Here is a 55,798-nt window from a genome sequence, read left to right as displayed (position 1 = left end):
TAATTTTCATTTTATTTTCCTACTTTCTTTACAAGTTTTTATTTTATCGTTATAGTTGTCGTTAAATAGACGTTAATCATTTAAAAAAAGGGGATTATCTATGGATATTCGAATAGCTGTGCTAGGCTCTGCTAATTTTATCGAACGACTAAAAGGCTTAGAACATGAATTAGTTTCTACTCGATTGGATTATTATATCTATCAAACGCCAGTGGATGCAACCGAAATAGTTAAAAATATTAAACCTTGCGATGTTGTGTTTTTCTCTGGTTCGCTCCCATACATATTTGCACAAGAAGCAAGTGAAAAGTTACCTGTACCAACCCATTATTTAAAACAAGATGAAGCAGTTATTACAACCACGCTATTATCTGTATATTTTTCTCATAATATTTCTATTGAACATTTTTCTATTGATATAATCGAACCGCGGTTAATACAAAATGTTTTGGAGGACATCGGGCAACAAGAACAATTTCCACATATGCTAAAAATTGATGCTACTTCCAAATTAGAAGACGTCGTGAAATTCCATGCTGAATTACACCAAAGCGGAAGAACTTTCCTTGCAATCACAAGTATTCATGCCGTTTTTCATGCATTACAAGGGAGAGGAGTTCCAGTTATTCGAATGCTAGATTCTAAAAACTCCATCTTAAAAGGACTAGAAGAAGCAAAATCTAAAGCAATTTTAGCAAAAAGTGAATCTGCAAAAATTGCAGTTGGATACGTCCAATTAACTGAAATAATCTCAGAAGAAATAGTAAAGAAAATAGCTAATACTATTCAAGCAAATTATGTTCAAACAGATACCCATTTATACACGTTCTTTTCTACACAAGGCAATGTGCAACGTGCACTTGAAAATAATACGGTCCCACATTGGATTGACCTTGCTTCAAACCCTATAAAAATAGCGTTTGGTTACGGAAAAACAGTGATAGAAGCAACACAAAATGCAAAGGATGCCTTGCCATACGCTACTGAGAACACTGCATATTTATTAACCGACCATAAAGAGTTAATTGGTCCATACCCAAATAATAAACAGCAAATACACCTGAAAACAAATGACCCAAAACTAGTCCAAATAGCAAAAGAAACGACGTTGAGTCCCGCAAATTTGTCCAAAATCATGCAATTTAGTCGTTCACATAGCTCCGTTGAATTTACAGCACATGATTTGGAAGTCTACTTACAAGTGAGTAGACGTACGACTGAACGTATGTTGAAAAAGCTAGTCAATCATGGATATGCCCGAGTTACCGGTGGGGAAATGACGTATCAGCAAGGACGCCCCCGTGCGATTTATGAATTCAATTTCTCTACATATTAAGAAAAGGAAAGTTCAATCAAACTGAACTTTCCTTTTCCACTTATGCTTCCATCGCTTCTTTCTGCTGCAAAGCTACCATTTCTGCTTTCGATAACTTCTGAATAGTGAATCCAGTTACTGCATATCCAATAGACAATAATGGAACTACGTAATTCAGTACAGCGTACGGAGCGTATTCCCATGCCCCTACCCCTAAAGTTCCAAGTATAAATACACCACATGTATTCCACGGGATGAATACAGACGTTAAAGTTCCCCCATCTTCTAATGCTCGGGAAAGGTTTTTCGAATGTAATCCCATTTTTGTATAAGCAGTTGCAAACATTCGAGAAGGTACAACTATTGAGATGTATTGCTCTGAACATGTCGCATTCGTTGCAAAACAAGCAATAATTGTTGATGCCACTAGCGAACCAGCTGACTTTGCTAATTTAAGAATTTGATTCATCATCGATTGCAGCATACCAGAATACTCTAATATCCCTCCAAATGTCATCGCAACAATCGTCATAGACACCGTATACATCATCGAATCTAAACCACCACTATTAAATAAACCATCTACCATTTTGTTCCCAGTTTCAATCACATAACCACTTTGAAGTGCTGTAAGTGCCCCCGAAAGGCTTCCCCCTTGCACAACAACTTGTGCGAAAGAACCCAAAACAATTCCGATTACTAACGCAGGGATTGCTGGTACCTTTTTAACGACAAGCCCGATTACAGCCACTGGCACCAACAGTAACCAAGGGGAAATAACAAAGCTTTTCTCCAACATCAGAATTACCTGCCCAATACTATCCTGATCAATATTACTTTCTTTATATTTCATACCAAGAAAACCATATACCGTTAAAGCAATAATGACTCCCGGTACAGTAGTAAATAACATATGACGAATATGTACAAACAAATCAGTACCTGTTAAGCCTGCCGCTAAATTTGTTGTATCTGATAATGGCGACATCTTGTCTCCGAAATACGATCCTGAAATAATTGCCCCTGCAATAATCGGTGCTGGAATCCCCATACTTAGTCCAATCCCCATTCCTGCAACTCCAATAGTTCCCATAGTAGACCAAGAACTACCGATTGCTAGAGAAACAATCATACAAATTACACAAATTGTTAGTAAGAAAAATGCTGGAGTAATAATTTTCAAACCATAATAAACCATGGAAGCGACTATTCCTCCACCAATCCAAGCTCCAATTGTTAATCCTACTAACATAATAATAACGACTGCTGGTAATGCTAATTTAATCCCCTTGTACATCATCTCTTCAATATCGTTCCACTTAAAACCATGCTTCCAAGCGACTAGTGCTGCTATCGATGTCCCAATGATTAATGGAATATGTGGTCCTTGCTCCAAAAAAACGACCGCAACAATCATACATAAAATCATTACAAGTAATGGAACAATAGCCCATAACAAAGTCATTTCCTTTTTAGAAACTACTTTCTCTTTTCCTCTCATAAAATATCCCCCTCAAGACTATCCAGACAATTCGGAATTGTCGTTAAATGGTCGTTAATAGGATTAATTTTACAGCCTTACAATTTTATCGTCAATTGTTTTTAGCACTATTTAAGAGTGTTTTCGCTATAACTTTTGCACCAATTGCAAGTGCATCAAAGTTAAACTTCATATACGGATGATGTAGGCCTGGTGCAAGATCTGCTCCAATACCAATCATTGCTGCTTTCACTTCGGGATGTCTAATCGTATAAAAATGAAAGTCATCGCTTCCAGAAGTAATTACTTCTTCTGCAAGGTTTTCCATTCCAACTACTTCGATAATACCTTCTCTCGTCCTAGCAACAGCTTCTTTGGAAACTTCCGCACCTGGCGTGATATCTTCCCATTCCCACTCTATTTCTATATCAAATAATTGTTGAATGGCGTGTAAGTCTTTTTCAATTTGGTCTTTCATTTGAAATAAAACAGCATTCTTTTGTGCACGGGCATCAATGGAAAATGTTGCATTACCCGGAATAATATTCGCATTTTCTCCACCAGCTTGAATTTTCGTCAGTTTCGCCGAATACGCTTCAAATGGGGAGAAATAAAGATTTTTCAGTGCCTGATGAATGGCTACTGTCACATCAATGGCATTCTTTCCTTGATGTGGGCGTGCACCATGCGCATCGATTCCACTAATTTTTCCTTCTAAAAACATCGCTGCTCCGTGATGAATTGCAGGTGATACTTTTCCAAAAGGAAGTTCTTCGATTGGACGTAAGTGCACACCAAATAGATGCGTCACATCTTCCAATGCTCCTCGATCAATCATCGCATTTGAACCATTTCCTTTTTCCTCTGCAGGCTGAAATATAAAGCGGATACGTTTATTTAGTTTTTCATCTTTAAGTAACAATAAAGCTCCTAATACCATAGAAATATTCGCATCGTGCCCACATGAATGATTGGCACGAAATTCGCCATCCACTTCTTGCCAAAGTGCGTCGATATCCGCACGAACAGCAATGACTTCGTCGCCTTCTCCAATTTCCGCAAGTAGTCCCGTTACGTCGTCGAAACGGCGATACGGCACTTCTAGGGTATCTAAAATTTCTGCCAGTTTATTAGTCGTTTCGTATTCCTTCCAGCTTATTTCCGGATATTTGTGAAAGTGGTCAAACCATTGTAATATTTGCGATTCTACGTTCATTTTTTACCCTCCTTATTTTTCGATAATTTCACATACACGTCCTACTTGTCCGTCGGTTAATCGAACTTTTATGCCGTGTGGATGGAAGGATGAATTCGTTAACAAGTCTTTCACGATCCCTCTTGTTTTTTCGCCTGTTCGTTGGTCTTTTTTCAAAATGATATATACTTCTATTCCTGGTTTGATATCTTTTCTATTTTGTCCGTTCATTATGATTCACCTCTTTTTGTATCTTATCATTTTCGTGCTATGCATACACCATTTTGTAAAATATTTAGAGCGTTATTGCGAACCGTAAACCAAGGAAACGTTGCGGTTCAGAACCAGTGAATTAAAATTAAGAAAAGAGAAAAAAACCTTTAGAAAAAGTTCTAAAGGGTCTTTCCTTGCATAAAATAGCATATTCTCCTAATAAGATGCTACGTGTTTTTTCTTAATGGCGCACAATTGGCATCGAACAACATCGGAATGATCCACCTGATTTAATAATTTCTGAGAAATCCACCTCTAGCACTTGATATCCACGCCGTCTCAACTGATGATTAACTTCATGATTTATTGGCAAACTAAACACTCTATTATGTCCAATAGACAAAACATTGGTGCCCATTGAGAATTGCTCACTTTCGCTCACTTCGATTAAATGATACATGCTCGATAAAAGTTCCACGATTTTTGTGTCGAGTGCATCTGGATAAATCAACGCATCTTTTGGGGAAAGAATATTGAACACACAATCTAGATGCAAATATTTTGGGTTAAAAGGAATTGGTATAATCTCAAAATCCGGTAATTCTTCTTGCAAAGCTTGAATAGCGTTCATACATGTACGATTACTAATTCCAATAAACACACGATGGCCATCCACGATGACATCGCCACCTTCAATGGAATACGTCGAAAGCTTCTTATACGGAATGTTATGCTCATTCATCCAATGAGCTAATAATTTCTCTTCGCCTTGACGAATGGGATTAGCCATTTTTGAAATAAATAAGCGATTACCCAAAGTAAAACCAACATCTCTAGTGAAGACTTGTTCTGGATGGTCTTTACTTGGTCGTAGTTTAATCACTTCTACGCCCGCATTCCGTAAGGTTTGTTCAAATATCCGATGTTGCGATATGGCAAGTGAACGGTCGATATTATCATTTATATATTCTTTTTGAACATCATTAATCACTTCTTTAATTTCCATGTATTGAGGTTCACATATGACGACTTTTTGAAGTGTTCCGTATTCATTTTGACATTGTATATGAGATTGATCTTGAATTATTTTCACAGTAAGCCATCCTCCAGTTTCTTCGTTCATTCCTTTTATATTCCCTTGATTTTTCATTTCATAACCTATTTATGAAATTTATTTTCAGTTGAACATTGTTGTTTCAGGAAATTTAGGATGGGGTAAAGACTAGACATAAAAACGCATGAATAAAGAGTGGAGGCGATCCTATGATTACGAAGGACCAAGCTTTATTAACAAAAGAAGATTTTCATACTAGAACAGACTTGCCAAGTTGGCTCTATAAAGAATATGAAACTTTTCATAACACGGTAACGGATAAAACGTTTCCATGTTTTTTTGGAATGAGCGGCCAACTAAAAGGAGAGCTCCGCTATGCTTATATCAATCAAGATGACTGGAGTAATCTACCTCTTGCAGTAGAAGGCTTTCTTGACTTATTTAAATTACCAAATTACAAGAGACATGGTCTCTTTGTTTTTGTAGAGCCTTTTGAGCAAGAGGGTTCTATCGAAGATTACCGAAAGCAATTTTGGGATATCCTCCAATACTTACATGAAGTCGATAAAGTGGAATGGCCAGAAGACAGTCCCCGCGACCCTGAGCACTATTTATGGGATTTTCGATTCAATGGTGAGCCAATCTTCGTGTTTGGAAATACTCCTGCATATAAGAAGCGAAAGACCCGTCATCTAGGAAATGCAATGGTTCTTGGATTCCAGCCTCGCAAGATATTTCAAGGCTTAGAAGGAACTGAAAAAGGCGGTATTATGTCACGTGAAAAAGTTCGTAAACGTGTAGAAGCTTGGGATCAGATGCCTAAGCATCCAGATATCGGCCACTTCGGCGACCCGACGCATAATGAATGGAAACAATTCTTTATTGGGGATGATATTGAGCCAATTCAAGGCAAATGTCCATTCCACCATAAATCACAATTATAAAATCAAGTCCCCATTTTCATAGGGGATTTTTTTGCGGAAAATAAAATGAAGAATAGAGAGAGTGAAGTAGAGATTACACTATTAGAATAGACACAGCTGTTTTTGGAAAATGCCCTAAGTACGTGCTATACTTATGAAGGATTTATTTGAAAAAGGAGTGTTTTGAATGGCGAAAAAAGGTTATTTTTTAATGGATACTGGCGAAAAAATCGAATTTGATTTATTCCCGAATGAAGCACCAAACACAGTTGCAAACTTTGAAGAGCTAGCAAACAGCGGATTTTACAACGGAGTTATTTTCCACCGTGTTATACCTGGTTTTGTAAGTCAAGGTGGAGATCCAACTGGTACTGGTATGGGTGGTAGCGGCAAAACAATTAAATGTGAAACTGCTGGTAACCCACACAAACACGAAGCAGGTAGCTTATCTATGGCACATGCTGGGAAAGATACAGGTTCAAGCCAATTCTTCATCGTACACGAACCACAACCACACTTAAACGGTGTTCACACTGTTTTCGGTAAAGTAACAAGTGGCCTTGAAGTAGCAACAGCTATGAAAAACGGCGCTAAAATGGAAAAAGTAGAAGTATTTGACGCTGAATAACTAGAAAAGCGTAAGCGCCTATATTAGAGGAATACAGTCTAAGTTTGCGACATCATGTCGCAACGACTGCATGACCTGCATCCTGCAGGCCTCCGACAGGCAAATGTGGAAAAGCGAGGAGGCAGCTTCCCAGTCACCACAGCTTTTCCACATTTGACCCCGAGGGGCAAGGCGCTGGAGCTGGACAATAATGAAAGAAAGCAGCTTCCTTTAGTTGGGAAGCTGCTTTTTACTATGTTCAGAAAGTGTGGTGAGGATAATGACTCCTTTATTCACAGGTAATTGGGTTGGTATTATATCTGTAATTTGCTGGATTTTATGCTTTTATTTTACCTTAACCTTTTTTGAAAACCTACGTAAAGGTGACGAGCGCATTACAAAGCAATCTAAGACGACAGCAATTTTTTTTTATCATTAGCTTTGTTATTGCCTGCTGCTTTTAACTTTTACATGTTTGTACAGATGCATAGCTGATCGACGAAGCGTTTCTTTGGGAAACGCTTTTTGTACGAATGTAGCTTTTACTCTTTCTTATAAAAACGCTCGCCTGTTTTAGGATTATAGTACACCCTCATTTTCTCACCGGTAACGGGGTCGATATTGACCTCTTCTGTTCGCTCAAAGCCTTCCGTAACTTTTGTTCCATGATTGCGTCTAAACCGTTTATCATAAATAAAATATCCGAGCAAAATAAAAGCTAGAACCGCTATAATTTGCACGATATATATACCTACTACAACAATGATTGCCGTCATAGCTTCTCTACAACAACCGCGGTTCCGTATGCCACAATCTCACTCATATTCTGACCAATTTCACCTGAGTCAAATCGCATCATAATAATAGCGTTCGCGTTCATTTGATGAGCATTATTAATCATACGATCCATTGCCTCTTTTCTTGAATCCTCCAACATCGCGGTATATTGCTTGATCTCCCCACCTACTAAGCCTTTTAAACCAGCCATAATATCCCCGCCAAGCCCTCTACTTCTTACAATTAGACCAAAGGCAGGACCTTTTACTTCGACAATTTTATACCCTTCAATTTTTTCCGTTGTCACTACTAACACATGAGTCGCCTCCAATTTAAATTTTCACAACCTATAAGCTAAATACTATTACTATAATTAGGATAATTGGTCCTAATAGAACGAGCCAACTTAGCGGTCGTCCATAATTGAGTGTCCAACCTACGCCAAATCGTTTTTCTACTAGAATGCTTGGATCATCTTTATTGATATAAATTATTCCACCCTTCCAGTATTTATCATCATCGACAGCTATTTTATCTTCTAAACTTGGACTATCATTTTCTACCTTCAAACGCGAACCACTTTGCCCGACCTTCACTATATATATACCCACTGCAACGAAAGTTAGCACTAAAAAGACAAGTGGAAGGGCGAACATCACCCAAGCGGATCCAATTTCTGGATGGATTGTTTGTAAATGAAAATAACCCATCATTAATGTCATCGTTATTGTGATAAATAAAGCAAACCAGCTACTATATTTACGGAATGCTAGCTGCTGTGAAACCGATGTTTTTTTATTTGCCGGGTTTATCTTCGCACCTGAAAACTTCATCCCTTCGCTCATCATCAGGAACATCCCTTGCATCACAAGTAAAATAAGCGGCATCGAAATGACGCTGAAATACGTTTTTTCGCTAAATGCATCTGGTTGCCCAGAGGCTCCCCAATGAGTAGGGATCATGTCAGGCATTTGAGCGTATTTCATAAATGTGTAAATGATTAAGCCTACCGTAATAATCATTGGAATGATAAACACAATTCGTGGTATTAGCTGAAGCTTTTCTTGAAATTGCAAGTCTACTACACGTACTTCCTTTTTCCCCGTCGTCCATCCTTGCTCCTCTTTCAGTTTTTTCACGCGTACATGCATTGTGAAATAATAACCCAAGCCAATAAAAAGAATGCAGAACTGAACACCTATACTAATAAGTGATAGCACTTCTTCTGTAGGAGATTGCGTTAATGCCCAAATAAGATAAGCTGCAAACACAACAATCCCTAGCCTTAGGACAACGGAAGTATACCTCTTTTTATATGCTACGATTGTTGGTTCTTTCGTGTATTGTTCTGGTACATAGACACCGAATACTTCCGTTTGTTTAAGTAGTTTCGGCGTAAATGCTTGTAATATGGTGATAAATATGAAAATAAATCCAAATAAGAAAACTATCATGATGTCCCCTCCTTAATGTGTTGCACGAGTTTCTGTACCATATCGACCATTTCTTCCTCCGATAGTTTTAACACTAATCCTTCCGCTACTAGTGGTCGGATTCGTTCTGCTAACAGTTGTTTTTCCTCTGCTGTTGCTTTTGGGATTCCATTTGGTTGTATAATAACGCCCGATTTAGCGACGATTTGAATAAATTCTTTCTCTTCTAAATAATGATATGCTTTATTTACTGTATGCATATTCATACCTAAATCTGCAGCGAATGCTCGAACAGATGGTAATGAGTCTCCTGGTTTTAATTCGCCTCTTGCTATTCCTTCTATAAGCTGCTGGGCAAGTTGTAGATAAATTGGCACAGATGAATTTGTTTGTATTTCAATGAACATGGTACAACCTCCTCTATTTACCTTTGTTCTATCTATAGTGTAACACATTTGTTATATATATGGTAGAGCAAAAACGCATTGTTTATCATAGCTATCTATAAAGGATAGTTGCACAATATAGGAATAATGCGTCGTAAGGATAGGATCTTCGGGTTTATCGTGTTGAGCGGTCTTTTTGTCGTGCTCGGGGTAGTCTTTGTCGTGTTCAAAGGCTAGTTTGTCGCGTTTGCAGTGGATTTTGTCGCGTTCAACCATATACTGTAAAATTCGAAATTGATTAGCTAGTAATTTTAGTGGATTGGAGCGGAAGGGCGGCGACTCCAGCGGGATGAGTGAGACAGATGAGAAATCACAACGTACGCGTAGCGTCGGTGATGGCTCATCGCTCACCCCGCGGAAAGCGTCCGCCCTGCAGCGGAAATCCTAGCGGTAACTTCATTACGACGCATTATCCTTATAAAGTGGCATACCTTGTGTTGTTGAGAGATAGTTAGCCACATGCCATGAATTTTCCCTAAAGCATAAAAAAAGCCCCGCCCACGTATGTGAGCAGGGCCATCATTCTTATTTCACTCTCAATACTTGTCCAACATAAATTGTGTAGTTAGCATCAAGTCCATTCCAATCCTTAATTTGTTGCACTGTGCTACCATAAGCCTGACTTAATGAATAAACTGTATCACCACTTTTTACAGTATGATAAACTCCTGTGCTTTTCTTTTGAAGATTGAAGCAATTTGCAATCCCATTCACATGACCTCGGGCCAATGATTCAATGAAGGATGATGTTTTCAACTTTGTTGCATCATTTGCATTATCAATAAATCCATTCTCCGTCAAAAGAGCTGGCATATTGGATTCACGTAACATATGAAAGTTTTCTTGTTTTTTACCACGATCCGTAAAATTCACAAGTTTTAATATTTCCGAATGAATCGTATTTTGATAAATGGTAGTAGGTGCCCCTACCCCTGGGTAAACATAATCTTCATAGCCAGTCCCGCCGCCTGCATTAATGTGAACGGAAAGGAGGAAATCTGCTCCCCAAGCATTAGCTGCATTTGTACGTTGTGCCAATGTCAAGCTCTGATCCCCAGTTCGACTCATTAAGACACTTACATTGTTGTACTCAGCATTTAGAATATCTTTGACTCTAGTAGCAATTTGCAATGTTAAGTTTTTCTCCTGCAAACCATTTCCTACTGCACCTGAATCCGTTCCACCATGTCCTGCATCAATAAATACTTTTACCATCATTATCACCTCATATTAGTTTTGTATTGCTAGAAAAGAGTGCTTGTACTTTGCTTTCAATGTCACATAGCAATCACCACCTTAAAAGAAAAAGCCACCCGCAGGCAGCTTATTTTGGTTCAATATATTTCATTGCTCGTTGACTATCAGCAAAATTGTTTGTCGTAGGATCTTGAATAATCCCCATTGTTGCTAATAATCCAAACACTACATTTACAAAAGCAAATATCCAGTCTTTCATTTCTTCTGTTAAATGGAAATTAGTTAAACTAGCTGCATGAGCACCTATCAAAAGTAATTCAGTTAATAAAAAAAGTTGGGCAATTAAACCTGTAACCCACATCTTATTTTTAAAACGCACTTTCCAGTTAATCTTCATACATGTTGCGCCTCCTGAATAACTTTGATATTATCGATCCTTTTGTGAACATGCTTCGAGCCTTCTTCCACTCGTGCTACACGTTCTGATAGTACGTCCATTTGCTTTTCATTCGCTTTCAAATCAATTCGAATCGATTCCACGCCATTACTAATAGTGTCTAGCTTCGTTTCAATAACTGCTGTTTTAGCAGCGTCTGCTTTTACATCTTTGTCGCGGTTACGACCAAATGTAAGTAGTCCTATTAATAAACCCAACATAGTGCAACCAATACCGATAAATGCCTCCATTTTGCACCCCCATCCATCTCAAGTATCAAATAACTCCTTTCACTACTAGGTGGGTTTATACGTCAAGCGTACGTCAGGAAACGAGTTCTTTGACTTTGTCCTTTGCCCGATCAATGTATTGTTGCACGGTTCTCTTCTTTAAGTTCAGCTCCTCTGCAATTTCTGTAAGACTCATCCCATATGCCATATGCATTAAATAGCATTGTCTCTCTCTATGTGAAAGCTCTACTAAAATAGTTATTATTTTTTGTTTCTGTTCTTCACTTAAACTAGTTTGCTTTGTTTCCAATTCAATTGTTGGGAATAGATCCATATCCAATAATGCTCGTCGTTGATAGATGGACCTTTTATCAGCACCATGAAAGTTACCTGGTCTTCTCCCCTTCTTCATCCATTCAAGTGCATAAGACATATCATCAATCATGCTATTAATAATTTTGAGATCTGCATTATCTTTAGGTTTCATCGGATCTAATAGTCCCTTTAGATGCTCCAACTCATTTTTATGAAATGAATATTCTTGTATCAATTTATCCGCCCAATTTAACATAGGAAGTTCCTCCTTTTTATTTTTAAAACCCTATAAAAAAAAGAGGACAACAAAAGACCAGCAAGATGCTGAAATCGTTTGTTGTCCTCCAGCTGACTGGTGGGACTATTTTGATTTATTTCTACTCAATTTTAAAAATCTTCTCCCTCATTCCATTTAACACGCACGACTTTTCCTTGATGTGTCTTAATGATCGTATCAGCGAAAGGGGGTAGCTCTGTCATTTTTGCTGTATTTTTACTAATTACTACGATGCATGGATTCGGAATTTCCTTTGTATTGAGATTGATATTACCTTTGGAATCTACTTCTATGTCTTTCATCCTCATAAATGTCATCTCCTCACCATTTCCGAAAACGGAACTAAATACGAACGTAGGTTCCTTTTAGGGATAAATCTATCATATTACTAACAGAAATCTATGTCAACAGAAATGTTCCTAAAATGGAACTAATTTATTTTGATTTGTTGCGTTTTAGGAAATATCGAGTTAGAATTCAAACTATAGATAATATGTAAGGAGATTACAGCTGTGAAGAACTTCGGAACATTATTAAAAGAGCTAAGACTGAATAGAAAACTCACCATTGAACAATTAGCGGATTCTTTAAATTCTAAATTTGGCAGTAAAATTAGTAAGAGCTCTATAAGTCGTTGGGAAAACGGAGAAGCCGATCCTAAGTTGGAATTTGTTCGATTACTCGCTGATTTTTTTCAAGTTCCAGGCCATTATTTCCTAGGAGAAGACTCTGAAAAAATATTGGATAGACAGAAAATCGTAACTATTGCAGCGCATATTGATGAAGATGTCACGGAAGAAGAAATGGAAGACATTAAGAAGTATATTGAGTTTATTAAATCGCAACGCGGATAAATGAGGTGTTTACATGACGTATGATCGTCTGATAATGGAGTACCCACATATTAAAATTATTGAGAAAGCATTACCTAAAGGTCTCCCAGGTTTATATTATGATAACGTCATTGAAATTGATAAATTCAAAGATAAATACGAAAAGCATTGTATTTTAGCAGAAGAGCTTGGTCATTACGAGACGACCTATGGAGACATTACAGACTTAAATGATATGAGAAGTATAAAATTAGAACAAATCGCCCGAAGATGGGGTTATGAAAAAATTGTCTCTTTGGATCAGCTAATTGATTGCTACGAAAAAGGACAGACAACACTGGAAGAAGTGTGCACGAATCTTGAAATAACTCCGGAGTATTTAAAAAACGTAATAGATTATTATATTGAAAAATATGGTCTCTTTAAATTACATAAAGAATACAGGATTACCTTTGAGCCTCTAAATATTAAGAGGATAGAAAAAGAAGATTAAATAAATGATAAGGATGACTTAAAAGTAATTCTTCTTTTAAGTCATCCTTCTTTACTCTTTCGAAAGAGAAAATAAGAAAGTTTACTGATTAAGTAATAGCTTTCCTTTTTCGTAGTACACTTCTTTCACATGCCCCGGTACCATTCCACCGCCAGTTGCCCACACAATATGCGTTGCATTATTCAAAGGAACACCATTACCCGCTAAATGAATTGGGCCAGTCATCCCTGCTAGTGCAGACGGTTCTAAGTGAATCTTTTCCGTATCCGCAAGTAGCGCAAGCAATGTATACATCTTTCCATCACTAATCGTATAACTTCCACTTAAAAGCTTCTCCAGTGTTTTACCGACAAATCCAGAAGGTCGACCAACTGCTAGACCATCCGCGTCGGTTTTATTGTCTAAACCAATTTCATCTACTGCTATATCTTCATGTAATCCCGTCATCATCCCGAGTAACATACAAGGAGAGTGAGTCGGTTCTGCAAAGTAGCAATGAACATTGTCACCAAACAAAAGCTTTAAGCCAAATGCCACGCCGCCTGGTCCACCACCAACGCCACAAGGTAAATAGACAAACAACGGATGATCTTCATCTACTTTTTTCCCTTGCTGCTCCAACTGTTTTTTTAATCTACTTGCTGCAACTGCATAGCCCATAAATAAGTCTGTAGAATTTTCGTCGTCGATAAAAAAGCATGTCGGATCTTTTTCCGCTTGTTTTCTACCTTCTTCCACCGCGATACTGTAATCGGAAGCGTATTCGATCACTTCTACTCCTTTTTCCCGAAGCATATCTTTTTTCCATTGCTTAGCATCGCTCGACATATGGACTGTCACACGGAATCCGATTTTCGCACTCATAATCCCGATGCTCAAACCAAGATTTCCTGTTGAACCGACTGCAATAGAATAACGAGAGAAGAATGCTCGCATTTCATCCTTGGCAAGAACGCTATAATCATCTGCCTCGGTCAAGAAGCCTTCCTGAATAGCAAGGGTCTCCGCAATTTTCAACACTTCATAAATACCACCGCGCGCTTTAATTGAACCAGAAATCGGTAGATCATTGTCGCATTTTAGTAAAAGCTCTCCATCGAAATCAGTTTGGAATAATTCCTTCATCCCAATAGCCATTTTTGGAATAGCTACGAGTGGAGATTCGATGATGCCATTCGTTTTCGCTGTTGCAGGAAAAGCAATTTGTAAGTAAGAAGCAAATCTATCTAGACGATCACTTGCGTCCTGTACCATTTCACTTGTAACGCTTAGATTTTTCAAAGCGTTTTCTGTTTTTGTTATATTTGGATTGAACCAAATTACTTCTTCTGTTTTTTTCATTTTTTCAATTAAAGGAAATTGCTCAGTTAAATTTTGTCTACTCATCGTTGTCTGACCCTTTCTCTATAAGCTGTACACATGTGTTATATCGGGTGACCGCTCATCAAATTGGAATCCATTAGCCCGGTAAAATGCATCCACTTTTGCGGATTCCGTTTTCGTTGTAATTTCATTGAACTGTCCTCTTGCATGGACGAAAATGGCGTTAAAAAGTTCACTGCCGATTCCTTTTCTACGATAGCTTGGTAGTGTGTAAGCTCTTTGTAGTCTTGCAGCCGCAGCGTCTTTGCTCTTTGTATTTCGATTTATTCCTCCAATTGCAACGAGTTTTTCCCCGTCCCAAGCACCAAATAGCGCTTCTCCTTGTTCACTAAACCGATTCGTACCGTCTTCATACTCAGAAGCAAGTCTTGATACGAAACGATACCCTTCTTTTTCGCTTTCTTGAATTAGTTTGGATACGTCTACTTCATTTAAATCAGAAATCTTTCTCACTTCGATTGCCATATACGTTCCCCCATTCCTATTTTAAAAACGAACTCTTTATTATAATTCAATATATGTAAGCACTTTCCCTTTAAATTATCAAAAGCAAAAAATCCCACCTTGCTTCGGCAAGGCGGGATTTGATATTTTATATGGTTGCTTCAATAGCAGCTAGTCTTTCTGCTACTTCTTCTTCAGATAGGTTGTGTTCTACGATGTAGCGGTTACGTGGATGTACGCGGCAATCGTGTGAACAGCTACGAAGGTATTTATGTTCGTTTTCTTCTGAGCAAAGGATTTTGTCATTACAGTCTGGATTTGCACAGTTTACATAACGCTCACATGGTTCGCCAGTAAAATGATCTTTCCCAACAATGACATGTTCAACTTGGTTAATCGGAACAGCAATACGTTCGTCAAACACGTACATTTGACCATCCCATAATTGACCGCGAACTTCTGGGTCTTTTGCGTATGTTGCGATACCACCATGTAATTGGGCAACGTCTTCGAAGCCTTCTCGTACTAACCAGCCTGAGAACTTTTCACAACGAATTCCACCTGTGCAGTATGTTAAAACCTTTTTACCTTCGAACATTTCTCGATTTTCCAACATCCAGTCCGGAAGATCACGGAAGTTGCGAATATCTGGGCGAATTGCTCCGCGGAAATGGCCTAGGTCAAACTCATAGTCATTACGAGCATCGATTACAATTGTATCTTCTGCTTGCATTTGTTCAAAAAACTCTTTTGGAGAAAGGTATTTTCCTGTTAATTCATTTGGATTAATATCATCCGCTAATCCTAAATGAACGATTTCTCGTTTAGGACGAACATGCATTTTTTTGAATGCGTGTCCTTCTGCTTCATCTATTTTATACACCATGTCAGCAAACCGATCGTCCGCTTTCATCATTTCCATGTATGCGTCGGTTTGTTCAATTGTTCCCGAGCATGTGCCGTTAATTCCTTCATCGGATACTAAAATGCGCCCTTTTAACCCAATTTCTTTACAAGCAGCAAGATGTTCTTGTGCAAATGTTACTGGATCTTCTATAGGGACATATTTATAGTAAAGTAATACTCTGTATGCATTTGTTTCCATTTTTTACTCCACCTTTTCTAATTTTGTCCACCGAACATTATAACAAAATTAGTGATGGTTGTTAACTATTACAATTGAATTCGAAACAGTCAGTCTTTCACTGCTACTTTACAAAGTTCTGTAAAGCTTCTTTCAAATTTTTCGTTATCTTCTTTTTGGCGTTTCCTTGGTCCTTTTAGTCTTCCACCCGCTTGCCTAATTTTTTTCGACATATGCCGACTGTCTAAAAGCTGATCTATATTCTCTGATGTATACCAACGTCCATTTTGATCAATTGCAAAGCCTTGTTTTGCCAACACCATTGCGGCAAGCCCGTAATCTTGCGTAACGACGATGTCTCCCTTTTTCACTCGGTTCACAAGTACAAAGTCAACTGCGTCAGCGCCTTTAGAGACCATTATCGTGTCAGCGCCTTCGCGTTGCATATAATGTGCTGTATCGCATAGCAATGTAACTTTTAAATCAAACTTTTTTGCAACCGAAATTGTTAGATCTACCACTGGGCATCCATCCGCATCCACCAACACACTTACCATTTCACTCACCTCATCTATTCACACTCTTATCTCATTATTGTATTACACACGTTCTATAAAGTGAAACTTCAATCGGTGGGGGTCTTGGCTTCCCGTTAATGCGGGATATTTAAGAAAAAGCGCCCATATGATTGGACGCTTTATCGTTCATATGCTCCTAAAATCTCGACTGCTTTTTCTGTAACAGATGTGTCGACTGCTTTGTCAAAGTCAACATCCCCACTAATTGCACCATTTGCTTTATACGCATCGTATTGTTTTACAATATCATCTAAAAACATCTTTCCATCTGGATCAAGTCCAGTCACAAATACTTTCTCCCATAGTGCAGGATCTTTTAGTGCAGTATACTTTGTCATAATGTCGATTACTTCCGCTTTTCCTTTTCCTTTGATGAACGCATCATTATAGTCGCGCACCCCTTTTAAATAAGCAGCCATAAAACGCAATGATACATTTTTTTCATCATTCATAAATTGAGGTGATCCTAGCACTAATGCAATTTGTGATTCTGGAGCATAGTCGGTCGTATCTCCAAAACGTACGTGGAAGCCATTTTCGATACCTTGTGCGATTAGTGGCTCTATTTGAAGCGCTGCATCAACCGAACCATTTTCAATTGCACCAAGCATACTACCGAAATCTCCGAGCAGTACAAATTCAACATCATCAGGGGTTAAACCAGCATGTTTCAACATTTCTAAATAAATATATTCATCAATCGAGTTTTTGGAAGAGACGGCAATTCGTTTGCCTTTAAAGTCTTTATATTCCTTAATTTCATCTTTCATCTGATTGCCGATAACGAATGAAAAATAAGACTTCCCTGGCACATTATGCCCTTTATCAGCAATGATTTTCACATCAATTCCTTGTGCAATTGCGTTAAAAAATGACGCAGTAGATACTCCCCCTGCAATATCTACATCACCGGATGCAAGCGCTGGAAGCATTTCATCACTATTTCCAAACTGGGCAAATTCCACTTCAATATTGTAGTCTGCAAAATATCCTTTTTCTTTTGCAATATAAAAGCCGGCTCCAGATGCTGCTCCATCTTCTGCGATAACAACCTTCACTTTCTTGTCAAGCGGAGCTAAATCTCCAGATGGATTGTTTTTATTTACCACATCGTCTAACGCAACAGTTGTACTTTCCTTTTCCTTTGAACTACACGCACCTAGTAAAAGCGCCATTGATGCCAGTAGTATCAAACAACGTTTTTTCACAAACTTCCTCCCTTATCCTCTCGATCGCTGAACTTCTTGTTGTAAATGATTCCATATAACAATGAATTGCTCCGCCATTTCTTCATTTGCTCTCACTTGCTCCATCGTTCTTGGTCTTGGAATAGGCACTTTAATTTCTTTTACTATTTTTCCAGGATGGGCGCTCATTAATACGATTCGGTCGCTTAGTAGCAATGCTTCATCGATGCTATGTGTAATAAATAACACCGTTTTTTTCGTTTCAGACCAAATAGAAAGTAATTCTTCCTGTAAAATGAATTTATTTTGCTCATCTAGTGCGGCAAATGGTTCATCCATCAGTAAAATTTCAGGATCATTCGCAAAAGCCCTTGCAATGCTAATTCGCTGTTTCATGCCCCCTGATAGCTCTTTTGGATAAAGCTTAGAAAAATTGCTTAAACCCACTTTTTTCAAATAGTTATTTGTTTGTTTAAGGATGAATTCTTTCGGTAAATGACGCATATTAAGCCCAAATGCCACGTTTTCTTCGACTGTTAACCAAGGGATGACGCCTTTTTCTTGGAAAACCATCGATTGTAATGGGCGAAAATCCGAATCGGAGAAAACCGTAAATTTACCGGAGCTTTGATGTTCTAAACCTGCTAGTATGCGTAATAAAGTCGTCTTACCGCAACCACTTGGTCCGACTAAACAAACAAATTCGCCCTCTTTTACATCGAGTGATACATTTTTCATCGCCGTCACACTATTATTTTTCTTGTAAAAGACTTTCGTTAAATCTTCAATAGAAATTTTCACATCATTATTCACCTATTCACCTCCAGGGGACAATCTTCTTTTGCAGCCCACGTAAAAAAAGGGAAAATAGAAATCCGAAAAAGGAAATGAGTATTAAACCAACGAACATTTCTTTTAACATGAATGCTTTGTAAGAGGTCCATATTAAATACCCTATCCCTGATGTGGCTCCCATCATTTCCGCAGCAACGATTGTAAGCAGTGCAATCGCCTGCCCCATTTGAATACCTTCTAGCATGACAGGAAGTGCACCTGGAAATGCTATTTTGAAGAAAGAATCTTTCGGACTTGCTCCGTAATTTTTCGCAACATCTAAATGTACTTTTTCTATGTTTAGGACACCTGCAACAGTATTAATGACAACCGGGAAAAATACGCTTCCTGCGATTGTTACTACTTTTGAGAAATCTCCAATTCCAAAGAAGATAATAATGATGGGTAGTAGAGCTAAGGTAGGTATTGGCATGAGTGCCATCACAATCGGGGATATAAAATGTCGAATTGGTCCATATAATCCCATCAGTAACCCGATAACAATTCCCGGTATTACGCCAAGTAAAAATCCCGCAGCAATTCTATATAAAGATACAGAAATATGTGTCCACAAAAGACCATTCGTTGCCAATTCGAAAAATGTAGAGACAATCGCTGATGGCGGCGGGAAAAATCGAATATCTAGAATTCCCGTTCGCGCGCATATTTCCCATAGTAAAAGAAGTAGAATCGGTGAAATAATCGTTAAGAGTTGCTTACTCCGCTCCTTTACTTGTTGCTTTTTCCATTCCTGTTGCTCGGTTTCATAGGGATCGAATAGTACGTTCCCTTTTTCATCGCGCATTTTTCACCACCTCTTCTCAAAATAATATGACGAATGCCGGGAATGTGTGAAAAATACGAAGCATTCCTTGAGGAAAACGTCTAGTTTTTTACAAGAAATGGATTAGAGAGCCCAGTTCGGGTGTGTAATCAATCAACTTAAAATAAGGCGCCCCTTTCTTATCGAAAGGAGCACCTCACTTCACTCACTTAATAACAAACTTCGTTTTACTATAGCCTTCTTTTACCTTCTCCACTTCCAGAATGGCCGGCATAGACGCTTTCAACTCAGCGACATGTGATATAACACCAATCATTCGACCAGATTTTTGCAAATCGATTAACGTATCAACCGCTTTGTTCAATGATTCCTCGTCAAGAGATCCAAATCCTTCGTCGATAAACATCGTATCGATTCGTATGCTTCCTTGGAAGCTTTGAATAACATCGGCCATTCCAAGCGCTAAACATAGCGATGCATTGAACTTTTCGCCACCTGAGAGTGTTTTGACGTCTCTTGTTTGACCTGTATATGCATCATATACGTCTAGTCCAAGCCCGCTTTGTTTGCCATGGGTTTCTTGTCGTTCACTGCGAAGCAATTGGAATTGACCATTCGACATATGCTTTAATCGCTCATTTGCAGCAGCAACGATTTGCTCTAAATATTCAATTTGTACGTATCGTTCAAACGAAATCTTTAAATGATTTTGCCCGCGTAGCATATCGTACAAATCTATTATTCGTTGCACTTGCTGCTCCAACCTCTCGATTCTTTCACTTGTGGTAGCAATCTTCTCTTCCAATATACGACCTGCTTTTTCAAATTCTTTTGTGCTATTTAATGCGGTTAAAGCTTGTTCATACGTTTCCTTTAACTGAACGAGATCTTCTTCTAGAGGCGCAAGCTCTATCTTCACTTTCGACTCTAGTTGTTGCCTTCCTTCTCTAACTTGCTCTGTTAATGTATGAACTGTTTGTTTATAGGTCGTACACTGCTCTTTTAACATCATTCGATCTCTTTCGGATAATTTAGTTGCTCTATATGCTTCGATCGATTCGAAGTATGCCTTTGCTAATGCCTCTTGGAAATTGCGTTCCGCTTTATCAAGTTTTTCTTTTATTTCTTTTTCGGCTATTTCAGCATGTTCAAGCGTTAAAATTGCTTTCGTGCAAGCATCTTGAGCAGTTTTCAGCCTTTTCTGTGCTTCTTCCCACGCATGTTCTAATGCTTCTTTTTGTTTTCTGGCAGCTGTCAATTGGACTTGGAGCTCCTGCAAACTTGGAATATGAGCTGGGATGGATGTTTTTTTCGATTCGTATACTGCTTTGGCTTGTGCTAATAGCCCGTTTTGTTGTTGATAGTTCGTTTCTAGCTGATTTTTTTCCTGTTCCAATTGCTCTACTTTTACTAACAAGTCTTTATAAGGTTGCTTTAATAAAGAAAGATTGTTTTTTTCTACTCGAAGTGCATCCACTTCCGTTTGTAACTGTTTGAGCTCCTCTACCACTTGTTCAGCTTGCAGCCTTTTTACTTGAAGCTCCTTTAATCGCCCCTCTAGTTTTTCTAGCTGTTTAGTAGCCGCTTCTTTTTTAGCTTGAATGGTTATCCATTTTGTTTCTTGCTTCGTCAACTTTTCTTTTAGTTGTTGTAACGCTTCTTCGTTCACGGACGCATCATGCACATCCATGCTTAATACATCATGGTCCCTGTTGCCACACACAGGGCAAGGATCCCCTGGTAGTAGTTTGGATGCTAGAATACTTGCTTGGTTGCTCATCCATTTTCGTTCTTCTGCATTGTACGCTTCTTTCATTTCACCATAAATAGTCTGCTGTTCTATTTCCTTTGCGGCAAATACTTGCAATTCTTTTTCATTCAAAACATATTCTTGTAGTGCTGTATGCTGTGCTTGTAATACGGTGAGTTGCTGGACCTTTGAATCAAGCGGCTCCACTAGATTCTCTAGTTTGTCTATTGCACTTTTCTGCTTCCCGGAAGTTTCTTTTTCCTTTAGGAAATGCACTGACTTCTCGTCCAATTGAATTTTTAAACTAGCTGTACGTTTTTCTAGCTGAAACATTTCCATTCTATTCGTTTCCAATTGTTCAAATAAAGGGACTAGTCCGTTTAACTGAATAACTGTTTCGACACTTTTTTCACGTACTTCCTTTTTACTTGCCTCATCGTTATACAGAGTAGTTACTTGCTTAAGTGTTTCTTCTGCTCTAGTCATTTCATTTTGTGCTGATTCCAGTAACGCTTTTTTATAGTGTACTTCTTTCTCTATGTCTAAATAATAAGCTTCAATCGTTTCGATGGTGCTTGCACGTTCTGCTGCTTCTAGTTGACGTTGTTTGTATGTGTATTCATCGGACTGTTCTATTAAAGTTTCCAGTTGGAGTTCTTTTGTTTCTAGCTCTAGGAATCGTTGGTTTATTGCTTTTGCTTCATAATAGGCAATTTGTTTTGTTGCGTGTTGTGTGTAGGCCTCTTTATACGTAAGTTCGTCTAGTTGAATCTTTTCTTTGTAAAAATTTGTTTCTTCTTTTAAAGCTTCGACTAATTGATACGTGTTAAAGCTACTAGATTCAATCAGTTCAAAAACGCTCGATTCACGCACTGGAAAGGAAGCTAGAATTTGCTCGGTATAACCATTTCGCGTTAATTCTTCTTTTTTCAGATCCGCTTCTGCTACTAATTTCTTCTCTTTCAACTTCTCACTGATCATTTTATATGGTTCTGTTTTAAATATTTTACGTAAAATAGCTTCTTTGTTTTCTGTGGAAGAGGTAAGGAGTTTTCTAAATTCCCCTTGTGGAAGCATCACAATTTGGCTAAATTGGTCTTGCGTGAGTCCGACTATTTCTTCTATTTTTTTATTGATTTCGGAAACGATTTGTCTGTCGACTACAGGGACTTCTCCCGTTTCTAGTATTTCGAAAAATTCATAACGTTCGCCTGTTGCACTTTTATTTCCTTTTTTTACATGCGAGAGCTGACGTAAAATGCGATACTTACGGTTATGTATTTCAAAAACCAACTCCACAGCAGTATGTGTATCATCCGTAGCGAAATCGCTTCGCATCATTTTCGTGTCCTGTCTATCTTCGCCGCTTCCTGACCCGTATAATGCAAAACAAATACCGTCAAATATAGTCGTTTTTCCAGCTCCTGTTGCTCCGGAAATGACGAATAGTCGATTGTCTTTTAACTCTGTAAAATCAATCGTCTCAGAAAATTTATATGGACCAAAAGCGGTCATTTTCAGTTGAAGTGGCTTCACGCTTTTTCTCCTCCTTCCCGTTCCTCCAATATCGTTTGTCCAAGCGCCTCTTTAAAAAGTACTTCTGTTTCCTCCGTAGGCATTTTCCCACTCAATTCCGCATAAAATGCTTGAAACAGTGTAAAATCATCCATTTTTCTTCGAGGCATTGTCTTACTTTCAGTAGAAGTACTAGTGGAACGAAATATTTTTCTCTCGACATGCATCGCATTTGGATAGACCGTACGGATTTGCTCCATTGGCGATAAAATTGGTGTTTCATCGAGCAGTTTCACAAATACAAAATCTTCACTTACTGGCTGTTGCAAAATTTCTTGCATATACCCTTCTACCGTCCGCATATCACGATTCGGAGTTAATAATCTTTTTTCTATCGCGACATTTCCCACTTCATCCAGTTCAACGATGAAAAAACCTTTCTTATGATGCTCTTCCGAAATCGAGTATTTTAAAGGAGAGCCTGCGTATTGAATGGTCTCGTTTAATACATAATGCGCTTGGTGAAGATGCCCAAGTGCTGTATAGTTAAATTTTTCAAAAAGTGCTGCATCTACATACTCTGCTCCACCTATTGCAAGTGGACGCTCTGATTCACTTGTGTTTTCTTCCTCTTGACCATGTGGAGTTACAAATGCATGCCCTACAAATACATGTCTTTTAGTCGGGTCTGCTTGTTTTTCTATTACTTCTATAATTGCTTTCATCGCCGTTTGATGACTTATAACGGATTCGTTCTCCAATAAATAGCGTACTTGAGAAGGATCTGTATACGGAATTAAATGAAAGTGCACTTCTCCAAATGCATCATTTAATATGACTGGTTTTGGCTCTTTCATTAATTGACCGACTATATGTAATCCTGCTTCCTTCATTAGTTTACTTCCAAAGTTTAAGCGTCCAGGACTATCATGATTTCCTGCAATACTGAGCACTGGAATCTGTCGCTTTAGGACGATTTCTGCTAGTATATCGTCCAGTAAATTTACTGCTTCGGTAGGTGGAACGGCACGATCGTATAAATCGCCTGCAATAATAACAGCGTCTGGTTTTTCTTGATCAATAGCTTCTAATAATTGTTTTAAAACAAATTGTTGTTCTTCTGTCATGTATACACCTTGCACTAGTTTACCTAAATGCCAGTCTGCTGTATGAATAAATTTCAATGAAAAAACCCCTTTCAATTGTTCGTAAAGTTATTTTAACAGAATTAATAGTCGGAAAAATATGTAATTTCAAATATATCATTTAAGTCTATTAACTCCCGTGTTATGATTAAAATGGGAGGAGATTGTTTATGACATCAGAAGCTTATCAACTAACAGCCATCATTATATATATGATCGCCATGTTAGTTATTGGGTGGTATTCTTACCGAAAAACATCTAATTTAACAGACTATATGCTCGGAGGTCGTTCGCTTGGTCCTGCAGTTACCGCATTAAGTGCAGGTGCTGCAGACATGTCCGGCTGGTTATTAATGGGGTTACCAGGAGCTATTTATCTTTCAGGAATGGGACAAGCTTGGATTGCAATCGGTCTTACAATTGGTGCCTATCTAAACTGGTTGTTTGTCGCACCAAGACTACGTGTGTATACACAAGTATCTAATGATTCTATTACGATTCCAAGTTATTTGGAAAGTCGTTTAAAACAGTCGTCTCGATTATTACGTGTGGCATCCGGTCTAATTATTTTGTTATTCTTCACATTTTATGTATCTTCCGGAATGGTATCTGGAGGAGTTTTCTTTGAAAGCTCATTTGGTTTAAATTACCACACTGGTCTTTTAATTGTCTCAGGGGTAACTGTTGCCTACACATTATTCGGAGGCTTCTTAGCAGTTAGTTACACGGATTTCCTTCAAGGTCTTCTCATGTTCCTAGCGCTAGTTTCTGTACCTATTGTGGGTGTCTTTACAACAGGTGGAATAGGTGAAACCATCGAATCTATTAAAGCTGTAAACCCAACACATCTTAGTCTTTTCGCAGGAACTACTTTAGTTGGTGGAATTTCTGCTGTTGCTTGGGGACTTGGCTACTTTGGACAACCTCATATTATCGTTCGTTTTATGGCAATCAGCTCTGTAAAAGAAACTAAACAGGCTCGCCGTATCGGTATTGGTTGGATGATATTAAGCTTAGGTGGAGCAATTGCTACTGCTTTGGTCGGAGTTGCTTATTATCAACAACATCCAGAACTAAGTTTAGAAAACCCAGAAACTGTTTTCATTGCACTTGGGCAGATTATATTCCATCCGTTTATCGCTGGAATTATGCTTGCAGCTATCTTAGCAGCAGTTATGAGTACAATTTCTTCACAATTAATTGTAACTTCTTCTGCTTTAATTGAAGATTTATACAAAGCAGTTATTAAAACAGACGCTCCAGACAAAACATATGTACTTTATGGACGTATCGCTGTACTTGTTGTATCTTTAATTGCTTTAGCTGTTGGTTGGGATCAAGATTCAACCATATTAAAACTTGTTTCTTTTGCTTGGGCTGGTTTTGGAGCAGCATTTGGCCCAATTATTTTATTAACACTTTACTGGAGAAAAATTACTTCAGCTGGTGCTTTAGCAGGTATGATAGTTGGTGCTGTAACTGTATTAATTTGGGGCACAATTGACACACTTTCAAGTGCATTATATGAAATCGTTCCTGGTTTCATTTTAGCATTAATTGCTGCAGTAGTTGTCAGCTTAATAACATATAAACCTAATACTGAGATTGATCGAGAATTTGAAGAAACAGAACGTTTATTGAAGTCCAGTAAATAAAGTGATAACTAATTTCAAAACCCAGTGACAATGCAGATTTATCTAGGTTACCTACACAATGTATTTCAATGAATACTAAGTGTTTGGTATTCAAATGGTATTCAATAACCGGGCATGGGTAGTTATATAAAATATGCGCAGCATCCCTATACAAAAGAGGTGCTGCTTTTGTTTTTTTGCACAGCCTTACGAATGATTTTTTATCGCTGCATTTAAATAAATATGTAAGTCCTCTTGTTCCATTATATGATTTACTCTTATAATATCGTTCCTACTATATTTAACTGGAATTATTGGTTTTATTGGAGTTTTAAAAATTTCTGAAATTAGTGAGAGATCAAAGTCATTTGCAGTCTTTTCTAGGTTTGAACCATTGTGGATGAAATATTCTAGATATTTTAATTCAGATGTATCCATTTTGACAAGATAGTTATATAGGTCTGATTCAGCTTCTTTATATTTTAATGTATTTTTATTACTATCACTTTCATTAAAAGCAATTTTTCTAGCCAATGCCAATTGTAATACTATTTTAGCTTCATTAATAAAATGTTTTTTAAAAATATCCATTTATATCGCCTCCTAAAAGTATTTAATAAATACTGCATACATTCTATTATCACTACTCCCTTCTACTACAATAATAGACAAGACTGCGCAATTTTGCTCTCACCTAATTAATTGATAATGTATCGGATGACTCTTATTCGTCTAGATTATCTATAGAAAGCCAATTATCAATTGCATCTAAATCAAAAATTAATACACGTTCACTTACCCGGATATACGGCATTTCATTTGTTCGGATTAATTTATTGACTGTAGATCTACTCATTGGACAATTAATTGAATCTAGATATTCTAATAGAGAAGTTACTGTCCGTATTCTTCGCAATGATTTCACCTCCCAATTCTGCTAATTTAAGCTGAACCAATTTACTTACTACTGAAAATAGAGTAAAAGTTTTCTTCCAAGAATTCAGCCATTTTGGAAGCTAGAAATGTCCACTTTTCCCCTTTAACCTGTGGATAATAAACGAACCCACCATTATGAACATCCAGTACTTTCTTGAATTTAGGAGGATATAAAATATTGTCTTTTATCCATTCTACTTTTTTACCTGTACGAACTTCTAAATCCTTCATTGACCAATACACACCGATAAGTGATTTATCTTTTAACTCTTCTAATTCAACTTTCGAGATTAGCAATTGATCATTTGGAATAGGAACAATTAGATCTACCTTTAGTTGCTGCACGCTTATTTTTCCTCCCTCTTCGTAATCTCTAGTACTTTAACATTGAATGGATCTGTTAAATCTTTACCGGCATTGCGTTTCATGAAATCCTCCAACTCAATTGAAGAAACTTTCATACGTCCTAGTTTCAAACCTACTAATTGACCACTTTTGATAAGTTTATAAACAAAAACTTTATTGCATTTGAGAAGCTTCGCTATTTCTGAAACTTCCAGCAACTCGACCATAACTATTTCCTCCAAAGAAATTTATTTGTTTTGTGAATTCGTGTACGTTGATTCAATGAAATAGGACTCGCCAATTTTGGTGTCACCTAATTGTTCGGGTATATTTCTGATGTCACAAATTACTTTGTCATGAGGTCTTCCAAACATTTCAGTTACATCACGACTATCAGTTACTAACTGTCCATCAAAATTAATAATGTCCAATGTATTTCCTTTTTTTCAATAGCTTGTCTAATGCGGCAGCTCATATTGATTCTCTTCTTCAACAAGTACATGTTCTTTACCAGTAGTTAGATTTGCCCACAAAAGTTTGCACTGATTAGAAACTTTAGGTTCCTTCAACGGATCTATTTCTTTCTTTTGACCATCCACAATAAAGAAATGACGAAACGTATATTTAGTTTTTTCCATATCATAATTCCTCTCGATTCATATTTTTTTTAATTGATTAGAGCTGCTGTGCACTATCATCACAAAGCCATTTTTCAATAGTCTCTTTGAGAAATAAAATAGGCCCACGCACCTTTTTATGTGGTATTTCCTTTAATCGAGCCATTGTGTAAATGGTCCCAATAGAAACACCAATTAATTCTGCTACTTCATATACTGTCAGCGTAATTTTTTCCATAGATATCACCTCCATCTAGGTAGTTCTTTTTAAAGTCTCCATAATCCTTCTTAAATCGAAATTAAAAAAGATGAGCCGAAGCCCACCTTTTACTTTAATATATTCATCATTAATTCCAAGCCTTATCGTTTACTCTTCATCTCTGCTAAACTACATTCCTTTTAAAGACATAATAAAAGCCACACCTGGTTAGATGCGACTTAATAAATATGATCAAATTATAAATTTTCCTGAATTTCATTATCTATATGTTTTTTCGGATCAAATATATATTTTTGCATTGCTATTTTAGCATCTTGAAAATCTAATGTAACCCTTGTCCAATGCTCATAGAATTGTTCAATATTCATTGGATTATTTTCAATTAATAATTTATGGATATTCAGTAATTCATCTAAAGTACTAGTCATTCGATACATAGCTGTCATCACTTCTAGTGGATCAATCCTCGCAGGCACATATTCTTTGTTATTCATGAATATCATCTTAAAGCTTTGTAATTGCATTACACCTTTGATAAATTCATTTTCTAAATCATTAGTTAAAAAATTATCTTTTTTAAATACATTGTACTTTTTTTCTATTAATGTATTAATCATTTCCTGTTGTTTGTATACCTTTTTATAAACTTCTTCTAACGTTATATAACAGCTTACAAAAGCAGTCTTTAATTCCTCTAGCTTTTCAACCTTCTTTTGTCTAATCCTAATTTCCCGGTCATTTTCAATTGCTTTGTTAGTCTGCCATACAGCTACTTGATAAGCTCCGAAAGCACCTAATGCACCACCTGCCATACTTAAAATACCACCAATAATCGTCGCTTTATCGTCACTCTGAATTCCAAAAACTTGCATTAACAAAGCATATAAAGCTACTAAGAATCCAATTATCGATATTAATAAAAGTGTGATTACTGATTTGTTATTCAACTAATTCCCCTCCCCACTAATATCATAATGTGAATGGAAATGATTGTCACTTACAACTTTCGACATAATACTTCAAAAACCTCTTTTAAAATATAAAAAGGAGCCTAAGCCCCTTCTTAAATTTACATATTCGCCATTCTTAATTTTAATTGTGGTACTAATTCATTCACCACTTCAGCGACAGTCAAATTAGTACCATGTATATGAATGTCACCAAAATTAAAGGTCTTACTTTCTGATTTCGTATTATTTGCTTTTGTTGTTTCGATATTTGTGACAGTACGCTTATCTTCATTTCTAGTATTATTAATGAAAGAACGATTATTCTCGTTTCGCGTTTCGTTATTTGTAACGAAGGACTTCTCAATGCTAGTTGCCGCTGGTTTAATACCACTTGGTAATGCACGATCAATATTATCAATCGTCACGCCTTGTTTACGTAAATTTCTCGACTGTACTGCAGGTACAATCATTTCATCTTTGTGGATGTTGGCTACCATATCCCTACGCACTCTATTTGTACCGACTGCAAAAGAATCTATATCTTGAAGTCCAGTTGCTCTTTGTGCTACTTTCCTCGATTCTCCCCATTCCACTTTTGCGACCATTGGAATTTCTATGCCTGCTACTCCTGCTATTTTATTAACAACACCAATGAAATCATTAATTTTGTCAATCATGAAATTAACACTTTTCCCTGCCGCAGTTTTTATGTCACTCCAGGCGTTAGAAAATCCGATTTGAATATCAGTCCACACACCCTTTAAGCTATCACCCATTGATTTACATACTTCCGTTACCTTGTCCCAGTTTTTGTACAATAGGACACCTGCAGCTACTACCGCACCAATTCCAAGAACAATCCATCCTAGAGGTGTTAAAGCTAACGTACCATTTAATATTCCGGTGGCTATACTTGCTGCACTCGTAACCCCTTCCCAAAGAGCTGTTGCGGTTGTAATCGCCATTACTCCTAATTTATATGCCGCTATAGATGCAACCACACCTGCGATAACCGGACTAATCAAAGACCAATTGTCTTTAATAAAATTGTACGTTTCTACAGCTTTATCTAAAGCGAAACCAATTGCATCTTTTACAGCCGGAAAAGCAGTATCTTTCATCCAATCAAGCCCAGGCTTTGCAGCTGTATACATTTCTACCAGTTTATCTTTAACCGTTGGAAGTGCTACATCTTTCATCCATCCCAATGCAGGTTTGGATGCTTCTATGGCATTCTTTGCTACGCTACCAAAATTTTTAAACCTTTCAACAACAGCGTCTGTATTAATATTGCCTATCCAATCAGTCAACCTTTTCATCCCGTTTATAGCTGGCTCGAGAATTGGTTCACCTAGTTTTTCTTTCACCAGTTTCCACGATTCACGCAAGTTACCCATTACGTTTTCAAGACCATCCGTTTCACGTGCCGCTTGCCCTAATGCACCAGACAACTTGTTACCGTCTTCGACCATTTGCAGTAATGTTAATTGTTTTTGGTCCTCACTTAATTTTTTGAACGATTTACCATACAATTTATTGGCTGTTGCATTACGCGTTGTTTCTGTTGCAGATATACCTAGCGCTGCATCGTTGGCAAAGTTTCCTTTTAAGAACGACTGCAAACTCTCGGATACATCTTCAATGGATTTATCGTAAAATGCGGCTCCATCGGCTGCGGCTTTTGTTGCCCGTTCCGCTAATCCCAATGAACTAGCCGTATCCATGCCGGTTGTTTTAGCAAACGCCGCCATTCCTAAGAAGCTTCCTTTCAACCTCCCAGAAAGGATACCGGTTTCATCTGCTACTTTAGATAAACTACTATTTGCTGCCGATTCCATGCCCGAGAACACTTGCTCAAATTGAGATGACATTGCTTGTGCGGATGCCGCACTTTCGATCATACTCACACCGAAGTTTTTTACTGCATTGATTCCCATATATGCCGCTACCATTCCTGCAGCACCTTTAGCGGCGCTAGCAAAACCGGAAGTTGCCGCTTTTCCAAATCGACCCACTGCATTACCTGTACTCTTAACACGTCTTTCTAAATCCCTCGTACTATTTGCAGCCCTTCCTGCAGTACTTCCGAAGTTTTGGTCTCTCAAAGTCAAGACTGCGGATATAACACGATTTCCTGCCATTTATTTCACCCCTCATTCATTAAGAAATTTTCTAATTGTTTCACCATAAATACCCCTGTAACGTTATTAAATTGTTTTGCCCAACGATCTAACCGTTGAATCTTTGAATCTGCTGTTTTTGCGTACGACCAAACTACTTGTAACGCTCGCCTATTTGTTTCTGAAATATTATAAGTTTCTTCTGTTCGATTAGACTCAAACGCCAAATCTGACCAAAAATCACTTTTAAACGCCTTTTTATAAATCTTTGGTGTATTTAAACTAAAAGCAACAGGAATTATATGACCATCTACTAGAATTCTTCCACACTTCATATTTCCCACTCTTTACTCACCGCCTTTTGCCTATATGAAATTTATTAAAAAAGTAGTGCCAATCCGTAGACTGACACTATTAAAATTAGGAGGTCTTTCGACTATAAAATTTATAAATCATTTTTAAAAATTAGTTACTCGGAAATTTTTCGTGTAATTCTTTAGCTTTATCAACTAAACGCTCATTGATCTCATTTAATTGTTTTACTGTATCTAAAGTGAAGCGTTCTGTTTCATCCGCCCAACTCTGCACATCGCCATAATGTTGTGCTGCATGTAGTTTGTTTGAAGTTGCCGTTACATATGAATCTAATGCTTTCTCAAGTAATTCGATAGATGTGTAAGCTAGTTGTAATGTTTCATTTAATTGATTTGAGCGCTTTTCAGATAATACTTCCACAACTTGTCCTGTCGAAATTACTCGTTCTTGTGAATTTGTCATTTTCTCATCCCTCCCTAGAACATAAGTGGTCTACGTCTAGTTACTTTTTTAGTTTGTGTTGGTTGTTTTTCTTTCTTCTGGATATATTCCTCAATAACCGATGCGCTCAATAGCCCATCCATGCCCACACAAGCAGCGATAACCTTATTTTGTGTACGGCTTTCTGAATACATCACTTCATCTGCAAAGCCGTACTCAACTGCCTTATGAGCTGAAAAATACGTTTCTGAATCCAGCCATTTTTTGATTTTCTCTCGCGATTGGTTCGTGCGTAACTCATAAGCATTCACTAAACTTTCCGCTAGTTCTTCTAATTGGTCCGCAACTTCACGCATCGCATGTTGATTGCCTGTTTGGGTTGTCCATGCGTTATGAATCATTAATTGACCAACCGGGCTGATTAACACTTCATCTCCGGCCATCGCAATAATAGAAGCTGCACTTGCTGCTATGTTTAAAATCTTCACCGTCTTTTTACCTGGATATGCTTTTAATTTCGTGTAGATCAGGAAGCCTGCATATGCATCGCCACCACCACTTGAAATGTGGATTTCGATTGGTTCTGAATCCTTTTTAGGTAACTGAGTGAATATATCTTTTGGTGCTATGTTTTCAATTTTCCATTCATCATAAATTTCTTTATGTTGATCTGAAACGATTACTCCGTTAATTTTGATAATCTTTGTCACCACTTTATTCACCCCCTCTCGATTGATTACGTAGATCTGGAATATCGTCATAATCTAAATGTTTCTCCGGAGGGTATGCCACAAATTTACCGAATTGTGCTTCAACATCGGATCGTAAAATGTTATGCATACTTTCAACTGCATTTTGTAACGCTCGACCTTTAGCAATAACAATATTGCTCGGAATCGCTTCATAAGCGCTAACTTCAAAATTAAAATCAAGACCAATCGCCGCATAATTTTCTTCTGTTAAAATTGTTTTTAATTTCATTGCATCGAAGTGTTCAAGTAAACGCGTGAAGTATGTTGGTTGTTTCTCAATTTTAGCTTCAATCATTGCAGCTAAAATTTGTTTACCGCGTGGGGAAACCGGTCTAATTTTACATGGATAATAACCTGCACTTTCGCGTGTACGAGAATACGCTAACCGTTTTTCAAATTCTTGCATATAATTCATCTTAATTTCACTCCTTTATTCACTTTTAATAATGTATTTAGAACTTCCTTTAAGTCTCTACAACGCCTTGAATCCGGGTGAGTAATTGCAGAAATTTTAGGAGATAGGACTAACTGGTCTTGAATCCCATAACCGTATTCTCCATAGAGTGACCTATCTAAACGACCTAAACTAATTTCACGTTGATGCAATTGGTTTATTTCTTGTAGCAATGGCATCACTTCGTTTTCGATAACATCAAAATGCTTTTTTAATGTCGCTGTTTTTGAATCAATAACTTTGTATAATTCTGCTAGCTCAATTTTGCGATTATTTTCTATTTTTTCTCGCGCATCATCAGGAATAAATTGCCCTCCCTTGCTTGATAGAATTTCAAATTCTAACTGTTGCTTTTTCTTTAGCAACTCTTCGTATTGCCCGAAATCCTGCACTTTTGGGAGCATTTCATTTAACAATTTAACCTGAGTTTTTGGTGTCATTTCGTTCATTTTTTCTTTTACCTTACGCTCAACTATCTGCAAAGCTTTTTCTGTTTCAACTAGAAACATTTCTGGTTTAACCTTCATTTTCATAACCTCTTCCATTTTTAATTTATTGTTTTATTTCTAACTGATTAAAGTAACCCCCTCCCCCTATACCCCTCTAATGTGAAGGTGTTTTTATAAATATTTTCAGACAGACGAGGCCCCAACCGGTCTGGGCTATTTCGGCTTTTTTCCAAAGTTTTTGACCGGGGGGCTTATTTCATCTCATAGCATCACCACCTAAAAGAAAAAGCCCACAACATACACATCACTGTGTAGTCATGGACTTCTAGAGTCTCTCGAGTTTTATATTTAGTTTGGTCTTACACTTCGCATTCGTACATTGTATTTGTATATCACAATCATCGTTCACCAGTTTGAAGTTTCCTTTTGCTTTGCTCGCTAACTTATTACATTTAGGACATCTTACTTCGTTCATATAGCTAATCCCTTTTCTCTTAATGCTCTAGTGAATTGAGCATGAACGTTATCTAAAGAGTTGGCAACATAACCCATATCTACCGCTACTTCTTCTAATGTGTAGCCCTCTATATACTTTTTAAAAAGTAGTTGGCTAAAACTACTTTTAAATCCTCTGATCAACTCTTTGCAATCCTCTAGATCTCGTTTCTGAAACTCTACTTCCTTAGCAAAAGCCTTTCGCATATCTTCTGGATTTTGTTCATCATCAGCAATTGCTTGATACTTATCGATTTTATTCATGGTTTCGTAAATACCTTTAATCCAACGGTAATTTGACTCCACATCAATATCTCTTAATTTACTTGGTATAGTCATTTCAATTTCCTCCAGACATACTCTTTCTCAATCGATCTAAACGTTTCTTACGTTTTTCCTCACTGCTGATTGGCTCTCTGATATGAATAGTTCCTTCAATGCTATTGCTTATTTCCTCGTTCTGAAATTCAGCCTTTCTTAATTCGGATTGGTAGAAGTTTTCCAACTTTTTTAAATTACGTTTTAATGCGCTACGCAAAACTTCGTATTCTACTAACATATTTCTTTCAAAGTAATCTAATAGTAATTCCCTATCGTCTGGATCAACTACTTTGAGTGCAGCATAGAAACGATTATTCTTAGCAAATAGCTTTTCAATTTGCTTAGTGTATCTTGCTTTCTCATCCACAATCATCAAAGCAACTCGTTCAGTTTGACTTGACTGTCTGTATTCCGAATCGTAAGGGGAAACACCATACGAAAATTCATATAGCTCTGAAAAATGTTCTTCTATTTGTCGTTGATAGCGAATGGCCAATTCTTTGCTATGTGCATCCACATACATTGAATACATGATTTCCCGAATATATCCTTCTAATATTGGTGTAGGATCATCAGAATCACTACTTATTTCATACCTTGTCCCAGCTGTTAAGGCTTCCATTTCAGCACCGAACTTATCACTTATTGTCGCACGATTCATATCTGCACCACCTTTTAGGACTAAGCAACATATCCAATAGCATCAATTGTTTTCTTTAGTAATAAGTTACGCTTTCTTATTACCTTACTTCTGGAGATAAATAATTCATCCGCAATTTCAATCCATTCAAGGGCATCTGATTTATTCCAATACCTCATTTCAATTATTTGCTTTAATTCCTCATCGACTACCTCATAAACTTTTGATAGACCAATGACAATACTTTCTAAATTGGAAAAGTATACTGGGTTTTCATTAGGAACTATCTTCTCAAGTTTATTTTTAAATTCATCAAACCTTGTCCAATAGTTTTCAAGTATAGCTATATCGTATTTATTCATAGAGTTTCACCCCGTATTTTTCAGCTAGTCGAAGATTTTCAGCATTGGTGCGATCTATAACCAAATCGTAAGTTGTTGGATTCTTTAAATTGATACAATGAGCAACCACATTACCTTCTTCAGCAGCATGGATATGACGACTTTTGCAAATTACACATTTTTCGACAACTGAATATAATTCCGGTATTTTTTGATAAGTTGTTTCTTTGAGTGTGACTATGTTTTGTTTTGTCATTTTTAGTTACTCCTTTTCACTACCGAATTTTGGGTTGTGGGATTTTTTTATTTCTACAAGAAATGTTCCAGCAGGGTTGTGGAATGAATGATTAGAGATATTAAAATCCAATCCATTCTCGCCACAATAATCTATAAGTTCCTCGAGAGTTTTTTTGCCTAATGTATATGGTTCTATCGTAAAAGAATATGGCTTCCCATCTTTAATCCACAAATTCGAATGGTCGCTACCTGGTACTTTGTCAATCAGCAAATCTATATTACCTCGCTTGCCTACTAACCTTTTAGCACTAGCAACTCCTTTTGTTTTCTTTACTCCCATTCGTTGCATAAATATATTTTCTCGTTCCTTGTGTATAACATCTGAATAACATCTACCTACTAGATCAATACCACTTTCCACTTTCATAAGCTCATTCAAAGCATTATAAGCAGCAAAATATTTATTTTTAGTAGCTTCGTCCATATTCTGTAAGTTTACGAATCTCATTTATTAACCTCTTTTCATAAATTTATAGATTTGTTCCAATCTAATAGACTAAAGATGGAACAGGTTTTGAGCCTACTCCCACTTAACTTAAAGCCGATTCATGTCCACGTTCCAACTTCACTTCAAATCGTATCTACTATTTGTGGTAGTAGTCGTGAATAAGACAATGCATATATCCACTACTACCTATTTTTTATTTATAAAGTATTTAAGGTTGGAACAGTTGGAACGAACATATTTAAACCATTGATACTACTGATTTTGTTTACGTTCCAACTAACCTTTTAAGTTGGAAAAAAGTCTGGAACAGTCGGAACAAATTTATTACTTTAAAGCGAAACATTGAACTGACTTGTCATATTGTTTCGGATAATGAACATAACTCAGAAAGTCTTTACCAGGTCTAGCACGTTTTTTCTCATATCTATCTCCAAGCAATTCCTTGAAATCTACAACGAATGATTGTTTCGATTTGAAATTGTATCCATTATTAGCACAGAATGCTTTATAATTTTGGTACATGAAATCCGTGGGAACTTTTTCGATTTGTGCAATTTTTTCTTCAATAAATTCAGTTTTGTAAAACTCCACTATTGGATTATTAAACTCTTTATATTCTTCAAGTCTTTGTTTAACAACATTCGGAATAGTGAATTTCTCAAAATCCAACTGCAATGCTTTAAACAGTACATACTCTAAAACATCTGTTTGATTTAAGCGAACGCTTTTAATCGTTGGATCTTCCACTTCACCCGTAAAATCTGCATTGAATGGTATTATGACAAGCCTTCTATAAGTACCATTACTTTTGTTTCTGATTTTTGGAATTTCATTAGCACTGAATAACATGGCCAGTTTTAATTGAATAGTGAATGGATCCTTTCCTTTTTGTTCAACAGTTATATAGTCTCCAGTAGCAATACTTTGTAAGGTCGAGTTATTTTCTATGAAACTACCTGCAATGTCATCACCAATGTTCATTGTTTTAGCGACCATTTGATAGGTTTTGAATTTCTCTCCAATTTCATGCATTTTAAGAGTAGAAACATTTTTTTCACCTATTAAATTAATCAACAACTGCTGAAAACTCCCTTTACCGTTAGCACCACTTCCGAATAAAATAAAATAATGACCTCTGGTATAATTACCATTTAAGGATTCATTAATGATTTCCCAAAGCAATCTAACCACTTCCTCATCACCGCAAGCTATTCCATTAAGCCAATTGTCAATATCCCAAGACGGTTTTGGTGGATTGTTAACGAAATTAGTCGAAATTTTAGTAGTAAACACCTTTTCAGGAGAAAATGGCTCTAGCTTCTTAGATTCAGCATTATAGATGCCGTTGCCTACTGGTATTAAATGAGGTAAATTAATACTCTCTTTCATTTCACATTGCATTTTTATTTTGAAATATACGTCTTTTACTTGGTTTTCAGTGAATTGAGGTTCTAAAGGATAAATCAACCGATAAATGTAATTCATATTAGCTACATATATACCTTCATCCTCTTTGTAAACATGCAGCCTTGCATCTTCGCTTGTCCCAATAACAGCAAAATGATAAGCCTTCATTAATTCTTTAGCACAATCAAAAGTCGAAATTTTAACATCACGTTTGGCGACTAAAGAGAATTTTTCCATAAATGAATAATTTGTTCGAATATCGGGATTTGCAATTTCAGATTCAAGTTTTTCAAGATTGTTTTCTTCCCATTGTTTATTACCTAATGCGATCATAGTTGCATATTTTTTAGCAGCTTCAATTGTGATTTCACCAGTTTGAACGCTTTTCGCTAAAACCATGATGCAAGATAGAGAGTTGTCATATACCATCAAGTGGTCACGTTCTCTACTTATATAATTCTTAATAGTTGTTGTAGTACTTCTTGCACTTAATGTCGTTTTTTCTGTTTTAATCGGAACATCTTTAACCTCTTTGGGTACATTTATTTCGACTTTAATTGGATATAAATTACCTTCGTTTACGATTGGTTTATAAGCTATATCGAATGCACAAGGCAACCCTTGCAGCTGGGACCATGTTTTAGTAGATGAATCAAATGGAAGTCCTACAATATCTGTAATCTGTTTTATCAAAGAATCATTTTCTTCTTTGCTGTAATTTCTCTCCGGTTTTAAGATTAGTCTGAAACGAACTTTATCAAATCTACTTCTAACCGTTTCATATACAATGTAAGTAAATTCATTTAGTTTAGAATGAACATGATTTAAGAACTCATCACCAGTAATTTCTAGATCATCATAATCAATGGTTATTAAATCCTTAGTTAAAACATTTTCATCTTTACGAATGAAGTCCCCCGTTTCGTTTTGGACCATTTCACCACTAATGAAGTAGTAAATATTATTTTTTGCTTTATCAGTTAAAACTTTGTCATTCACATCAAAATCGCTGATTATTGTAGGTTTATAATTATTGATCCATTGCAAAGGATCAATTGTGTCCACTTTAATTAACTTATTTGTTTTAAATCCCTTTGAGATGTATAACAATTCTTGTTTCACTCCTTTCTGTGACCATTCCTAAATCGCTAAAAACAGTTGCCAAATCGACTTGTGTTTTCTCCCTTTCGCTTGTAAGGAACGCGTCACTAGAAAAGTGGTATTCCTTGTATTCCTTGTTGCATTAAAGTGCGTTTTTAAGCTATACTAATAAAAATGATGTTTGTTAGTTGCCCAAATTGTACTCATGGCCGTGAGTATTGGGCTTTTTATTTTGAGTTTTTTTATCTTCAAAAATTCTTTTATCCACCATCCATTCGTTAAATCGTTTTTCGACATATTCAATTTCAGCTAAACTGTTTTTGTTAAATTGTAAAAGTAACTTACAACTATTTTTACGCCAAATAAATACTTTCACGTTTTCATGCGGATTTTCAGTGTATAAAATACTAATATTTTTACCTACTGTGCATGAAGTCACTGTTAAAAATTCATTTTGAATTTTGACTCTCATAAATTACCCTCCTGTTCTGTCTTCAAGATATCCTCTTTGATTATGTGCGCTGCTAAAAAAAGTTCTTCCTGTGTGGAAGCTTCAATATTGAATGAACGTAACGGGATTTTACTATCTGCTTTCCAGATTGTTAATTGACCCTTTTTTTCAACATCATTCGTTATATCAATAGAAACTGTAAAACTTAAATTTTCTTCCATTTTCTCCACTCTCCTTTTAATAGGATTGTCTATAATATTTTGCTGCTTCTTCTACCGATGTATCATCAAAAGTTAGTTTCATGTAATTTGCTATATCCCGAATGATTTCTTCATCTACACCATTTTCTATGGCCGCTTTCTCCATGTAGCCTAAACATGCTTGGTTACTCCATTCGTCCCCTTTGAAAAACATTTCTGTCACCAATAATTCCAAGTCTTTTCGTTGCACTGTAATCATGGTTGTTTCTGGGAACATATCCAATTCATCCATCAATCGGAACATTGCTTCACTAATATTACGTTTCATAATCTCTACACTCCTATTAATTAATTAGCGTTGCTACCGCTTCGTAAGCTATCATTCTGGACTTGACGTTACCACCGTCATATTTGGCTATTAGTTTGAGTAATATTTCTTTTTTTAGAAAATGACTATCGCTGTAATGATTAAACAAGCTGCATACGTCCCGTAAAAATAAACGGCATCACTTGGATGTATTTTTGGTTGACCGAAAAAGTACATATTAAGTTTTTTCACTTGAACACCTCACCCTTGCCCTGCCCGGCGATTAAATTTTGAATCGAGCTATGAAATTGTCTAAATCTCTTGTATCAATTATGCGAACACCTTCAATACAGCTCACTGGTAAGTTGTATCGTTCGATCCACATTTTTAGTGTCCCTGGCGATACGGAAGCATACTCACTACATTCCGATACACGCAGATACCTCTTCTGACTCTTTTCTTGAACCAAAACTGCGACTGTTTTCATGATTTGCTCCACAATCTGATTCTTCATTTCCTGCTGAGTTTCAACGGAAAATATGCTTGTCATTTGTAATCCACCTCTCTACCCTCACTTTAGTTTAATTGAATCCTTAAAATGAATTGTATTTCCGTCATTCGAAATAAAAATAAAAATCTTTAACTCATTATTAATTTTGAATAACAATTTGGTACTTGGTAAATATCTATTGTTTTCAATATCAGATAGATAAGATCTAGATATACCAATGGTTTTAGCAAATTCAAATTGTTTTAATCCATCTTTTACTCTCTTCTCTTTTATAAGAGAGCCAATTTTATTACTCCCTATTTCCATTTTCTTTTTGCTCCCTTCCTTTCAAATTTATTCATCTTACAAATTTAATTGTATTGTATTTCCGTCATTTAGTCAACAGAAATTACTTGTATTTCCGTCTTTTTAAATTTATGATTAAAAAAAGGGAGTGACTAAATGCAAAATGATGTAGGTTCAACATTGAAAAACATTAGAAAAAGTAAAAAGTTAACTCAACAACAACTAGCTGAAAAAACTAACCTTTCAAGAACTTATTTAAGTGATGTTGAAAACAATCGCTATAATCCAAGTATCACATTTATAAAAAGCATCTCAGAAGGTTTAGCTAATGGAGATGAGAATTCCGCTAAAGAAATATATACAACTCTTATGAATGCTCTTGGTTATGTAGAAGAACAATCACCAATAGAAAAAGCGACATCTGAATACATTAGCTTAACTGAATTTATAGGAACCATAGTAAATAGTTATAAATCGTCTCAATTACAAATAAAATCACAAAAAGAAATTCTTGAAAAAACTAATATAAATGAAGATCGCAAAAATGAAATAGCCAACTTTATTATTTTTCATGAAACCCGATTAAAAGACAATGATAAAATTTTGTTGGAGGCTCTTCACAGAAAAAATGAACTCGAAACTCTTATAGAAGATGAAATTCGTAATCGGAGAAAAAAAATAAATGAATTATTAGTTTCTATCGATAAATAAAGCTAAAAACTCTCCCATAACTGCCCTGCCCGGACATACAAGGAGAGAAATAATATGACGACTATAAAAAAATACAAAAAAAAAGACGGATCAACCGCCTACATGTTTAATGTCTATCTTGGTACGGATCCTCTTACTGGTAAACCAAAACGTACAACTAGACGTGGTTTTAAGTCCATCAAGGAAGCCAAGCTTACTTTAGCTAGATTAGAGATAGACATTGAAGCAAACGGTTTTAAATTGAATAAAAAGGTGACTTTTCAAGAGGTATATGAAATGTGGTTAGAGAACTATAGACATACTGTGAAGCTTTCAACCGTTAATACCACAGTAACTATGTTCAGGGGGGCCATACTTCCAAAATTCAGTTCTCTTTCTGTAGAAAAGATTAATACATCCTATTGTCAAAAGGTAATTAATGAATGGTCCAAGCATTATGTGAATTTTAGAACGTATTCCAGTTATATAAAAATGGTCCTGGATCATGCAACTGTATTAAAAATTATTGATGACAACCCAATGCGAAAAATTATCAAGCCTAAACCAGTTGCGAAAGTGGACAAAGAAGAAAAATTAGAGAATTACTATGATAAGCAGCAACTAGAACATTTCTTGAATACCATTGAAAAAAATGAAAACATGAAAGTATATGTTCTATTTAGATTGCTCGCTTTCACTGGAGGAAGAAAAGGCGAAGTATTAGCTTTAACGTGGGATGACATTGATTTCAAAGAAAAAACTATTCGATTCAATAAAACACTTGCTAAAACAGAGACTTCTAATAAATACGTTCAGGCTCCTAAAACAGTCCAGTCTAAGCGTGTAATAAGTGTGGATGATAAAACGTTAGGAACACTTGAAAAATGGCGTAAAATGCAAACTAAATTACTTTTGACGTATGGAATTAATGCATCCTTCAATCCTAACCAACCTGTTTTAACTTCCACAGATAAAAGAGCTACAGACGGTTACCATGTAACCACATATCCAAACGAACTGCTGAAGACTTTGAAAAAGAAATATGAATTTCCTGATATAACCGTTCATGGTTTTAGACATACTCATGCTTCTCTTCTATTTGAAGCCGGAGCAAGTCTAAAAGATGTGCAAGATCGCATTGGACATACCGATATAAAAACAACTATGAATGTGTATGCACATGTTACACAAAAGATGAAAGATAACACTGCTGAAAAGTTCGCTAAATACATCAATTTTTGATATTTGGTATTCAAATTGGTATTCAGTCCATTGCGGAAGACTTAACTAGTGCTATTAAAGTTCAGTCATATCAAGGGTTCGAAGAGTTATTATCATGCTTGAAAAAAATATTTTCATGAAACAGAACGTTTATTAAAAAGAGATAGTTAATTAGTTGAAAGAGCTGGCCGAATTATTCGGTCAGCTTTTTTAGATGTGCCACTTTTTAGGGATAATGCGTCGTAATGAAGAACTATTAAGTGACCGCTAGGATTTCTTGCCAATTTGGTGTCTGCATATTTATTAAGCCTAATTAGAATATGCTGCCTTAAAATAAGTGAAGTGTTTTCTAGGAAAAAGCTCGTTTATATCAACCATTTATCAGAACTACATCTTGTATTCATCGTCGTCTCACTCCAAGTAAACCTGTTGTTTTAAGAATTGGTTGTTTTCAGTGACTAGTTTGTTGCTCTTAGCCATTTACTGGATTTATTATTAGGCATACTACATAAGATTGCATTGAAAGTAGTGACACTAATTAGTTAGCTATTTTCATGGATTGGAGCGTAAGGGAGGCGACTCCTGCGGGATGAGTGAGACAGATGAGCAATCACAACGTACGCGTAGCGTCGGTGATGGCTCATCGCTCACCCCGCGGAAAGCGTCCGCCCTGCAGCGGAAATCCTAGCGGTAACTTCATTGCAACGCATTATTCCTACGGCGTCTACTTGTTTGGTTCCTATATGACACTTGTCATACTTAAGACTTGACGTTTATGCCTACTCATAATAGCAGGATGCCTTTATAGTTAGGGTAATGATTCTCTTATAGGAGGAATACTAGTGAGTAGAGAAAAAACACTTGAATTACGCAAAAATGTAAAACCATTTGAAAACTCTGAGTTGAAAAAGAGTATTGTTCAACTCATTAATACAGTTCCACCATTTTTTATCGTTTGGTTTTTAGCCTACATGAGTTTAGATATCTCTGTTTGGCTCACAATTGCTCTATCTATAATTGCCGGTGGATTCGTCATTCGTATTTTCATCATCTTTCATGATTGTACGCATGGTTCTTTCTTTAGAAATAAAAAAGCGAACAATATTACTGGTACAATCACAGGCATAATTACGTTATTTGCCTATGAGAAATGGAAACGTGAACATAATATCCATCACGCAACAAGTGGAAATTTAGATAAACGCGGTGTCGGTGATATATGGATGATGACTGTCGAAGAATATATAGAGGCTACTTTTTGGAAACGTCTTTCCTACCGACTCTACCGAAATCCTATCGTGATGTTCGGTTTAGGACCTGCGCTATTGTTTTTAGTAAGTAATCGATTTAATAATAAAGATGCTCGTCCGAAAGAGCGCAATAATACTTACTTGATCAACATTTCAGTTGTTATTCTGTATGCGCTTATGATTTGGTTAATTGGCTGGCAAGCATTTGCGATCATTCAAGGAACGATTCTTTTCGTTGCTGGTTCACTAGGTATTTGGTTATTCTATGTACAACATCAGTTTGAAGACTCGTATTTTGAAGACGAATCGGAATGGGATTATGTAAAAGCTGCAGTCGATGGAAGTTCTTATTATCAGTTACCAAAAGTATTACAATGGGTAACAGGTAATATTGGCTTTCACCATGTGCACCATTTAAGCCCAAGGGTACCTAACTACAACCTGGAAAAAGCACATGAATCGACTCCACCTTTACAAAAAGCAACAACGATCAATCTTCGCACTAGCTTACAGTCTATCCATTTCCGCTTGTTTGATGAAGAAAACAAAAACTTTGTAAGCTTTAAAGAGATTAAACACTTACTTAAACAACCGAAGCAAAAAGTGAAGCTAAATGCTAAAAATGCAACAATCGAAGGTAAATAAAACTTTAGCAAGAACCATTCCATTGTAACACGGAATGGTTTTTCATTTATAATGAAGAAAAGTGAGGTGCATTCGTTGCCAAAATGGTATCAGATTTTCCCAAAATATCCTTGGTTAAGTATTTACGCTTGGATTGTTTTTTGTATTTTTCCATTCTTTTTTATTTTTAAATCAAGCGCACCATTAGAAATGGTCCTTGGATTAACTTTAACGATTATGTTTTTTATTGCATACCGTTTATCATTCACTTCTACTGGTTGGCCTTTATATGTATGTGTAGCTATAGAAATAGCGATTAGTGTAACAATGACAGTCCTTTTTGGTTATATATACTTCTCTATTTTTTTATCTTTCTTTATTGGTCATATACAACATAAAGTTAGTTTTTTTATCATTTATAGTATCCATATAGCCGCTATTATAATAGCTGTCATCATTGGCTTTTTTGAACAAACAGAACTTTTTCTATCACATCTTCCCTTTCTGATTGCATGTTTAATCGGGGTAATATTATTGCCATTCAATACATATAACCGAAACAAGCGAGAGTTGTTAGAAGGACAGCTAGAAGATGCACAGAAACGTATTTCTCAATTTACCATTATTGAAGAAAGAGAAAGAATTGCGCGAGATTTACATGATACGCTCGGACAAAAGCTTTCACTCATTGGGTTAAAAAGTGATTTGGCAGGTCGGCTTATCGAAAAAAATCCACAAGCAGCCAAAAACGAAATTAATGATATTAACCAAACAGCACGCTCTGTTTTGAAAGAAGTACGAGAACTTGTCGCAAATATGCGTGGCAATAAACTAGAAGATGAACTTTTTCGAGTAAAACAAATACTACTTGCGGCAGAGATTTCCTGCAAAATAAGCGGTACACTAGAACTAAGAAATACCCCGTTACTTGTCGAAAATGTGCTTAGCATGTGCTTAAAAGAGGCAGTGACCAACGTAGTCAAACATAGCGGCGCTACTTCATGTTCTATTTCGATTAAACAATCAACAAAAGAAACATTGCTTAAAGTGCATGATAACGGAACTGGAATCGATACGAAAAATGATTGGTCAAAAGGACATGGCCTTCGCGGTATTAAAGAAAGATTAGACTTTGTGAACGGCAGTTTGGACATACACTCAAAGAACGGTACAACACTAAATATACGCGTGCCCATCGTAATTCAACAAATAGAACAGGAGGAACAAACATGATACGAATTGTCATTGCAGAAGATCAACGAATGGTACTTGGTGCTCTTGGTTCACTTTTAGATTTAGAAGAGGATATGGAAGTTGTCGGAAAAGCGAGTAATGGGGAAGAAGCCTTGAAGTTAATCGAACAACTGCAGCCTGACATTTGTATTATGGACATTGAAATGCCAATCAAAAGTGGGCTAGACGCTGCCGAGCAATTAAAAACAAATAATTGTAAGGTCATTATTTTAACTACTTTTGCACGTTCCGGTTATTTTGAACGTGCTCGAAAAGCCGGAGTCAACGGCTATTTACTGAAAGATAGTCCGAGTGAAGAACTTGCAAATTCAATTCGCATCATAATGGATGGTCGTCGCATTTATGCACCAGAGCTAGTAGATATCGCATATGAAGGGGAAAACCCTCTAACAGATCGTGAAAGCCAAGTACTAGAACTCATTGCAGATGGTAAAAATACAAAAGAAATTGCAAGCGAACTTTATATAACGACTGGTACTGTTCGCAATTATATTTCCGTTATTTTAGATAAGCTAGATGTAGGTAATCGAATTGAAGCGATTGCCAGGTTTAAAGAAAAAGGCTGGTTTAAATAATGTTCCAACTGCTTAAAGTAATTACTTTAAGCTTTTTTTTATTTCCATTAAACTTTTCCCACTTTAAGTGAACAAGTTAGAATGCTTGAAAATATGATGAAAGAAATATCAAAACACTGTTAGTTCAGGGACTTTTACAACAAAGCAGGGAGGAAAACATATGAAAAAGAAGTCTAAAATTATACCCATCATTATTGTCGCTGCAGCTGGGGTAATGATATTGTTTAGTACACAAACAGACACTGGAATGGCGTTCATTAAACAAATAAAAGATATGTTCATACCAGAAAAAGAGATTATACAAAGTATTGAAGGTACAGAAGAAACAACAGATGTTATTCTCCAAGAAGGCAAAGATGCAGAATACATCATTTATATCGATGAAGAACGATACAAACTGATAAAAGGCGAAAACTCGGATGTTATTACGACAAAAGAACCTTTGGAAGAAAGATATCCGGAAGTCTCCATGGAAATTGAACAATTTAAAGACCTTACCCCAGAAGAGATAGTGGCTACGAAAGAAACAGAGCTTGCTTCAAAATATTCTAAAGTGACTGCAACGGAATCTGTAACCGAACCGGTAGAAGGTTATAAACTGCACGCCATCGAGGGCGGCACAGAGTGGAATAGTCCCGTTACTAACGTTTATGTAGTAGACAATAAAAACGGTGGAAGCTTTGTCATAACGGAAAAGTACTTCCTAGAAGCAGCTGAAGGTCATGGAGCAAGATTCTATGCAATGTTGAAGCAATTTGTGATTGTAGAATAAGTTATCTAGTTTCATATTTATTCCACTTGGGTATATACCTAGTAGAACCGTAATTTGAGGAGGAATACACATGAGTGGATTATCGGACAAATTAAAAGGTACTGTAAACAAAATCAAAGGCGAAACAAAAGATCAACTTGGAAATGCAACCGATGACATGAAGTTACAAGCTGAAGGTAAGCTTGATAAACTCAAAGGCGAAGCCCAACATAAATTTGGAGAATTTAAAGAACGGTTGGACAGAAAAGATAATAAGTAGTTAAAAGCCCCCTACAAAAATGCAGGGGGTTATTATGTAGCTTTTAATGTAACAACAATAATTTCCGGTGTATTAAACACCCTAACAGGCATAACACTATTTCCTAAACCTCTGCTAACGATCATATTTGTTTTATTTTCCGTATACATTCCCGCTGTATATTTTGGCAATAAACCTTGACCTGGAGCGACAAGTCCTCCTAATCCAGGGATACGAATCTGACCACCATGTGCATGGCCTGCAAATACAAGATCCACTTCATTATCTACATAATCATGAAACGTTTCTGGACGATGCGATAGTACTAGTGTGTAGGAATCCGTCTTATCGAACTTGCTCAATGCATCCCCTACCGATACCCCACTCAATGGATCTTCAATTCCTATAATGCGTAACTGTTCTCCATCTTTTTCTATTGTTTTTTCTTCATTTGATAATACGTTTACACCTAACTCAGTCAATGAAGCTTTAATATGATCCACATCATTCGTCGCAATTTCATGATTACCTGTCACATAATAAACAGGTGCAAGCGAAATAATTTGCCTTACCACATCTAAACTATTTTCCAAGTCATAGCGATTACTATCTATCAAATCTCCTGTCAAGAAAATGAGATCCGGCGCTGCATCTCGGACTTTTTTTGCAAGCTTTTCTTGGTTTTCTCCGAATGTTGCATCGTGTAAATCAGAAATTTGTACAATCTTTAAACCATTAAATACTGTTGGAATGTTATCCGATTCCACGGTAATTTCTGTTGTTTTAATCCCATAATTCCCTATATATAAAGCAATTGCTATTACAATTAATCCTACTAACCATTTTTTCATTTATTTTCTCCTAAATTACTCGGGACTCATAATACTTACTCTATAACAAATATGTTTATTCTCAATTAATTCATTATATGCAAATAAAGCTGTATCTCCCGTTGTCGTTCGAACTGCTCCAACTGGTAACCTATCTCGTTCGATTGTATAGGCATTGGTCGCAGGACCGCCAGGCAAATACGTTGGACAAACAATCGTCCAATCTAGCCTTGATGCACTTAACATACTAAATACACGATGATGTTCTTTTGCGGCAACTCTTGATCTCTGTTTTGATTCGGATGATTCATAACGAAGTAGCCCCAGATCAACCCTACTCATCAATATTCCTGCTGTTCCAATCGTTATGATGCGATGGATATTCCGATTTTTCATCGCTAAAATAATATGTGAAATAGATTCTGTTAATACAGTCGTCTGATCCGTCCCGAGGGCACTTATCACCGCATCTGCATTTTCTAATGTAAGTTCTATATCGGATGCTTTTCTTGCATTCCCTTGTAGGACGGTCAATTTATCATGAGGTTGCACTTTCTCCGGATCTCTTACAAGTACAGTTACTTCTATATTGTTTTTCAAAAGTAATAATAGAATGTCACTTCCAACACGTCCGGTAGCTCCAAACAAAGCGATTTTCATATTAACTCACTCCTTATTCATTATAATATCAAATGTAAAAAAAGTATCCCTGTATTTAACTACAAGAATACTTTTTCATGTCGAAATATGCTATTTCCCGGGAAATGTATTTTAATATGGATTCAAAGAGATAATTAATGCGAATATAACCCCATAAAAAATAATAACAAGTACAATACTAATAGCCATCCAAATGAGTGATGCCCGGGCATAGTTGCGACGTTTGTCTGGACTTCCAAATCCCCAGACAAAAAGCATGACGATGTTCACGATTGGGATAATCATAATTAACATCGTAATAAGCCATTCACCTACTGACATGTCACCAGTTGGCTGTTGTTGAAAATTTTCATGCTGTTCCAATATTAGTCCTCCTTTTCCCTAATCTATGACACTCCCATTTTACTCGAAAACGGAAGAGAAAAGACGACTTTTGGAAAAATTCATCCCGTTTATTTGATTTTCATCAAACTCATCGGTGTCACAATTCCAATCAGTTTGTTATTTGGCTTGCCGTCATCAGTGATTAGCAGTGCTTCTAAACGGCGTCCTCTTGTTACAGCTGCCTTAAAAATTTCCAATGCTTCATAAACGGATTCTTGCTTGGCGATAAATCGATGATTTTCCCTGTCATTTTCATGTGCAAGAATTTCACCTAGTGTTGTACGGGATCTAGAAAAGTCTTTAGAATCCACCATACTAGCCATCCACATCGTAATTCCAACTGGTGTGATCAATCCTTTAAACTGCTTACCAGCATACACTGGAAATTGGTTATACTTTTTGTCTTTAATTACTTTTAACGCATAACTCAAGGAATCCGTTTGTTGAAACATCGTCACATTCGTTCGAAACATGCTTCCGACTGTTACCGGAGTCCTCAAAGCACTTTCTATTTCCTCCATTTTTAGCACAACATCTTCGTGTGGTTCTGCAATGGCAAATTCCATCGAGGTGCGATTATGAATGATTGCATTCCGAAGATCACCGTATTCTCGCAAATCTGATTCATATTTTCTTATTACAGCATTCTTTTTTTTCGCATAATCGATTAATCGAAAAAATGCCATATGCTCCTGTGTTCCAATAACATCCTTCATTAGTTGATCTATTCGATTATATGCTGTAACAAATCGATCAGAATTGCGAGTCGGCAACTTTTTTCACCTCTAAATAGTGTTTTTATATTTTTGTCTTAGAAATATTTCTTTTAGCGAAGTAAACTGCTCCGAAGATTAGGAAAACGATAACTAATAATGTAATTATCATACTCCATATATATGGCGTTTTATCGACGCTTCCATTTAATACATACCCTGCATACATAGGTAATTTCCAAGGAGAAATTGTCCAGTAAGTTCCAAGTAAAGCGTCTATAAACTGAACAAATAAAACGAGAGCAAGCGATACTATTGAAGCAATTGCAGTCGAAAAAGCCGCACTTGAGAATAGAACAATGCTAACAACAAACAACAACCATACAATATACGTTCCAAGAAACCCTACATAAGCTCCTGTATCCACTGCTCCAAATAGAACATTTGTATAATATAAATTGGCTAATGATCCAAGTATGACACTACCAATCACTAGTATGCACATCATACTAAACTTACTATACACGTAGCTTCCATACGAAATCGGTCTTACATATAAGAACGTAGCAGTCCCGTTCTTTCGTTCCCTTGAAATTATGCCTGCAAATCCAAGTGTTATGACTAACATCCCGATAAATTGGTACTGACCAATCGTCGACATCACAATTTGCTCTGGTGTAAATTCCGGAAACGGAAAAACCGTTCCTTCCGGCATATTTCCTACTGCATTTAAAATTTGTGGTAAATAATAATTAGTCAAAGGCTCCGAAATACCAAACAACAAAAACACAAGTGGTATCCAAAGAATTTTAAAATTCCGTACATTCTCTCGCCACTCTTTTTGAAATAATATCGAAAAGTTACTCATCCTTTATTCACCACCTGTAAAAAGATTTCTTCTAAACTAGCCGTTGCTCGCTCTACTTTTAACAAGTTCAAACGACTATCTGCAAGTACACGCAGTACTTCGTTCATTATCGGTTTTTCCTCTTCTATATGGACAAAAGCAATCGAATCTTCCTGTTTAGCAGACCAAGGGGAGATTTCCACAAACTTTGCTGCTTCCTCACTAGAAACAAAATGTAACTTATACATAGGATTTGCATATTTTTCCCGAACTTCTTGCATGGACCCCTGCTCTACTAACTTCCCTTTTCGTAAAAATACTAACTGGTCCGTCATTTCTTCTGCATCATTTAAAATATGAGTCGAATATAAAATGGTCGTTGTTGCTTGTAATTCTTTTAGTAAATTCATTATTTCTCGTCTGCCTATTGGATCTAATGCAGATACTGGTTCATCTAAAAGCAATAATGCTGGTTTATGAACGATTGCTTGTGCAAGCCCTAGTCTTTGTTTCATTCCCCCGGAAAATGTCCCAGTCTTTTTGTTTTTTACATCTGCAAGACCTACAAATTCAAGCGTTTTTTCCGCTTCTTGTTTTGCTATTTTCGCATCTACACCACTTAACCTTGCTGCCAATTCCGTGAATTCAAGTGCTGTTAGCCAAGAGTAAAACTTTGGATATTGCGGTAAAAACCCGATTACTTTTCGGGTATCCTCTGTTATTTCTCCATCGAATACAATCGTTCCAGAACTTTGTTTTAGTAATCCTGCAAGCATCGACAATGTCGTTGTTTTCCCTGCTCCATTTGGTCCGATAAGGGCAGTTGATGTGTTTTTGAGTAGTGAAAAGGTTAGTTTATCTACCGCTTTTTCTTTTCCATATTGTTTCGTTAAGCCTTGTATATGAAGTAATGTCTTCATTCGTTTCGTCTCCCTACGATGAAATAGATAATAGGTCCAATTAAATTTCCTAAAACAATGATCAATGCCCACAGCCATTTAGGTCCGTTCGTATTATTCACCCTTATTAAGTCAATGATAGCAACAAGTATTAAAATAAGTTGGATAACCACTAGCGGCAATATGAGCATCCACGGTATTGATTCTAAGTCCACTGTCATTCCTCCTTTATTTCCTTTCTTCTATTCTACTATATATAGAACAAAAAGGTTTCAAAAACTTTTTATGTTATAATATTTCATTGGGAAGGTGGATGAACAATGAACATTTCTATAAGAAATGCACGTAAAGAAGATGCCAAAGATGCGGTTCCTTTAATTATGGAAGCAATTGGGGATATTGCTATGCATATAACAGGTGAAACAGAGGAAACAAGAATTACGAAGGAGTTCGAGCATTTGTTTACTCGTACGGATAATCGACATTCTTATTTATTTACGTATATTGCAGAAATGGAAGGAAAGGTTGCTGGTGTGCTCGTGTTTTATTCTGCTGAGCAGGCTAGTACACTCGATGCAAACTTGGAAGACTATCTTTCCAATAAAAAAGGGACATCAGTCAAAATAGATCCAGAAACTTTACCTGGGGAATGGTATGTAGATACAGTTGTTGTAGACCCCACCTATCGTGGTCAAGGTATTGGTACAAAGCTTTTAAATTATGCCGAGCAATTAGTAAAAAGCTTTGGTGGCGGCAAACTATCTTTAAATGTAGAAACAGAAAAATATGCCGCGATTAGCTTGTATAATAGACTAAGTTTTGATAATGTATGTCCTTGGACAATTATCGGTGAACCTTTTTATCATATGGTAAAAACAGTAAGACCCGATTAAAGGAGAAATTTTATGAAATCATGGATTTACCCACTGATGGTCGTTTTTGCGGCTAGCTCATATGGGACTTTATCAACAATGGTGAAACTTGCAATTGGAGATGGCTATACAGCCTCGGAAGCGGTTGCGAGTCAATATATTACTGGATTTCTTTTAGCCTTAGTTATCTATCTGGTGACACAGCGAAAGCTTCCGCGCTTACATGGCGGGGGTAAAATAATACTATTAGCAGGGATCTTTACAGGGATGACAGGAATTGTTTATGGACAGGCACTTATTTACTTGCCTGCTTCTTTGGCAGTCGTTATGCTATTTCAATTTACATGGATTGGTACGCTCATCGATTGTATTATTAGAAGAAGATTGCCGTCGAGACCCGAAGTAATTTCGCTTATTATTTTATTTATCGGTACGATTTTAGCTGCTGGTGTTCTCGATGTCGATTTAAGTGGCATTGACTGGAGAGGCTGGATGTACGGATTTGCCGCTGCGGTTTCGTTCTCTTTGAATATGAACGTCAATACGAAACAAGTAGAAGGGATGAATACGACGACTCGTCTACTATTTGTTTCATTTATCGCAGCTGTCATGATTGCTATTTTCCAAAGCCCTGAAATTGTTTGGAATGGGAAATTATTTACGGAATCGCTACTATTTTATGGACTAGCTCTTGGACTACTTGGCATTATCGTTCCGATATACTTATTCGTTATTGCTGTGCCAAAAGTTGGAGGTGCTGTTTCTTCTATCTTAAGCGCGATGGAGTTACCAGTCGCCGTAATTGTTTCGGTACTCGTGTTGAGCGAAGCATTATCATGGTTACAAGTCCTTGGAATTATCGTTATTTTAGTTGGTATGTGTATCCCGACTCTCGCTACCATTTCGAAGAATAAAAAACGGAAGACTACTTCTTAACTTACTAGATAGAAAATTGAACAAACAAAAAGAGTCTAATTCATACTAGAATTTAGACTCTTTTTGCGTATGTTACAAATAGATAGAAAAATCATTAATCTCAGCATACGGCACTTTGTTCTTAATCTTTTCTTCTAAGTTCAACAAAGTATACTTTTGCCATTCTTCCAAGTTATTCTCATTCCATTTTTGAGTAAATAGTTCGTATAAAAATATTTCCCTTAGTTTAAGGAATATAGGAATTTGTTCGACAGTGTCCTCATGAAGTAAATTTTCAGTTTGATAACCCGCAAGAAAATGTTTCATAAATGTCTGTGGAAAAGCTTTTATATTGTCATTGTAAGAGCTATGTTGCCAATACGCATGATAGAATGCCACTGCAATATCTTGTGCATACCAATTATACGCACAATCATCAAAATCAATCGTAGTAATAGTACCATCCTTTGTAATGATTAGATTCCCTTGATGAAAGTCATTATGAATTAGACCAAATGTGTTTGGCATGCTTTCATACGCACACAGGCTTTGCATCAACCTGTCATAATATTTTCTTAACCATGAGGATGAATCGATCCTAATACCAAACACATCCGTATTTCCAACTGACCAAACAGGTCGATGTATTTCTTCGACTTCCCACCTTTTAGATAGAGCATGCATTCTTCCTAATACCTTTCCCCATTGTCCAAATGTTTTTTCATTCCAATGTAATACGTTTGTTACATCCAACATATCTCCCTTAATAAATTCGAAATACGCAGTTACCCGCCCTTTTTCCTCTTCCAAATGCAGGTCCGACTTAGGAACAGCAACCCCTTGTTTGTATAGGTAATCCATCCAATCAATTTCCTGTAAGACCATTTCCTTCGTTTTTCTAGCATTAGATATTCTTACTACTTTTTCTTTTTCCTCCATGTAAAAAAGGTCGTTATGGAACCCTCCATCTAGCCGGATACGATTTTCTTTCATCCCCATTTTCCCCCTATAACTAAACATTGAAAAAACGCTGAGCTTAAAAAAGTTCAGCATTTTATATGCAACCATCACTTCATTTTACATGTTCTCTCAAGAATTGGACTATACCATCCACTAAACCGTTCGCTAATGGAAGATCGGGATTTGAATAGGTAGCAATATTTCCTTCTCTTTCGGTAGGTGCTTCCTTCAAAATATGATTCATCTTATCAATAATGAGTAATTCAGAACCTTTCTTCGATTGGTGTAATAGCTCTGCATCTTTTACTGGGACTTGAATATCTACATTCCCATTTACTAGGAGCACTGGTCCGTTTAACTTTTGCAGTTGTTCAGCCGGATCATATTGTAACCAAGATATCATATATGGTTGAACCGATGAGCGGAACAAACTTTGTAATTCCTGACTTACAACTTTCACTTGCTCACCTTGTTTTAATCTTTTTAGAATATTGGTGGACTCTTCCATTAGGTTTGGTGGAAGTTGTGCTTGGAGTTGTTCAAGAAGTACCTGATCAATAGGTCTTCCAGCTCCTGCAATAGAAATGAACACATCTGCGTCTGCTTTTTGGCTAGCCACTATTCCAATTAATGAACCTTCACTGTGACCAATTATTCCGACCTTCGAAAAGCGTGCATCCCCTTTTACAAATTGGACCCATGCTGCCGCATCATCAATAAATTGGTCAAATCGCAAATCTTCCTCCTTGCCGGCTAACACTGCATTTTTTCCAACTCCTCGCTAGTCGTAGCGAATAGTTGCAACACCTTCTGCTGCTAGATCTTCAGCAAGCATTTTCAAGCTATTGTTTTTACCTGGTAATGCAATTGAGTTTCCGTTTCGATCAGTCGGACCAGAACCAGCAATAATGACCATGAGAGGGAAAGGTCCGTCGCCTTCAGGAATTTCTAGTTGGCCAGACATCGTTCCACCCTCTACCTTCACTTCCACTAAACGATCCTCTTCTACTTCCTCCTCTTTACTTCCCTTCGCCAATTCAAAAGAGAAAGTCTGCCCTTGCTGTGTAAAGGTCCCTGTAATCTTTTCTTTTTCGACCTTGCCATCAAATGTTAACTTTTGTCCTTGAATATTCATATCAAAAAATACGTCTGATTCATTTAGCTTCGTATTTGTTAGTGGATAATTATTTAGGCCTTGTACTGGAATACTAATCATCCCTTTGTCCGCTTCAAATTCAACGATGATTGGTAGTGGTTGATTGGGAATATTAATGAATCCTTTCCATACACCTTCAATGATTTCTAACGAATTCATTTCTAACTCCTCCTCTTTTTCCTTACTACACGCAGCAAGTAATAAAAAGATCATTGCTATTGAAGAAAAAACAATTGCTAACCTCTTCATACAAACCCCTCCGCCTTTGTTATATAACCAATATAACAAAAGCTAGTTAGAGAGTAAAGACTGTTGGATTCTATTTAGTTAAAATAAAAAAAGTAGAAGCACAGATTAAACAGCGCCACTACCTTTTTCCACTTTAAAAGACAATAACAAATATAAGCAAGGCTAATCTCGTTCCAGAATTATTAGGTAATAGACGTTTGGAAGTTTCCTCATCCTATAGTACGTTGACTGTTCAAAACAGCCGCACAACAGAATCACTAATTTTAATGACCTGAAATCCCCATCATAAGCCTGTTCATCGCTATCCTCACTAACAACGTACAAATTGGTGTCCTGTATCACCAATCGTCTGTAGAAGCGTCACCAAGCGAGTCAAATTCGATGTCTCGATAAGTTCTGCAATAGCTTCCGCAACCAACACATTACTTTTTCATCTTCCTTACCTTATAAGCTACTAGTTTTACGTTGAGAGCAGCCAACTTTGTAGCATGAGTAACTAATTACTAAGCCAAAGCAACCAAATATAGATAGCCTATATATAACAACGAGGAACTATTTCTTACAGAAGTTAATTATTCTACAAATAAAAAAGCCGCTACCGATTACTCGGTAACGACTTCTTTTTTATTTGCCCAGCGACGTCCTACTCTCACAGGGGGAAACCCCCAACTACCATCGGCGCAAAAGAGCTTAACTTCCGTGTTCGGTATGGGAACGGGTGTGA

At 36.7% G+C, this 55,798-nt stretch carries 73 protein-coding genes and 1 rRNA gene (1 of these 74 cut by a window edge); 15 read left to right on the top strand and 59 right to left on the bottom strand.

Translation table 11 applies throughout. The features are described from left to right. Nucleotides 1-10, bottom strand: the beginning of a protein-coding gene (locus ACIQYS_RS14670; protein WP_402981468.1) for a mandelate racemase/muconate lactonizing enzyme family protein. It extends 1,103 nt beyond the left edge of the window; only the first 10 of its 1,113 coding nucleotides appear in the window; the start codon lies at nt 8-10; its stop codon lies off the left edge, out of view. A 90-nt stretch (nt 11-100) separates the two neighbouring features. Here ACIQYS_RS14670 and ACIQYS_RS14665 point away from each other — a divergent pair, with 90 nt between their 5' ends. After that, nucleotides 101-1,336 (top strand): hypothetical protein, encoded by a 1,236-nt coding sequence (locus tag ACIQYS_RS14665; RefSeq protein ID WP_402981465.1) that lies wholly within the window; start codon nt 101-103, stop codon nt 1,334-1,336. A 40-nt stretch (nt 1,337-1,376) separates the two neighbouring features. Here ACIQYS_RS14665 and nhaC read toward each other — a convergent pair whose 3' ends face one another. From nhaC to ACIQYS_RS14645, 4 genes are all read right to left on the bottom strand, one after another. After that, nucleotides 1,377-2,816, bottom strand: a complete 1,440-nt coding sequence (gene nhaC, locus ACIQYS_RS14660; protein WP_402981461.1) for a Na+/H+ antiporter NhaC — start codon at nt 2,814-2,816, stop codon at nt 1,377-1,379. Between the two features lie 91 nt (nt 2,817-2,907). Beyond that, nucleotides 2,908-4,011: an amidohydrolase gene (locus tag ACIQYS_RS14655; protein ID WP_402981458.1), complete on the bottom strand. Its 1,104-nt coding sequence runs from the start codon at nt 4,009-4,011 to the stop codon at nt 2,908-2,910. 12 nt (nt 4,012-4,023) lie between these two features. Next, nucleotides 4,024-4,221, bottom strand: a complete 198-nt coding sequence (locus tag ACIQYS_RS14650) for a YwbE family protein (RefSeq protein WP_402981455.1) — start codon at nt 4,219-4,221, stop codon at nt 4,024-4,026. A gap of 223 nt (nt 4,222-4,444) precedes the next feature. After that, nucleotides 4,445-5,326, bottom strand: coding sequence for a dimethylarginine dimethylaminohydrolase family protein (locus ACIQYS_RS14645; protein ID WP_402981600.1), 882 nt, complete (start codon nt 5,324-5,326; stop codon nt 4,445-4,447). A 140-nt stretch (nt 5,327-5,466) separates the two neighbouring features. On the opposite strand from ACIQYS_RS14645, the gene ACIQYS_RS14640 reads away from it, so the two are divergent. Continuing rightward, nucleotides 5,467-6,201, top strand: a complete 735-nt coding sequence (locus ACIQYS_RS14640; RefSeq protein WP_402981452.1) for a YqcI/YcgG family protein — start codon at nt 5,467-5,469, stop codon at nt 6,199-6,201. Nucleotides 6,202-6,367: 166 nt separating this feature from the next. Continuing rightward, complete coding sequence (locus ACIQYS_RS14635; protein ID WP_093270855.1) at nt 6,368-6,808, top strand: peptidylprolyl isomerase; 441 nt, start codon at nt 6,368-6,370, stop codon at nt 6,806-6,808. Nucleotides 6,809-7,329: 521 nt separating this feature from the next. Here ACIQYS_RS14635 and ACIQYS_RS14630 read toward each other — a convergent pair. The 9 genes from ACIQYS_RS14630 to ACIQYS_RS14590 all read right to left on the bottom strand — a co-directional run bounded on the left by ACIQYS_RS14630 (nt 7,330) and on the right by ACIQYS_RS14590 (nt 12,206). Further along, on the bottom strand, nt 7,330-7,563 hold the full coding sequence (locus ACIQYS_RS14630) for a hypothetical protein (RefSeq protein ID WP_402981449.1): 234 nt from the start codon (nt 7,561-7,563) through the stop codon (nt 7,330-7,332). Continuing rightward, nucleotides 7,560-7,880 (bottom strand): YbjQ family protein, encoded by a 321-nt coding sequence (locus ACIQYS_RS14625; protein ID WP_402981446.1) that lies wholly within the window; start codon nt 7,878-7,880, stop codon nt 7,560-7,562. The genes ACIQYS_RS14630 and ACIQYS_RS14625 overlap by 4 nt, the downstream gene beginning before the upstream one ends. A gap of 31 nt (nt 7,881-7,911) precedes the next feature. Next, nucleotides 7,912-9,018 carry a DUF1648 domain-containing protein gene (locus tag ACIQYS_RS14620; RefSeq protein ID WP_402981443.1) on the bottom strand — a complete coding sequence of 369 codons (1,107 nt, stop codon included), beginning with the start codon at nt 9,016-9,018 and terminating at the stop codon, nt 7,912-7,914. Beyond that, nucleotides 9,015-9,404, bottom strand: coding sequence for a GntR family transcriptional regulator (locus tag ACIQYS_RS14615; RefSeq protein ID WP_402981440.1), 390 nt, complete (start codon nt 9,402-9,404; stop codon nt 9,015-9,017). Before ACIQYS_RS14615 ends, ACIQYS_RS14620 begins: the two co-directional genes overlap by 4 nt. A 564-nt stretch (nt 9,405-9,968) precedes the next feature. Then, entirely contained in the window at nt 9,969-10,658 is a 690-nt protein-coding gene (locus ACIQYS_RS14610) for an N-acetylmuramoyl-L-alanine amidase family protein (RefSeq protein ID WP_402981437.1), read from the bottom strand. A gap of 109 nt (nt 10,659-10,767) precedes the next feature. Next, a complete protein-coding gene (locus ACIQYS_RS14605) occupies nt 10,768-11,037 on the bottom strand; it encodes a phage holin (RefSeq protein WP_402981434.1) in 270 nt (89 codons plus the stop codon). Next, a complete protein-coding gene (locus ACIQYS_RS14600) occupies nt 11,034-11,327 on the bottom strand; it encodes a hypothetical protein (RefSeq protein WP_402981431.1) in 294 nt (97 codons plus the stop codon). Before ACIQYS_RS14600 ends, ACIQYS_RS14605 begins: the two co-directional genes overlap by 4 nt. A gap of 73 nt (nt 11,328-11,400) precedes the next feature. Continuing rightward, on the bottom strand, nt 11,401-11,877 hold the full coding sequence (locus tag ACIQYS_RS14595; RefSeq protein ID WP_402981428.1) for a sigma-70 family RNA polymerase sigma factor: 477 nt from the start codon (nt 11,875-11,877) through the stop codon (nt 11,401-11,403). Nucleotides 11,878-12,008: 131 nt separating this feature from the next. Beyond that, the gene (locus ACIQYS_RS14590) at nt 12,009-12,206 is read right to left on the bottom strand and encodes an XtrA/YqaO family protein (RefSeq protein ID WP_402981425.1); all 198 of its coding nucleotides are present in this window, start codon (nt 12,204-12,206) and stop codon (nt 12,009-12,011) included. 204 nt (nt 12,207-12,410) lie between these two features. Here ACIQYS_RS14590 and ACIQYS_RS14585 point away from each other — a divergent pair, with 204 nt between their 5' ends. Next, a complete protein-coding gene (locus ACIQYS_RS14585) occupies nt 12,411-12,752 on the top strand; it encodes a helix-turn-helix domain-containing protein (protein ID WP_402981422.1) in 342 nt (113 codons plus the stop codon). Nucleotides 12,753-12,765: 13 nt separating this feature from the next. After that, nucleotides 12,766-13,224, top strand: a complete 459-nt coding sequence (locus ACIQYS_RS14580) for an ImmA/IrrE family metallo-endopeptidase (protein WP_402981419.1) — start codon at nt 12,766-12,768, stop codon at nt 13,222-13,224. A gap of 81 nt (nt 13,225-13,305) precedes the next feature. Here ACIQYS_RS14580 and ACIQYS_RS14575 read toward each other — a convergent pair whose 3' ends face one another. The 9 genes from ACIQYS_RS14575 to ACIQYS_RS14535 all read right to left on the bottom strand — a co-directional run bounded on the left by ACIQYS_RS14575 (nt 13,306) and on the right by ACIQYS_RS14535 (nt 23,967). Beyond that, nucleotides 13,306-14,610 (bottom strand): D-serine ammonia-lyase, encoded by a 1,305-nt coding sequence (locus ACIQYS_RS14575; protein ID WP_402981416.1) that lies wholly within the window; start codon nt 14,608-14,610, stop codon nt 13,306-13,308. Between the two features lie 18 nt (nt 14,611-14,628). Then, on the bottom strand, nt 14,629-15,072 hold the full coding sequence (locus ACIQYS_RS14570) for a GNAT family N-acetyltransferase (protein ID WP_402981413.1): 444 nt from the start codon (nt 15,070-15,072) through the stop codon (nt 14,629-14,631). 127 nt (nt 15,073-15,199) lie between these two features. Further along, nucleotides 15,200-16,156, bottom strand: a complete 957-nt coding sequence (gene trhO, locus ACIQYS_RS14565) for an oxygen-dependent tRNA uridine(34) hydroxylase TrhO (RefSeq protein WP_402981410.1) — start codon at nt 16,154-16,156, stop codon at nt 15,200-15,202. 89 nt (nt 16,157-16,245) lie between these two features. Then, the gene (locus tag ACIQYS_RS14560; RefSeq protein ID WP_402981407.1) at nt 16,246-16,692 is read right to left on the bottom strand and encodes a YaiI/YqxD family protein; all 447 of its coding nucleotides are present in this window, start codon (nt 16,690-16,692) and stop codon (nt 16,246-16,248) included. A 140-nt stretch (nt 16,693-16,832) separates the two neighbouring features. Further along, entirely contained in the window at nt 16,833-17,888 is a 1,056-nt protein-coding gene (locus tag ACIQYS_RS14555; protein WP_483880189.1) for an ABC transporter substrate-binding protein, read from the bottom strand. A gap of 45 nt (nt 17,889-17,933) precedes the next feature. Then, complete coding sequence (locus ACIQYS_RS14550; protein ID WP_402981401.1) at nt 17,934-18,713, bottom strand: ABC transporter ATP-binding protein; 780 nt, start codon at nt 18,711-18,713, stop codon at nt 17,934-17,936. Nucleotides 18,714-18,717: 4 nt separating this feature from the next. Further along, nucleotides 18,718-19,539: an ABC transporter permease gene (locus ACIQYS_RS14545; protein ID WP_402981396.1), complete on the bottom strand. Its 822-nt coding sequence runs from the start codon at nt 19,537-19,539 to the stop codon at nt 18,718-18,720. Nucleotides 19,540-19,723: 184 nt separating this feature from the next. Further along, nucleotides 19,724-22,804, bottom strand: a complete 3,081-nt coding sequence (locus ACIQYS_RS14540; RefSeq protein WP_402981393.1) for an AAA family ATPase — start codon at nt 22,802-22,804, stop codon at nt 19,724-19,726. Next, a complete protein-coding gene (locus ACIQYS_RS14535) occupies nt 22,801-23,967 on the bottom strand; it encodes an exonuclease SbcCD subunit D (RefSeq protein WP_402981390.1) in 1,167 nt (388 codons plus the stop codon). Before ACIQYS_RS14535 ends, ACIQYS_RS14540 begins: the two co-directional genes overlap by 4 nt. A gap of 131 nt (nt 23,968-24,098) precedes the next feature. Here ACIQYS_RS14535 and putP point away from each other — a divergent pair, with 131 nt between their 5' ends. After that, entirely contained in the window at nt 24,099-25,583 is a 1,485-nt protein-coding gene (gene putP, locus ACIQYS_RS14530) for a sodium/proline symporter PutP (RefSeq protein ID WP_402981387.1), read from the top strand. A 186-nt stretch (nt 25,584-25,769) separates the two neighbouring features. Here the strand turns inward: putP and ACIQYS_RS14525 are convergent, their stop codons facing one another. From ACIQYS_RS14525 to ACIQYS_RS14405, 25 genes are all read right to left on the bottom strand, one after another. Beyond that, nucleotides 25,770-26,153, bottom strand: coding sequence for a hypothetical protein (locus tag ACIQYS_RS14525; protein ID WP_402981384.1), 384 nt, complete (start codon nt 26,151-26,153; stop codon nt 25,770-25,772). Nucleotides 26,154-26,286: 133 nt separating this feature from the next. Continuing rightward, nucleotides 26,287-26,478, bottom strand: coding sequence for a helix-turn-helix transcriptional regulator (locus ACIQYS_RS14520; protein ID WP_402981381.1), 192 nt, complete (start codon nt 26,476-26,478; stop codon nt 26,287-26,289). A gap of 41 nt (nt 26,479-26,519) precedes the next feature. Beyond that, nucleotides 26,520-26,843 carry a DUF771 domain-containing protein gene (locus ACIQYS_RS14515; RefSeq protein WP_402981378.1) on the bottom strand — a complete coding sequence of 108 codons (324 nt, stop codon included), beginning with the start codon at nt 26,841-26,843 and terminating at the stop codon, nt 26,520-26,522. A 2-nt stretch (nt 26,844-26,845) separates the two neighbouring features. Next, nucleotides 26,846-27,070 (bottom strand): helix-turn-helix domain-containing protein, encoded by a 225-nt coding sequence (locus tag ACIQYS_RS14510; RefSeq protein ID WP_402981375.1) that lies wholly within the window; start codon nt 27,068-27,070, stop codon nt 26,846-26,848. 21 nt (nt 27,071-27,091) lie between these two features. After that, entirely contained in the window at nt 27,092-27,274 is a 183-nt protein-coding gene (locus tag ACIQYS_RS14505) for a Rha family transcriptional regulator (RefSeq protein WP_402981372.1), read from the bottom strand. 27 nt (nt 27,275-27,301) lie between these two features. After that, nucleotides 27,302-27,481: a hypothetical protein gene (locus ACIQYS_RS14500; protein WP_402981369.1), complete on the bottom strand. Its 180-nt coding sequence runs from the start codon at nt 27,479-27,481 to the stop codon at nt 27,302-27,304. A gap of 37 nt (nt 27,482-27,518) precedes the next feature. Then, entirely contained in the window at nt 27,519-27,698 is a 180-nt protein-coding gene (locus tag ACIQYS_RS14495) for a helix-turn-helix domain-containing protein (RefSeq protein WP_402981366.1), read from the bottom strand. Between the two features lie 218 nt (nt 27,699-27,916). Further along, nucleotides 27,917-28,627: a hypothetical protein gene (locus ACIQYS_RS14490; RefSeq protein ID WP_402981361.1), complete on the bottom strand. Its 711-nt coding sequence runs from the start codon at nt 28,625-28,627 to the stop codon at nt 27,917-27,919. A 122-nt stretch (nt 28,628-28,749) separates the two neighbouring features. Next, nucleotides 28,750-30,771 carry a hypothetical protein gene (locus ACIQYS_RS14485; RefSeq protein WP_402981356.1) on the bottom strand — a complete coding sequence of 674 codons (2,022 nt, stop codon included), beginning with the start codon at nt 30,769-30,771 and terminating at the stop codon, nt 28,750-28,752. Nucleotides 30,772-30,776: 5 nt separating this feature from the next. Next, nucleotides 30,777-31,094, bottom strand: coding sequence for a hypothetical protein (locus ACIQYS_RS14480; protein WP_402981353.1), 318 nt, complete (start codon nt 31,092-31,094; stop codon nt 30,777-30,779). Between the two features lie 121 nt (nt 31,095-31,215). Further along, nucleotides 31,216-31,527 carry a hypothetical protein gene (locus tag ACIQYS_RS14475; RefSeq protein WP_402981350.1) on the bottom strand — a complete coding sequence of 104 codons (312 nt, stop codon included), beginning with the start codon at nt 31,525-31,527 and terminating at the stop codon, nt 31,216-31,218. Between the two features lie 14 nt (nt 31,528-31,541). Then, complete coding sequence (locus ACIQYS_RS14470) at nt 31,542-32,219, bottom strand: head maturation protease, ClpP-related (protein WP_402981347.1); 678 nt, start codon at nt 32,217-32,219, stop codon at nt 31,542-31,544. Between the two features lies 1 nt (nt 32,220). After that, nucleotides 32,221-32,673: a hypothetical protein gene (locus tag ACIQYS_RS14465; RefSeq protein ID WP_402981344.1), complete on the bottom strand. Its 453-nt coding sequence runs from the start codon at nt 32,671-32,673 to the stop codon at nt 32,221-32,223. Beyond that, nucleotides 32,670-33,239, bottom strand: a complete 570-nt coding sequence (locus ACIQYS_RS14460) for a hypothetical protein (RefSeq protein WP_402981341.1) — start codon at nt 33,237-33,239, stop codon at nt 32,670-32,672. Before ACIQYS_RS14460 ends, ACIQYS_RS14465 begins: the two co-directional genes overlap by 4 nt. Before the next feature lie 393 nt (nt 33,240-33,632). Next, nucleotides 33,633-33,995, bottom strand: a complete 363-nt coding sequence (locus ACIQYS_RS14455; RefSeq protein WP_402981338.1) for a hypothetical protein — start codon at nt 33,993-33,995, stop codon at nt 33,633-33,635. Between the two features lies 1 nt (nt 33,996). Further along, nucleotides 33,997-34,638: a hypothetical protein gene (locus tag ACIQYS_RS14450; RefSeq protein ID WP_402981335.1), complete on the bottom strand. Its 642-nt coding sequence runs from the start codon at nt 34,636-34,638 to the stop codon at nt 33,997-33,999. A gap of 20 nt (nt 34,639-34,658) precedes the next feature. Further along, complete coding sequence (locus ACIQYS_RS14445) at nt 34,659-34,979, bottom strand: hypothetical protein (protein WP_402981332.1); 321 nt, start codon at nt 34,977-34,979, stop codon at nt 34,659-34,661. Continuing rightward, complete coding sequence (locus ACIQYS_RS14440; RefSeq protein WP_402981329.1) at nt 34,972-35,214, bottom strand: hypothetical protein; 243 nt, start codon at nt 35,212-35,214, stop codon at nt 34,972-34,974. Before ACIQYS_RS14440 ends, ACIQYS_RS14445 begins: the two co-directional genes overlap by 8 nt. 6 nt (nt 35,215-35,220) lie before the next feature. After that, a complete protein-coding gene (locus tag ACIQYS_RS14435) occupies nt 35,221-35,703 on the bottom strand; it encodes a hypothetical protein (RefSeq protein ID WP_402981326.1) in 483 nt (160 codons plus the stop codon). A 324-nt stretch (nt 35,704-36,027) separates the two neighbouring features. Then, entirely contained in the window at nt 36,028-38,232 is a 2,205-nt protein-coding gene (locus tag ACIQYS_RS14430) for a DNA primase family protein (RefSeq protein ID WP_402981323.1), read from the bottom strand. A 163-nt stretch (nt 38,233-38,395) separates the two neighbouring features. Further along, nucleotides 38,396-38,683: a hypothetical protein gene (locus tag ACIQYS_RS14425; RefSeq protein WP_402981320.1), complete on the bottom strand. Its 288-nt coding sequence runs from the start codon at nt 38,681-38,683 to the stop codon at nt 38,396-38,398. Further along, nucleotides 38,680-38,883, bottom strand: a complete 204-nt coding sequence (locus ACIQYS_RS14420; RefSeq protein WP_402981317.1) for a hypothetical protein — start codon at nt 38,881-38,883, stop codon at nt 38,680-38,682. Before ACIQYS_RS14420 ends, ACIQYS_RS14425 begins: the two co-directional genes overlap by 4 nt. Nucleotides 38,884-38,899: 16 nt before the next feature. Next, on the bottom strand, nt 38,900-39,190 hold the full coding sequence (locus ACIQYS_RS14415) for a hypothetical protein (RefSeq protein WP_402981314.1): 291 nt from the start codon (nt 39,188-39,190) through the stop codon (nt 38,900-38,902). 262 nt (nt 39,191-39,452) lie between these two features. Further along, nucleotides 39,453-39,719: a hypothetical protein gene (locus ACIQYS_RS14410; RefSeq protein ID WP_402981311.1), complete on the bottom strand. Its 267-nt coding sequence runs from the start codon at nt 39,717-39,719 to the stop codon at nt 39,453-39,455. Between the two features lie 21 nt (nt 39,720-39,740). Beyond that, nucleotides 39,741-39,986: a helix-turn-helix domain-containing protein gene (locus tag ACIQYS_RS14405; RefSeq protein ID WP_402981308.1), complete on the bottom strand. Its 246-nt coding sequence runs from the start codon at nt 39,984-39,986 to the stop codon at nt 39,741-39,743. Between the two features lie 135 nt (nt 39,987-40,121). Here ACIQYS_RS14405 and ACIQYS_RS14400 point away from each other — a divergent pair, with 135 nt between their 5' ends. From ACIQYS_RS14400 to ACIQYS_RS14370, 7 genes are all read left to right on the top strand, one after another. Further along, nucleotides 40,122-40,676: a helix-turn-helix domain-containing protein gene (locus tag ACIQYS_RS14400; RefSeq protein WP_402981305.1), complete on the top strand. Its 555-nt coding sequence runs from the start codon at nt 40,122-40,124 to the stop codon at nt 40,674-40,676. A 54-nt stretch (nt 40,677-40,730) separates the two neighbouring features. Then, complete coding sequence (locus tag ACIQYS_RS14395) at nt 40,731-41,897, top strand: site-specific integrase (RefSeq protein ID WP_402981302.1); 1,167 nt, start codon at nt 40,731-40,733, stop codon at nt 41,895-41,897. Nucleotides 41,898-42,718: 821 nt separating this feature from the next. Next, nucleotides 42,719-43,771 (top strand): Delta(5) desaturase DesA, encoded by a 1,053-nt coding sequence (gene desA, locus ACIQYS_RS14390; RefSeq protein ID WP_402981299.1) that lies wholly within the window; start codon nt 42,719-42,721, stop codon nt 43,769-43,771. 75 nt (nt 43,772-43,846) lie between these two features. After that, complete coding sequence (locus ACIQYS_RS14385) at nt 43,847-44,983, top strand: sensor histidine kinase (RefSeq protein WP_402981296.1); 1,137 nt, start codon at nt 43,847-43,849, stop codon at nt 44,981-44,983. Next, complete coding sequence (locus tag ACIQYS_RS14380; protein WP_402981293.1) at nt 44,980-45,579, top strand: response regulator; 600 nt, start codon at nt 44,980-44,982, stop codon at nt 45,577-45,579. Before ACIQYS_RS14385 ends, ACIQYS_RS14380 begins: the two co-directional genes overlap by 4 nt. A gap of 160 nt (nt 45,580-45,739) precedes the next feature. Then, complete coding sequence (locus ACIQYS_RS14375) at nt 45,740-46,351, top strand: hypothetical protein (protein WP_402981290.1); 612 nt, start codon at nt 45,740-45,742, stop codon at nt 46,349-46,351. A gap of 70 nt (nt 46,352-46,421) precedes the next feature. Then, nucleotides 46,422-46,610: a CsbD family protein gene (locus tag ACIQYS_RS14370; RefSeq protein WP_402981287.1), complete on the top strand. Its 189-nt coding sequence runs from the start codon at nt 46,422-46,424 to the stop codon at nt 46,608-46,610. Between the two features lie 32 nt (nt 46,611-46,642). Here ACIQYS_RS14370 and ACIQYS_RS14365 read toward each other — a convergent pair whose 3' ends face one another. The 7 genes from ACIQYS_RS14365 to ACIQYS_RS14335 form a co-directional block, all read right to left on the bottom strand. Further along, nucleotides 46,643-47,440: a metallophosphoesterase gene (locus ACIQYS_RS14365; protein ID WP_402981284.1), complete on the bottom strand. Its 798-nt coding sequence runs from the start codon at nt 47,438-47,440 to the stop codon at nt 46,643-46,645. A gap of 15 nt (nt 47,441-47,455) precedes the next feature. Next, entirely contained in the window at nt 47,456-48,079 is a 624-nt protein-coding gene (locus tag ACIQYS_RS14360; RefSeq protein WP_402981281.1) for an NAD(P)-dependent oxidoreductase, read from the bottom strand. 111 nt (nt 48,080-48,190) lie between these two features. Beyond that, complete coding sequence (locus tag ACIQYS_RS14355; RefSeq protein ID WP_402981278.1) at nt 48,191-48,442, bottom strand: hypothetical protein; 252 nt, start codon at nt 48,440-48,442, stop codon at nt 48,191-48,193. An 89-nt stretch (nt 48,443-48,531) separates the two neighbouring features. Then, nucleotides 48,532-49,236, bottom strand: a complete 705-nt coding sequence (locus ACIQYS_RS14350) for a CBS domain-containing protein (protein WP_402981275.1) — start codon at nt 49,234-49,236, stop codon at nt 48,532-48,534. Nucleotides 49,237-49,261: 25 nt separating this feature from the next. Continuing rightward, nucleotides 49,262-50,044: an ABC transporter permease gene (locus ACIQYS_RS14345; protein WP_402981272.1), complete on the bottom strand. Its 783-nt coding sequence runs from the start codon at nt 50,042-50,044 to the stop codon at nt 49,262-49,264. Next, the gene (locus tag ACIQYS_RS14340) at nt 50,041-50,943 is read right to left on the bottom strand and encodes an ABC transporter ATP-binding protein (protein WP_402981269.1); all 903 of its coding nucleotides are present in this window, start codon (nt 50,941-50,943) and stop codon (nt 50,041-50,043) included. Before ACIQYS_RS14340 ends, ACIQYS_RS14345 begins: the two co-directional genes overlap by 4 nt. Continuing rightward, nucleotides 50,940-51,137, bottom strand: coding sequence for a PLDc N-terminal domain-containing protein (locus ACIQYS_RS14335; protein ID WP_402981266.1), 198 nt, complete (start codon nt 51,135-51,137; stop codon nt 50,940-50,942). Before ACIQYS_RS14335 ends, ACIQYS_RS14340 begins: the two co-directional genes overlap by 4 nt. A gap of 105 nt (nt 51,138-51,242) precedes the next feature. On the opposite strand from ACIQYS_RS14335, the gene ACIQYS_RS14330 reads away from it, so the two are divergent. Together ACIQYS_RS14330 and ACIQYS_RS14325 are read left to right on the top strand one after the other, a co-directional pair. After that, complete coding sequence (locus ACIQYS_RS14330) at nt 51,243-51,815, top strand: GNAT family N-acetyltransferase (RefSeq protein WP_402981263.1); 573 nt, start codon at nt 51,243-51,245, stop codon at nt 51,813-51,815. A gap of 12 nt (nt 51,816-51,827) precedes the next feature. Beyond that, nucleotides 51,828-52,730 (top strand): EamA family transporter, encoded by a 903-nt coding sequence (locus ACIQYS_RS14325; RefSeq protein ID WP_402981260.1) that lies wholly within the window; start codon nt 51,828-51,830, stop codon nt 52,728-52,730. Between the two features lie 72 nt (nt 52,731-52,802). Here the strand turns inward: ACIQYS_RS14325 and ACIQYS_RS14320 are convergent, their stop codons facing one another. The 4 genes from ACIQYS_RS14320 to rrf all read right to left on the bottom strand — a co-directional run. Continuing rightward, the gene (locus ACIQYS_RS14320) at nt 52,803-53,702 is read right to left on the bottom strand and encodes a phosphotransferase enzyme family protein (protein ID WP_402981257.1); all 900 of its coding nucleotides are present in this window, start codon (nt 53,700-53,702) and stop codon (nt 52,803-52,805) included. Nucleotides 53,703-53,781: 79 nt separating this feature from the next. Continuing rightward, complete coding sequence (locus ACIQYS_RS14315; RefSeq protein ID WP_402981254.1) at nt 53,782-54,405, bottom strand: alpha/beta hydrolase family protein; 624 nt, start codon at nt 54,403-54,405, stop codon at nt 53,782-53,784. A gap of 45 nt (nt 54,406-54,450) precedes the next feature. Further along, nucleotides 54,451-55,074, bottom strand: coding sequence for a dienelactone hydrolase family protein (locus tag ACIQYS_RS14310; RefSeq protein ID WP_402981251.1), 624 nt, complete (start codon nt 55,072-55,074; stop codon nt 54,451-54,453). 630 nt (nt 55,075-55,704) lie between these two features. After that, a 5S ribosomal RNA gene (gene rrf / locus ACIQYS_RS14305) occupies nt 55,705-55,798 on the bottom strand; the annotation flags it as partial.

Origin of the sequence: Psychrobacillus sp. NPDC096426, from assembly GCF_044762745.1 — a bacterium.
Classification (GTDB): Bacteria; Bacillota; Bacilli; order Bacillales_A; family Planococcaceae; genus Psychrobacillus.
The sequence above is the reverse complement of the archived record's forward strand: the minus strand, read 5'-3'. Positions and strand labels throughout refer to the sequence as shown.

Excerpts from the sequence above, each read along its gene's own strand:
- ACIQYS_RS14665 (WP_402981465.1), top strand. The coding sequence starts at position 101 with ATGGATATTCGAATAGCTGTGCTAGGCTCTGCTAATTTTATCGAACGA.
- nhaC (WP_402981461.1), bottom strand. The coding sequence starts at position 2,816 with ATGAGAGGAAAAGAGAAAGTAGTTTCTAAAAAGGAAATGACTTTGTTA.
- ACIQYS_RS14655 (WP_402981458.1), bottom strand. The coding sequence starts at position 4,011 with ATGAACGTAGAATCGCAAATATTACAATGGTTTGACCACTTTCACAAA.
- ACIQYS_RS14650 (WP_402981455.1), bottom strand. The coding sequence starts at position 4,221 with ATGAACGGACAAAATAGAAAAGATATCAAACCAGGAATAGAAGTATAT.
- ACIQYS_RS14645 (WP_402981600.1), bottom strand. The coding sequence starts at position 5,326 with ATGAACGAAGAAACTGGAGGATGGCTTACTGTGAAAATAATTCAAGAT.
- ACIQYS_RS14640 (WP_402981452.1), top strand. The coding sequence starts at position 5,467 with ATGATTACGAAGGACCAAGCTTTATTAACAAAAGAAGATTTTCATACT.
- ACIQYS_RS14635 (WP_093270855.1), top strand. The coding sequence starts at position 6,368 with ATGGCGAAAAAAGGTTATTTTTTAATGGATACTGGCGAAAAAATCGAA.
- ACIQYS_RS14630 (WP_402981449.1), bottom strand. The coding sequence starts at position 7,563 with ATGACGGCAATCATTGTTGTAGTAGGTATATATATCGTGCAAATTATA.
- ACIQYS_RS14620 (WP_402981443.1), bottom strand. The coding sequence starts at position 9,018 with ATGATAGTTTTCTTATTTGGATTTATTTTCATATTTATCACCATATTA.
- ACIQYS_RS14615 (WP_402981440.1), bottom strand. The coding sequence starts at position 9,404 with ATGTTCATTGAAATACAAACAAATTCATCTGTGCCAATTTATCTACAA.
- ACIQYS_RS14610 (WP_402981437.1), bottom strand. The coding sequence starts at position 10,658 with ATGGTAAAAGTATTTATTGATGCAGGACATGGTGGAACGGATTCAGGT.
- ACIQYS_RS14605 (WP_402981434.1), bottom strand. The coding sequence starts at position 11,037 with ATGAAGATTAACTGGAAAGTGCGTTTTAAAAATAAGATGTGGGTTACA.
- ACIQYS_RS14600 (WP_402981431.1), bottom strand. The coding sequence starts at position 11,327 with ATGGAGGCATTTATCGGTATTGGTTGCACTATGTTGGGTTTATTAATA.
- ACIQYS_RS14595 (WP_402981428.1), bottom strand. The coding sequence starts at position 11,877 with ATGTTAAATTGGGCGGATAAATTGATACAAGAATATTCATTTCATAAA.
- ACIQYS_RS14590 (WP_402981425.1), bottom strand. The coding sequence starts at position 12,206 with ATGAGGATGAAAGACATAGAAGTAGATTCCAAAGGTAATATCAATCTC.
- ACIQYS_RS14580 (WP_402981419.1), top strand. The coding sequence starts at position 12,766 with ATGACGTATGATCGTCTGATAATGGAGTACCCACATATTAAAATTATT.
- ACIQYS_RS14575 (WP_402981416.1), bottom strand. The coding sequence starts at position 14,610 with ATGAGTAGACAAAATTTAACTGAGCAATTTCCTTTAATTGAAAAAATG.
- ACIQYS_RS14570 (WP_402981413.1), bottom strand. The coding sequence starts at position 15,072 with ATGGCAATCGAAGTGAGAAAGATTTCTGATTTAAATGAAGTAGACGTA.
- trhO (WP_402981410.1), bottom strand. The coding sequence starts at position 16,156 with ATGGAAACAAATGCATACAGAGTATTACTTTACTATAAATATGTCCCT.
- ACIQYS_RS14560 (WP_402981407.1), bottom strand. The coding sequence starts at position 16,692 with ATGGTAAGTGTGTTGGTGGATGCGGATGGATGCCCAGTGGTAGATCTA.
- ACIQYS_RS14555 (WP_483880189.1), bottom strand. The coding sequence starts at position 17,888 with ATGGCGCTTTTACTAGGTGCGTGTAGTTCAAAGGAAAAGGAAAGTACA.
- ACIQYS_RS14545 (WP_402981396.1), bottom strand. The coding sequence starts at position 19,539 with ATGCGCGATGAAAAAGGGAACGTACTATTCGATCCCTATGAAACCGAG.
- putP (WP_402981387.1), top strand. The coding sequence starts at position 24,099 with ATGACATCAGAAGCTTATCAACTAACAGCCATCATTATATATATGATC.
- ACIQYS_RS14525 (WP_402981384.1), bottom strand. The coding sequence starts at position 26,153 with ATGGATATTTTTAAAAAACATTTTATTAATGAAGCTAAAATAGTATTA.
- ACIQYS_RS14510 (WP_402981375.1), bottom strand. The coding sequence starts at position 27,070 with ATGGTCGAGTTGCTGGAAGTTTCAGAAATAGCGAAGCTTCTCAAATGC.
- ACIQYS_RS14500 (WP_402981369.1), bottom strand. The coding sequence starts at position 27,481 with ATGGAAAAAACTAAATATACGTTTCGTCATTTCTTTATTGTGGATGGT.
- ACIQYS_RS14495 (WP_402981366.1), bottom strand. The coding sequence starts at position 27,698 with ATGGAAAAAATTACGCTGACAGTATATGAAGTAGCAGAATTAATTGGT.
- ACIQYS_RS14485 (WP_402981356.1), bottom strand. The coding sequence starts at position 30,771 with ATGGCAGGAAATCGTGTTATATCCGCAGTCTTGACTTTGAGAGACCAA.
- ACIQYS_RS14475 (WP_402981350.1), bottom strand. The coding sequence starts at position 31,527 with ATGACAAATTCACAAGAACGAGTAATTTCGACAGGACAAGTTGTGGAA.
- ACIQYS_RS14465 (WP_402981344.1), bottom strand. The coding sequence starts at position 32,673 with ATGAATTATATGCAAGAATTTGAAAAACGGTTAGCGTATTCTCGTACA.
- ACIQYS_RS14460 (WP_402981341.1), bottom strand. The coding sequence starts at position 33,239 with ATGAAGGTTAAACCAGAAATGTTTCTAGTTGAAACAGAAAAAGCTTTG.
- ACIQYS_RS14455 (WP_402981338.1), bottom strand. The coding sequence starts at position 33,995 with ATGACTATACCAAGTAAATTAAGAGATATTGATGTGGAGTCAAATTAC.
- ACIQYS_RS14450 (WP_402981335.1), bottom strand. The coding sequence starts at position 34,638 with ATGAATCGTGCGACAATAAGTGATAAGTTCGGTGCTGAAATGGAAGCC.
- ACIQYS_RS14445 (WP_402981332.1), bottom strand. The coding sequence starts at position 34,979 with ATGAATAAATACGATATAGCTATACTTGAAAACTATTGGACAAGGTTT.
- ACIQYS_RS14440 (WP_402981329.1), bottom strand. The coding sequence starts at position 35,214 with ATGACAAAACAAAACATAGTCACACTCAAAGAAACAACTTATCAAAAA.
- ACIQYS_RS14435 (WP_402981326.1), bottom strand. The coding sequence starts at position 35,703 with ATGAGATTCGTAAACTTACAGAATATGGACGAAGCTACTAAAAATAAA.
- ACIQYS_RS14425 (WP_402981320.1), bottom strand. The coding sequence starts at position 38,683 with ATGAGAGTCAAAATTCAAAATGAATTTTTAACAGTGACTTCATGCACA.
- ACIQYS_RS14420 (WP_402981317.1), bottom strand. The coding sequence starts at position 38,883 with ATGGAAGAAAATTTAAGTTTTACAGTTTCTATTGATATAACGAATGAT.
- ACIQYS_RS14415 (WP_402981314.1), bottom strand. The coding sequence starts at position 39,190 with ATGAAACGTAATATTAGTGAAGCAATGTTCCGATTGATGGATGAATTG.
- ACIQYS_RS14410 (WP_402981311.1), bottom strand. The coding sequence starts at position 39,719 with ATGACAAGCATATTTTCCGTTGAAACTCAGCAGGAAATGAAGAATCAG.
- ACIQYS_RS14405 (WP_402981308.1), bottom strand. The coding sequence starts at position 39,986 with ATGGAAATAGGGAGTAATAAAATTGGCTCTCTTATAAAAGAGAAGAGA.
- ACIQYS_RS14400 (WP_402981305.1), top strand. The coding sequence starts at position 40,122 with ATGCAAAATGATGTAGGTTCAACATTGAAAAACATTAGAAAAAGTAAA.
- ACIQYS_RS14395 (WP_402981302.1), top strand. The coding sequence starts at position 40,731 with ATGACGACTATAAAAAAATACAAAAAAAAAGACGGATCAACCGCCTAC.
- ACIQYS_RS14380 (WP_402981293.1), top strand. The coding sequence starts at position 44,980 with ATGATACGAATTGTCATTGCAGAAGATCAACGAATGGTACTTGGTGCT.
- ACIQYS_RS14375 (WP_402981290.1), top strand. The coding sequence starts at position 45,740 with ATGAAAAAGAAGTCTAAAATTATACCCATCATTATTGTCGCTGCAGCT.
- ACIQYS_RS14370 (WP_402981287.1), top strand. The coding sequence starts at position 46,422 with ATGAGTGGATTATCGGACAAATTAAAAGGTACTGTAAACAAAATCAAA.
- ACIQYS_RS14365 (WP_402981284.1), bottom strand. The coding sequence starts at position 47,440 with ATGAAAAAATGGTTAGTAGGATTAATTGTAATAGCAATTGCTTTATAT.
- ACIQYS_RS14360 (WP_402981281.1), bottom strand. The coding sequence starts at position 48,079 with ATGAAAATCGCTTTGTTTGGAGCTACCGGACGTGTTGGAAGTGACATT.
- ACIQYS_RS14345 (WP_402981272.1), bottom strand. The coding sequence starts at position 50,044 with ATGAGTAACTTTTCGATATTATTTCAAAAAGAGTGGCGAGAGAATGTA.
- ACIQYS_RS14340 (WP_402981269.1), bottom strand. The coding sequence starts at position 50,943 with ATGAAGACATTACTTCATATACAAGGCTTAACGAAACAATATGGAAAA.
- ACIQYS_RS14330 (WP_402981263.1), top strand. The coding sequence starts at position 51,243 with ATGAACATTTCTATAAGAAATGCACGTAAAGAAGATGCCAAAGATGCG.
- ACIQYS_RS14325 (WP_402981260.1), top strand. The coding sequence starts at position 51,828 with ATGAAATCATGGATTTACCCACTGATGGTCGTTTTTGCGGCTAGCTCA.
- ACIQYS_RS14320 (WP_402981257.1), bottom strand. The coding sequence starts at position 53,702 with ATGAAAGAAAATCGTATCCGGCTAGATGGAGGGTTCCATAACGACCTT.
- ACIQYS_RS14310 (WP_402981251.1), bottom strand. The coding sequence starts at position 55,074 with ATGAAGAGGTTAGCAATTGTTTTTTCTTCAATAGCAATGATCTTTTTA.